This is a genomic window from Salinisphaera sp. S4-8 (assembly GCF_040361235.1).
In the GTDB taxonomy this organism is placed as follows: domain Bacteria; phylum Pseudomonadota; class Gammaproteobacteria; order Nevskiales; family Salinisphaeraceae; genus Salinisphaera.
Genome location: NZ_APNF01000002.1, coordinates 402,910 through 458,980, shown reverse-complemented (window position 1 = coordinate 458,980; position 56,071 = coordinate 402,910). Strand labels below are relative to the sequence as shown.

The window sequence follows — 56,071 nt, the reverse complement described above, 5'->3', positions numbered from 1 at the left end:
CAGGTAGGGCGATAGAAAATCCGGCTGAAATGCGTCCTGGCCGCGATGAACGCCGCCCGAACTGACGAGGATCGTGGTCGGCCGGTCCGCCAACAGTCCGACTTTACCTTCGGCGGTAGCGGCAAAGCTGCGATTGATCCGAACCACGTAGTCGACCCACAGCTTGAAGGCCGCGGGCACGGTGAAATTGTGCATGGGTAGGGTGATTATCAGTCGATCGCTGCGCTCGAGCTCGCCAATCAACTGCTCGGATACGCGAAAACGCGCGTCGTCGTGGCTTGCATTGCCGGTGACCGCCTGCGCGTAATCGGCATCGATCGGCGGCAAGGCAGGGGCGGTGAGGTTACGCTCGATCCGGGTCGCGTTCGATTCGTAACGTGCGATGCGCTCGCCTATTTCGGTTGCGAGTCGATAGCCCTGCGCCGCGGCGCCGTGCGGGCTGGCGTGAACGAACAGGGTGCAGCTCATGCGTGGTTGTCCAGATCCTGATAGAAACCGATGCTGCGGGTGAGCATGCCCTGGCGAAAATAAAAGCGCTGTGCCAGTGCCATGCCCAGGCCGGTATCCAGCACCAGTTGTCGGCAGCCGGCTGCGCGGGCCTCTCGGCGGACAACGTCGAGTAGATGCCCACCGATATGGCTACGGCGCGTCTTCGCGCACACCACGAGATCGTCGACGAACAGGAACCGTCCGTTCATCAGATTTTCCTGGTATCGGTAGCCGATCAGGCCGACTGGGTTCGCCTCGCGCCAGGCCGCGATCAGACGATAGCCATGCGCCATCTGGCGTAGCACCTGGGCGGCAAAGGCGGGCGCGTTCGTCAAATGCGGGCGTAATTGACGCATCACGGCAAAGCAACGCTGGCAATCCTGTTCGCGGGTGACTTCGGCGATATGAAATTCGGTCACGGCTGGGCTCCTGTACTGGCGCAGGCAGATTAGGCTCGACATGACCTGGATAACAGAGCCAAGATGCGCCAATCGGACTGGGACATCCGTATGCATCCATCTCTGCAAACCGACCGCGCGTTGGCCACGCCGCTGCATCGACAGCTCTACCATCGCTTTCGAGACGCGATTGCGGCCGGTCGGTTTCGACCCGGCGATCGTGTGCCCTCCATCCGTAGCCTGGCCAGCGCATTGAATCTGTCGCGTGGCACCGTCGAACTGGCGTATCAGACGTTGATTAGCGAGGGCTATTTGTTGACCCGCGGCGCGGCCGGCACCGTGGTTTCGCCGGCCTTGATTGCGGCGCGGATCGCGCCCGCGCATTTGGGCGAGTCGACCCCGGCCGGCCAGGCATCGACTGTAGCTGAGCGTTCGCTAAGCCCCTTTCAGCTCGGGCTGCCCGCGCTGGACGCAGTGCCGACGCGGCTGTGGCAACGCCTGATGACGCGGCAGCTCAAAGCCAGCACGCCGGCCACGCTTGCCTATCCCGATCCGCAGGGGCATTACGCCTTGCGACATGCGCTGGCCGCCTATCTGGGCGTATCACGCGGCATCGATTGCAGCCCCGACCAAATCATTGTTACTGCCGGCTACTGTGAGGCCCTGCGGATTATCTGCCGTACAGTGCTGCGCTCGGGGGACCACGGCTGGTTCGAGGAGCCCGGTTATTTCAAAGCCCGGGATGCGCTGCGCGCGGCCGGCGTCATACCGGTGCCGGTCGCGGTGGATGAGGACGGTCTGGATGTCACGGCCGGCCGGCGCCAGGCCCCGCAGGCGCGTTTCGCCGTGGTCACGCCATCGCATCAGAGCCCGATGGGCGTATCGCTGCCACTGGCCCGGCGACTGGCCTTGCTGGCATGGGCCAACGATAAAGACGCCTGGATTATCGAGGACGACTACGACAGTGAGTATCGTTATCAGGGCCGCCCGCTGCCAGCGCTGAAAAGCCTGGATCGCGATGGGCGGGTGCTCTATGCCGGTACGTTCAGCAAGGTGCTCTTTCCCGGGTTACGCTTGGCCTATCTGGCGGTGCCGCCGTCGCAAGTCGCCCGTTTTCGCCGCACGCTCGATGATGCCGGGCACGGGTGTCCGCAATTGCCACAAGCTGCATTGGCCGATTTCATGGCCGAGGGCCATTTCGCGCGTCATCTCAAGCGTATGCGCAGCCTGTACGCGCAGCGCAGAGGCTATCTCATACAAGCGCTCGCAACCCGGCTGAGCGATCGCCTGCATGTCGAACCCCAGGCCGGCGGCATGCATCTGCTTGCGCGGCTCAAAGGCCACCGCAGCGATATCGACATGGCCGAACGCGCACGCCGTCACGGTTTGGCGCTGCAGGCCCTGTCTGCCTGGTTCGATGGCCCCAGCCGCGCGCGCGGTCTATTACTGGGTTTCACCAACATCGCATCGCAAGCCGAGGCCGACTGTTGGGTCGATAAACTAAAAACGGCGCTGGATGGCTGACCTGCGCTCGGGGCATGGCGTCGGAGCCAATAAATCGCCAAGGGCGGGGCAGGAGAGCGCGGCTAGGTGGCGCTCGTCACACCCGGTGGGCGCATTGCAGGCAATGGTGGGCCCGGCAGGACTCGAACCTGCGACCAAGGGATTATGAGTTCTGTAATAAACCCGTATTTTTATTATATTCAATGACTTATTGCGCATGATAACAATGCACTAAAAGACAATATAAACAGTATTTTACGGTTTACGACGCATAACTAGCGCAACTCGCCATTGCACCAGAATTGCACCTAGTAGACGGCTCATGGATTGGCTTCGTGCATGGCCCGAACGGCAGGCCCAGAAAGCGTTTCAAGAAATCATACCGCTAGCCTGTGGATAAGCCTTGGGATGAGCAAAGTTATCCACGAATAAACGGTCACCGAATTTCGCCGGTTTTACGCATAAACGGTCACAAAATTACGCATAAACGGTCACCAAGAGCTCTTGGAGCCATTGCGCCCCAATGGATACAGAGCCCCTCCTATAGTTCCTATAGGAAGAGTCCTATAGTAGGCGACCGAGACCTGTGAAAAACTTCATAGCGCCAAAGCGCAAGCGGGTTTTCGATCACAGTGAGCCCATCGGCTGCACTGGTAGCCATTACGACGAAGACCACGGGGCTATAGCCTGACCTCGAATTCCATCGATGCGATGATTGGCTTGGCTTCGCATACAAAGGTACGACCAAGACCAATCTTGTAGCGCTAGTCTGCGTAATGGTGTTTTTCCTGATCGGCGGCATCGCCATGGTGGTGCATGCAGAACGATGCAAAGGCCAGGAGAAGCGAGAAGCGGAAGAAGCTCGCGAAAAGACACTACAAGCTTAGGTGGACTTGATACGCAGTCGATAACCAGCCTATTCACAATAGGCGCTCGGATTATCGACGGAGTCGGTCCGAAAAGCGGCTGCGGATACACCGATGAAAGGGGGGGGGATAGCGGTCGCGCATCCGACGAGACACGTGGCCATCACCAACTGGCGAGCATTGCCGCGAGTCACTTGGTTAATATTTAACCGAGAGCGTTAAAAGCCTTTTGCCAGCGGCTAATCGTCCGGCTGCCCACGGCGTTGTCCACAGGTTTTGTGCACATCTAAGTGGGGCGGTGCTTATGGAGCCGGGCAATCTGCCAATGCTCATAACCCAGCCAGCGACGAGCCCTCGCCATACGCCTTGCGTCGGCCCGGGCCGACTTCATTTCATGAGTCTGCGTCGTAATAATGCTCACCTAAAACCCGTTCGGCTCCGCTGCGTTGATCGGGCTCGTACATCAATACGGCACGAAACGCACTCAAGGCCGCGATTCCAAGAACCACCGCCACAACAACGTAATACAGACGCCAGCGATCGCCCATCATCTGCCGCAAAGCGCCGTTAATTCGTATGATCGCGCTACTTAGAAATTCCATGGCACACCTGTAAAAGCTAGGCGGCAAATGCCGCCTAGCCTGCTGCCGTTAAATGCCCAGCAGCGCCAGCTCAAGCGGCGTTCGGTGATTGAGCTTAGCCGTGTTAATGCACGGTTGATGAATGCCAGTACCAAATAGTCACTTGGACCGTCGAATGAATTGAGAGCCGGCCAGCTCGTCGGCTTTTTCGCCTACAGCGTCAATGCTCACTTCATCCCGCATGAACTGTTCAACGACCGCCTGCATTTCGTCAGGGATAACGTAGCCTTCAAGCTCGATCGAAGCCTGGGCATTCGCAAGGTCGTTGCGCCGCTCCCATTCATCCCAGGCGCTCCGGTTCGCAACCGGGCCGTGCTTACGCTCAACCTCGCCGATATAGCCATGCATGAGGTCCCGCAAGACCTGAGACGCCGGCCGGCGCTCCAGCTTGGCGGCTGCATTGAAACGATCGCGTAATTCCGATTCGATACGGATGTTGATCGACACTTTTTTCGCCATGCAGGCACCGTCGAAAATGTGCGAGACGCGCGGTCATTATACTTGGCTAGCTTAGGGCGCATGCTCGTAACGTCTGCAAGAAATTCATTGCGTGTTGACGTCGGCGGTCTCGACCACTAAGCCGTCGCACTGTTTATTGCCGACATCGCGCTTTTCCACGAAGCGGGGCACGCGCCTGGCGAACATCGATCGACTCTTCATCCGGTTGGTTTTCCAAGGTAGCTCAGGAGAAGGTAAACCACCCGATAGGTCGCTATCGGGCACAGTCCTTGGAACGACATTTGTCGGAACATACCGACAAATGGAGTAGGTAGGGAGAGAGTGCAGGATTCGCAAACTGGTACCAGTTTGCACCACATACCGCCTCGACGGTATGTTCGAGCATCTCTCCCTACTCGTGTTTTATGACCACTTCACGCTTCGCGTTCAGCTTTGATGAGCCCCGCAGAGCGCGGCTCAAGAGCTACGCCGACGCCCACGGCGTCAGCGCAGCCGCAGTGCTGAAAGCGATCATCGATCGCCTTCCAGCCACGCCGGATGATGGTAGCGAGCCGCGTCGGCCCGGGCCGACGCATAGCCAGGTGAAGATTCGACTCACAAAACCGGAACTAGACGCTCTCGACACACAGGTCCAGGCGAGCGGTTTTGAAAGCCGCACGTCGTGGTTAACGCGTATTGCCATCCAGGCACTCGGGCGAGCGCCTGCGATCACTCGGGCCGAAGTTACCGAGCTACGCCGCTCGCGATCCGAGTTGGCCGCGATCGGTCGCAACCTCAACCAGATCGCTCGCGCGTTGAATATCGACTCGACAAACGAGCGGCCGTCCGATGCGCTTATTACCAAGACGCTCGAGCTGGTCGATGCTCACGACAACGCAATCGCCGCGTTGATAAACAAAGCCGAAATGCGAGGCCAGCGATGACTGAACTGTTCGACCTCGATGTCGATTACTCGAAAATCAAAGACGCGATGGCATACTTTTCGGGACCAAACTGCCGAATCGGAACTCGTTTTCGTGAACACGAGCTACTTCGTATTCATGACGCTCCGGCTCACGAGCGAATCGGCTCGCGAGCGACGCGATGAACGCGATCGACAGCCGGTACCGCGCCGCGACGGTTCGGAGGGAAGCGCCCTCTCGTTGAGCCGCCTCGATCGCATCGATGACGCTAAGCCATCGTTGAACTGATTTCACGGTCTGCTTGAAGCGACCGATCGATTGAGCGATCTCGGCCGTGGAGGCGCCTTCAGCTCGGCAAGCACGAACCGTGTCAAAAAGTGATCGAGTTGCGTCGCTATGGAGAGAAAACATTTCGCCTGTCGACGGGTCGATCTCCGCGTCGATCGCTTGTTTCGCCGCTATGCCCTTGAGCCTTTTCAGCGTCCGAGACACCGCTTGGCGATGGACGCTTAGCCGGCGTGCGATGTCGGCTTGCGCCGATCCAGCTAAATACAGCCGCCAGACGCGTTCGGCAAGACTTTCGTCGCTTCCATGTATCGAGCGCAGAGGCCGCACGCCACAATGGACCGTGTCGTAAGCAGCCTTGCGTACTTCTTGTATATCCGCGTTGCGCGGCGGCTGGAGCCGGAACACGTATTTCGAGCGTTGGCGGCCGACTAGGGCCGATAACTCTTCGTGAAAAGCCTCGCGGTACCGATTATCGGATCGATAGCAGTTATGCTCGGGCGGGTTTTCAATCGGTAGATGATATTCGCAATAGTGGGGGCTGAGATTCGCGGGCGCCGACCGAATTTTAAAGCCAGCGAGCGTGAGTGCCGCATAGCGAACCGTGTACCGCCAGCACAGATCGCAATATGGCTTTGGCTCACAGAATGACCGAACTACCGCGGTCTTCTGTCGCCTCAATTGGTCTTCAAGCGGTGTTGAGGTTGGCAGCATCACATAGAGTGAATCCAGCCACAGGCGTAGCGTGTCCAGCGAACCCGACCACTGCGATAACGCATTGGACGTGTTGGAAGAGCTGGGCGACTCGACCCAATCGAATGAATCAGTGAACCAGCGTTCCAGAGGTATATACGAGGGAGCTGGCGAGTCGGTAGCACACCGTATCGCGGTATGAATGCGTCGATCCCACAAGCTGATATTGATCAGGCGTCGTCTGATCATCTCGTCATGACCGGCTCTCGGCCAAAGTCTCACGCGGTGCTTGGCATCGAGCTGATCAACTCGTGGCGGTGCGCGCATCATTTGCGACGGCAATAAACCTTGCAAATCGGGCAGGTCATTGCGGTCGTGATTCTTCAGCAGAAGATCGCGTACTGGCTGATCCATACACCGCCGCGCCAAAACCGATAGCGAGCGATTTCTCGACGTCAGGCTATAGCTGGTCGTAAGGCCAGCGCCGAAATGCTCGATACCTTTCTTCAGCTCTCCGTCGCAGCAGTCATGAATTGAGAGTTCGAGTAGCTGGCGCGCTATTTTAAGAGCGAAGGGCGTCATGATTTTATGTCAACACATTTGGCTACAAGCCTAAGCTCCGCCGCTTGGATTTAAAAGGAATAATCAAGCCTCGAAACGGTTCAGTACCGACTTTTGGAGGCGACAATGCATACCGAAAAAATCCTGATCGAGCGTTATGGCCCTTACTTGACGCTTGAACAGCTCGCCGAGCTATTGCACCGCGAGCCCCAATCGCTTCGTACGTCGCTGCGGCTGGAATCGCACGCGCTCGCTCCTCTGGCGCGGATGCGCCGCAAGGTTGGCCGGCGCATGTATTTCCGTGCGACCGATGTCGCCGATTTCATGGAAAACCAGCACACGTAGACGCTCGGCTGATCCAGGCTCGTGACCTTCGACGATACGGCTGCGTCCGCGGCACAGGCGGCTTTATGCATCACCGACACGGCGAATCCCACGTCGCGTGGATCGCGTCCGATCGGCTTCATGGCGCGCGCGTTGGTGCAAACCACCATTCCGCATCGCGCTCAAGCCGCGTTGCATTTTCAGAGGCGCAACGGAGACCTCACGCTAACGATGGTCGGCCATCCCGACCACGGCCTGCCTTACGGCAAGATTCCGCGCCTGCTGCTCGCCTGGATCGCCCAGCGGGCACGTGTGACCGGTTCGCGCGTGATCGCGCTGGACTCCGCCCAGGCGGTCCTGTTTCGCGACCTCGGCCTGCAAATGTCCGGTGGGCGCAACGGCTCGATGGCGTCGTTTCGCGACCAGCTGCTCCGGCTGATGAAGTGCACGCTCCATATTGATCGCAAAACAGCGCAAGGCGCAGCGTGGCAGCCGTATCAATTCTCGTCCGGCATTAGCCTCTGGTGGGATCATGGCCCGCGCGAAAACGCCACATTCTGGATTGAACTGGCGCCCGATTTCTATGATGAAATAACGGCGCGCGCCGTGCCGCTGGATTTTGGCGTTTTAGTCGCGTTGCGCTCGCCCCTGGCAATCGATCTCTATGCTTGGGCGACTGATCGCGTCTTTCGTCTACACAAACCGGTTCTGGTTGCATGGCCGGCTTTGCGTGACCAGTTTGGCGCTGGCTACTCGCGCGAACAGGATTTCCGGCGGGCTTTCGCAAAGGCGCTGGGGCGCGTTTATGCACACTGGCCGGCGCTTCGTGCAGAAACTCAACAGAAAGGGTTGAGACTGCGGCCTTGCGCTCCACATATCGTTCCGCGCTACTGAGCGCCATACTGCGGCCTCAAATCCCCTTGGAGGCGTATCGGCGTAACGTCTTGCGATCGCGCTCAGGTGCGTGGCCAATAAGCGGTATCCACCGAGTCGGGCCAGGCCTCGTCAGTCGGTGCTAAAAGTCGCCAGCTTTGCGGTGCCTGGGTCGTACACGGTATTAACGATTGATCCATCTCGAATCCGTTGTACCGCCTCGTCTACGGTCGGCAACGGGATGAGGAACCACTCCCGGGGTTGCACCGCTTTGCCAAAGCGATCTTTGATCGTGAGTTGTAGACGTGCAGGGGAGAAAACTCGGTGAAGCAGTTTTTCCAGCTTGGTCCGGTTGATGCCCGATAGCTTCCAGGTCGCCACGACTTCAACGTCAGCCAATAGATAGGTTGGATCATTTCGAGCATTGGCGATGCGATGGTCGACTTCGCCGCCGGTCACACCGATTTTATGGATAAGCTCGCGGTGTTCGGCGACGAAAGGCTCCTTGGAGTGGCTGCGTAGCACATAGATCGTGCCGCTTTGCTGGTCGTCTTCGTCCATGTGGTCGGCGAACAGGGGGCCGGCGTCCGGTACCGTAAGCCGTCGCCCCGTTTCGTCTTTGTACAGTGCGCGCTGCAATGAACGCAGTAGCAGATCGCTTTCGGTCCCATTCGAGAAGATCACACGCAGGCGAGCGTCTTTTTCGCCGTTTGACGCTTTCATCGGCTCGCCGACTTTCGCAACGTAGGCCATCTGCCCAGCCAGGATAAAGAAGTAGCCTTCTTCGATACTTGTATCGCGGCCAAATCTCACGGTTTGGCGAACGCCAGCCTCAAGTTCTTCCTGGGCCCTTTCAAACAGCGGCTTGAACTCGTCGAAATCCTTGCACGGCTGCCGTGCTGCCACTTCTTCGGCCAGTCGCTTGCGGGCATGCGGCTGCACGTGCCGCAGCACGGTTATATCGTCATCGGGGCTGGCGCCCAGCTTCGCCAGCAACGCGTCTTCGTCCATTTCCTCCGGCTCTGGATCATCTTCTGGCGATGTGCGTTCGCTCAAAAGCCCGTCGGTATCCAGTGGGCCCAGTAATTCGCGCGCATGCGGCAGCTTCTTTAGCTGATCGAGACGCACCGCATAGATACGCTCGAAAATATCCAGATCTTCGCCGTGCCGTGGCGCGTGGCCATGATCTGTCACGAAGCGTTGGATATCCTCAAATCCGGCGAGCAGGCGCTCTTCTTCCCGGGTGTACTCGCGCGCCTCATCCGCGGATGTGTCCACGCCGAGCGCATTGAGCATCGCGTCTTCGGAAGAATGGCTCATGGCTTATGTTTGCCCCGCGGCGTGTTCGGCGGCACGTTCCTGCTTGCGGTATCGAGCGAGGGCGGCAACCCCCTCGGCCATGCGCTTTTCCCAAGGATCGTGCGCGTTGATATCCGGCGCGCGGCCGCGTTCGTGGTGGAACCGCATGGCCCGCTTTGTCAGATCGACCGCTTCATCACGGTCGATGCTGATGCGTTTGGCCGCGATTGTGGCTTGCACCTGCTTGAGCGTCGACTCATTCATGGCACGCGCGAGGACCGCATAGGCTGCGTCGAAGGGGTTGATGCGATCGATCAGGTCGATATCCAGGTCGCGGACATTGACGAATTTGCGCACGCCGTGGATCAGAGATAGGTTGCCTTTGGGCTCATCCGCTGTTCCCGAGCCTCCTGTGCTGTTGTTCGCGAGTGCTTGTTTTGCTTGCTGCGTGATATTCAGCGCGGCCACGGCATGCTGGCGTATGGCTTCCTGATCGTCCTCAGAAAGCTCCGGATATCGGTCGCGTACGATCTTGCCCAAGCGTAGCTGGGTCAGCTCTTCGGGCAGCGTGTTTTCTTGATCGAACAGGCCATGCTCTAGCGATGGCTGATCCTGAACAAACGCGGTGATAACCTCGTTCAGGTCTTCGCGGCAGACACGATTGGCTTCTTCGCTTTCCGGTTTTTTCAACCCCTCGATTTCGACATGGTATTGCCCGGTTTCGTCGTTGACTCCGACGTTTGTCCGGCCTTCTCGATAGCCGCCTTCTCCGTAATCGAACCCGTCCTGCGGGCCGGTGTTCTTCGGCGTGAACTCGAAGCGGGGCGCCAGTACCTGTTCCATGAGCAAGCTGGCCGCTATCGCCTTCAACGTATCGTTGACGGCGTCGACCACGAGCGATTCGTCGGCATCCGGCTCTGCGATTAGGTTCGTGAAACGGGCACTGGTCTTATCTGGCGCGTCACGTGTGGCGCGGCCGATGATCTGCACGATCTCGGTCAAGCTACTGCGGTAGCCAATGGTCAGCGCGTGCTCGCACCAAATCCAGTCGAAGCCCTCCTTGGCCATGCCGAGCGCGATGATGATGTCGACATGATCGCGATCGTTGCGATGCGCCGGATCTTTGAGCGCAGTCAGCACTTTGGAGCGACGCGCCGCATCGCTATCGTCCACTAGGTCGGCCACCTTGAGTGTTCCGCCACCAAGCTCGGCCGATAGCTCGATCTGATGGAAGCCGGTGTGCGGATCAATCCCTTTCCAGCGGCCAAGCGCATCCATGATCTCTTCGACCTCGCGCTGCTTGTCCTTGAGGCTCTCGCGCGACGCCGGGTGGGGGATATGCACGATCGTCTTCAGCGCCGGATCGAGGACTTTCGTGATCGCATCGATGTAGCGGCCGCTATAGAAGAAGTAACCGATCTCCAGCGACTTCAGATACTCGTAGCCGTTGAGCTGCTCATAGTAGGTGTAGGTGACCGTGTCGAAGCGTTCTTCGTCTCCCGGTGCCAGAACTGCTTCGGCATCGCCTCGAAAATACGAGCCTGTCATGGCGACAATATGGGCGCGATCGCGCTCCATGAACGCGGCCAGTTGGCTGCCTAGCCTGTTATCCGGATTGGCGCTGACATGGTGGAATTCGTCGATGGCCAAAAGGCAATCATCAAAGGCCTCGACGCCTAACTCGTCCACTGCAAAGCGGAAGGTGGCATGAGTGCAGACTAAAATGCGGTCCTCGCTCGCTAAAAACTCACCGACCGCCTTAACCTTGGACTGGGCCACCCGTGGCTCATCAGCACCCGGCGTGTTGCACAGGTTCCATTGGGGCAGAACGTGCCAGTCATAAGGAAAACCGAAATCGCTGAGCGGTTCATCGCTGAAGCTGGCACCGATCGAGCGTTCGGGCACCACGATGAGGGCCTGGCGAATGCCCTGGTTATCGAGCTTATCCAAGGCGATAAACATCAACGCCCGGGATTTGCCCGACGCCGGCGGCGACTTGATCAACAGGTATTGCTCGCCACGCCGGCTCCAGGCGCGTTCCTGCATCGGCCGCATACCGAGCGCGTTGGTTCGACGACTTGCGCCCGTGTGTGCCGTGGTGATGGATACCGACGGGATCGCGCTTCCGTTTGCGCCGCTTTTCGCCGCCATTAGGTGCCCCCTCTATTGCAAAAGCGTCATATCGAATCGTTTCGCTGCGCCGCGGTCGAAGGTATACACTGCATCGCAACCGGCGCGACGGGCGAGTGCGGTGACCAATGCATCGGCCAAGTCGCCGCCCGCTTGCTTGAATTGCCGTAAGGCCCGCCATACGACGTCGGCCTCGTCGACCGCCAGGCTTTCGACCTGAAGCAAAGTCTCAATCACCTGAACGATCCGGTCAGCACGGGCGGAGTAGCACGACTCCAATACCCAAACGGTCTCGACCAGCACGACATGGGATATGAATCCCGGTTTGTCGGCGGTCAACGATTCGATTAAGTCAGTAGCCAAGGGCGTTTGCTTGGCATCGTCTTGCGCCAGATAGCGCACCAGGACGTTGGTATCGAGACCAATCACGGATCGACAGCTTTTGCGGCCCGCTGGCGAACGGCCGTATTCATGTCTTCAACGCTAACCGGTTGCTCAGGCTTGCCGATCAATCCTTTCAGGGCCGTCGTTGGCAGCGTGGCGGCGACCAACTCGTAGTGCCCAGGTGAAACTTCGACGAACTCGACCCGGTCGCCCGTATCGATACCGAGACCCGCGCGCACCGCCACTGGGATGGTGATTTGTCCTTTGGAGCTCAAAGTCGCTGTACTCATGGACGTAATACCTCATAAATTCCTTACTTTAGCGTAAGGACGTTCAGTGCTCGGCGCAAGAGGGGGCAAAGTGCCGGTCAGCTACGCGTGGGGCGCTTTCGTTTGCTACTGTACGACCGACCGTTTTCGGACGCCGTCATCTGGGCATACATCTCGAACAGTTTCTCCAGACGCTCGGTATCGTTCTTGAAACGGCGGCCTATGTAGATGCGCTCCAGAGTGTCGTCGTTCCGTTCGTGGGCGTGGCGCAGATCGGGAAAGTCCTTGTCCATGCGCTTAGCGTCGTACATCTCGGCGATGCTCGCTGGAAAGTGCGCCTCGCGCGCGAGAAGGATGTCTTCGGCGCAGCGCGTCAGGTCGGCTTTGTTTTGCTCGGTCAGTGTGGGTATCGGGAAGGTGTTCCAGCCGAGCGTGTTGGAGTAGCGATAGTCGGTCTTAATTTTCCCGCATACGACCGCTATCCAGGTTAGATGTAGCACGGACGCTAGAATGGCAATGTTCCACAATGGCACGTCGTAGAACGCAAACGCGCTATCGGCAACAATGTCGCCGACTGATCCAACTGCGAACGGCAGGTATTCCCGGTTTGATGAACTGTGGCGGGGCACAACAATAGGTACTTCAGTGCCCGTCTGACGGATTTCTTGAAATTTATATGGCCATTTCGCGAACTTAACAGTAGCAGTTTTCGTGCTTCCAAGTCGAAATTGTTCGACTTTTTCTATTCGTTCATTGATTTTTGGCGAATTGCTAGCGCTCTCTAGATTATCCTGATCAATCCAAAGGCAATACCGGTGGATACCGTCGATAGAGTCGCTAGATCCCATGTAGCGACGAACTACGCTGGATACAACCTGCCGATCTGCTAATAGCGCTTGACGTTCCCAGGCGGATAAAATCAGATTGCCGCCATCAACCGGCCCGCTGCCGCGATCCATTGCGGTAATATCTGACATGGGGGATGAACGTTTTCTGACTATGATGTTGGGAGCAGCAATGAGGTAGGCGTTTATGTTACGGGCTTCCGCTGCATTAAGCTGTTCGTCTGTGCCAGTAGCGTATAGCACTCGAGGCTGAGCAGGCTTGTTCGAAAGGCCTACGATAATCACGGTCACACCGGCATTCTGGCTGGCAAGGTTAGCCCATTTGAAAGATGAATAAGCGAAAGCAATTTCGTGGCCAGTTCCGAAGATGAGCGGCCAAAGAATAGCGACCTGCTGACCCTGACAAATAGAGTTTGTGGCAACCAACGCACTTGAGGCATGGCTCTGGAGGCCGTAATTGGCGGCTTTCATAAACCAAGCCGCGATATAATCTAAAGACTTCCAGTTTTTCGTACTTTCCGAAAATATGGCTTTCAGGTCAGCTTTTTGTTCTTTGTTTTGGAGGCTTGAACCTAAGTAAGGTGGATTTCCGCAAATATACGTCTCGCCACCTTCATTCTGGAAGTCGATCTCGGCCTGATCGAGCGGCGTTTCGAACAGATCATCCGCGGAAACCTTAGCCCCCGTGCCGGTCGGCGGGCACACCGTGAGCCAGTCCAGCCGCAGCGCATTGCCCTGGGTAATCCAGTTCTCCCGGGACAGCGGCAGAACATCCTTTAGAGCCTCTTTCTGGCCACGGTAGGTCACGTCGCACTGGTACTCGGCGATCACCAGGGCCAGACGCGCGATTTCGGCCGCGAAGTCGCGTAGCTCGATGCCGCGGAAGTTGGTCAACGGAATGGCCGACTTGAGATGCGTTTCCTTTCGGCGTCGATTGACCTCAGCCTCGATCGCACGCATTTCCTTATAGGCGATGACCAGGAAATTTCCTGAGCCACAGGCCGGGTCGAACACGCGGATGCGTGCCATGCGCTTGCGCAGGTTTAGCAGTTTTCGGGCGTTGTCGCCGGCGTCTTCGAGCTGCTCGCGCAGATTGTCCAGAAACAGCGGATTCAGCACCTTCAGGATGTTGGGCACGCTGGTGTAGTGCATGCCGAGCTGGCCGCGCTCGTCGTCGTCGGCTACGGCTTGAATCATGGAGCCGAAAATATCCGGGTTAATGGCCTTCCATTTCAGGTTGCCGGCCTGGATCAGGTAGCTGCGGGCCAGCTTGGTGAAGTGCGGTACATCGGTTGCGCCGGAAAAGAGGGCGCCGTTGACGTAGGGGAAGGGCTTGGCCCAGCCGGGCAATTCGGCGTCGTCCCGATCTTCGTGCCGGATATCCATGGCACGAAAGAGGGTGGACATGACGTCAGCCAGATTGCTGCCGTCGCGCTCGCTCATGGTATCGACGGTGCGCGTGAACAGGTCCTGGCCGTCGAAAATATCGGTATCTTCGGCGAAGAAGCAAAAGATCAGCCGCGCCATGAAGTGGTTCATGTCGTGGCGGCGTTCGGCCCAGTCCGGGTTGTGCTTCAAAAGCTCGATGTACAGCTTGTTGAGACGGCCCGTAGCGCGGACATCGACCGGGTTGTCCTTGATCTCGCGGACCGTCGAGATACCAGCCAGCGGCAAGAAAAAGCCGAAGTGGTCGGCCAGATCGGCGAATCTTGTAGCAATGGCCTCGCCACTCGCGAGGTCTTCGGCTTCCAGTGTCTCGCCGTCGGTGGCGAGAAGGAACTTGGCCTTGGCTTTGGTCGTTTGCGGACTTTCGTGGAGCGCCTTGAGTGTATCGCCCACTCGGCCAGTGTCGCAGACGGCGATATGGATGTTGTTGGTTTGTAGGACCCCGCCGTTCAGATCGGATTTATTGGTGTTGCCCGCGCGCAGGCGCTTGATGGTCGTGGCCTTGTTGCCGAAGGCTTCCAGAAAGGCGAACGCAAACTCGTTGGCGTCAAAGGGCTGATCGGCCAGTTCCGCAACTGCGGCTTCGATCTCTACGGCGTTCATGGTCGGGTCTCCGCAATCGGGGCTTCGACGCCGCGATAATCGTTATCGGCGTCCGCGGCAGTGCTTGAATCCAAGGCGTCCAATCGATGGACAAGGTCTTCGGCTCGCAGATGCGTATACCGCTGCAGCATCTGCATGCTTTTATGGCCGCTGATCGCCGCGACTTCCTGATCGCCCAGCCCCATTTCAACAAGCCGGCTGACTGCTTCGTGCCTTAGGTCGTGAAAGCGCAGGTCCGCGATGCCGGCGTCCCGCGTGGCGCGTTTCCAGCCGGGGCCGTATTGGAATCCACGGCGAATCCCCTCGCGACCGGGTTCGCCGAAAAAGATCAGATCGCAATCGATGGGTCGAACGGGATTGTCGAGTGCAGTGCGGAGCGCTCGGACGGCATTTGTGGTGAGCGGTACGGTGCGGGATTGGTTGTTCTTCGTGTCGCGCAAGAGGGCGGTGCGGCGGTTGAGATCTACGTCGCACCGGCGGAGACGTTGAATTTCGCCGGCTCGCATGGCGGTTGCCAGTGCCAGCCGGATCATAAGTCCGAGCATCGGGTTGGACTGGCTCTGAGCGGCGCTCAGGAGTTTTCTTTCCTCGTCCGATGACAGCCGGCGGTCACGGGCTTTGCCGGGCTTGGGGGTACGTACAGCGCGACATGGGTTGGACCAGATGCCGATACGCCATTCCTTGATCGCAATCTCGAAGAGATGCGAGAGCAGGGCGAGTTGAAGCCGCACGGTGTCGCGAGACTTGTTATTGGCCAGTTGCCGATCTCGGTAGGCGGCAACCACATCCGGTGTGATCGCGACGAGGCTGTATTGGCCCAAATCGGCACTTAGCTTGCGTGCCTTAACCTTCTCGGCCGCCTGGGTGCTTTCTTTCTTGGTCGGCGTGACCTCGCTCAAATAGCGATCAATGGCGCTACTCAGCGTGAGGCGTTCGGCCGGCGCGCGATTCTGATAGACCCCACGGGCCATCTCGTCTTCGGTCCGGCGTGCCCAATCTTCGGCGTCGCGCTTCGTCCGCCAAGTCTTCGAGCTGGTTGGCCAGCCTTGGCGACGGACGACCGCTTTCCAGCGGCCAGCGGAGGTCTTGGTTAGGGTAGCCATTGCAAGCCTGCTGCACCACGAGTGTACCTATAATGTACCTCTGAGCATGTCGTCGCGCAAAGCTATTGGCTAAGTTTCTGATTTAATGGTGGGCCCGGCAGGACTCGAACCTGCGACCAAGGGATTATGAGTCCCCTGCTCTAACCAACTGAGCTACAGGCCCCGTGCATTGCGGGGAGCACTATATCGGTATAGCGGTAGGTCGCCAAGGATGAGTTGGCGAAGTTCGGGTGTGGGTGGGGGCGCAATGTCGACGATCTCGCGCCGATCGGGGGCAAGCCGGGCCAGTAGGCGATTCTGAGTGGCGGTGGATAACCCGCGTTCTTCCATCGAAAGTACGAGATCCTCCACCAGCGCGTTGAAGTCGGCACTGCTGATCTGCTGGCCGCGATGGACATCACGCATGCTGTCGCCGGTGTATTGGCAGGGCCCATCGGCCACGGCACAAATATAGTCGGTGAGCATACGATGCAGCCGCTGGATATCCACGCGCCGGAAATCGCCGGCAATGCGCCGATCGGCGGCGATGGTCAGCAACAGCGTTTCAGTGAGTTCGGCGATGCCGTCGCGTTCGCCAAGGGCGACATACAGGCTGCGGTCGGGCGCCGGGTGGGCCTGGCAACCGCTCAGGCAGGCGCCCAGCAGGATGACAAGCGGGAGGAAAACCGGAATGAGTCGGTAGCGCGCGAACATGCTAGAAGCCGGTCTGTAGCGATAGGAAATAGCCGTTCTGGTTGTCGAATCCGGCGACCTGCCCGAGATCGACATAGGCCAGCGTCAGCGCGAGTTCTCGTGTCGGTACATAGACCAGATACAGCGTTTTCCAGTCGTCTTCGGCGACCGTATCGAGCTTGTCCGGTTTCTGGCGATATTCGGCGCCCACAAGCCAACGGCGATCCAGAAACAGGCCGACGCCGAATTCGCCGACCAGTTCATACCGGTTGTCGTGGGTGCTGCCGAAGCCGAGCAGGCCGAGTTGATTGGCCCGTGTCGCACGCGCGGTAGCGTTGACGATGACGTTGCGATCGGCGATGGCGGCAAGAAATACCTTGCTGGCCGCGAAATAGATGTCCACGCCGTGATTGTCGCGCGCGCCCAGCAGCGCCGGTATGCCGAAATCGGCGTTGTGCGTGTATTGCAGCCCGATGCTGTACTGGCCGAAACGGTCGTAGAGTGCTTCGCCGGCCAGCCGTAGTTTGAGGCCGAGGGTTTGCTGGCGGATATCCGCGGCCAGCGGTTTGACCTTGAGTCGGTTGTGGGCAACGGTCACCGCCAGGCGATTGGCCCAATTGAAACCGACGCTCACCGTTTGCAGGTCAAAATCGTCGACGCGGGCGGTGGCGGTGGCGAGGTTGACGCTGGCTTCGTCTGTGCTGGCATAGCCGTTGAGCACCGCCCAGGTGGTGATGCCGCCGCCGGCGGCGCCGTTGACGTTGGTGACACCGCCGCTGCCCCATAGACGGCTGCCCGCAGCTTCGGCCAACAGGGTGCTGGTCAGCAACAACAGGCCGGCCCAGGCGGTGCCGTATCGGTAGCGCCGGGATTGCGGTTTCATTGCTGCGTTTGTCGGGTATCGGTTTGTGCGCGCCAGCGCGAACGATCGGCATCGTGATCTTCGAGCCAGCCCACCATGGCTTCGGCGGTCATCGGCCGCGACAGGAAATAGCCTTGAATGAGATCGGCACCGCGGTGCAGCAGATAACGCCAGGAGGCCGCGTTTTCGATGCCTTCCGCGACCACCTCCAGGCCGAGCTTGTGGCCGAGATCGATGATGAGGTCGACGATGAACTGATCGGCCGGCGTCTCGGCGAGCCCGAGCACGAAGGATTTGTCGATCTTGAGTTCGTCGGGGGCGAGACGCTTGAGCTGGGCCAGCGACGAGTAACCGGTGCCGAAATCGTCGACCGAGATACGCGCGCCTCGGCTTTGCAGCGCGCGCAGGTTCTGCAGCGCCGTCTGGGGTTCACGCAGCAGCGCGCTTTCGGTGACTTCCAGCGTGATGCGTTCGTTGCCGAGGCATTGTTCCAGCAACGGAGTCAGGGTGCTTTCCAGTTCGCTCTGGGCGATCTCGTCGGCCGACAGGTTGATGGCCACACCCAGATGCAGGCCTTTCGACTGCCAGTAGGCCAGATCACGGCAGACCTGCTGAACCACCCATTCGGTGACAAGCCGGATCTGGCCGGAGCGCTCGGCCAGACGAATGAATTCGTCGGGTGCGATCGACCCGAGCGTTGGATGGTTCCAGCGTGCCAGCGCTTCCGCCTGTACGATTTCGGCGTTGGCGAGCGCCATCTTGGGTTGGTAGACCAGCGACATTTCGCCGTTCTTGATACCGGGGGCGATACCCTGAATGATCGCGAGTTCGCGCTGGTGCGCTTCGTCCATGCCGGGCTGGTAAAAAAATGTCGCACAACGGCGCTGGCGTGATGCATCGCGTGCGATAACCGTACGCCGCCAGGCGGATTCGATATCGTCGGCGTGTTCGGGAATACGCACGACGCCGACGTCGAGCAGCAGCTGGATCGACGTATGCTGGAGATACAGCGGCTGTTCGACCTTGGCCCGGATATGCTCGATGAGCCCGTGAAGCTCCTCATCGTCGGCGTCGCAGTCGATGAGCGCGAGAAAATCGTTGCCTTCGATACGCCCGAGCGTATGTGCCATGGTGCAGGCATTCTTGAAGCGGCCTGCGACCGTTTTAAGCACTTCGTCGCCGAGCTTGTAGCCCAGCGCGCTATTGATACGCGAAAACCCGTGCACGGCGATACGGATCAGCGTCACCCGGTCGCCGTCGTTCATCTGCTGATAGAGCACATCGCGAACGGCGTTGCGGTTGAGTAGCCCGGTCAACCCGTCGTGCGTGGCCTGGTGACGGATACGATTTTCACGCTGGCGCACCGCGATCTGCATGTCATTGAGTGCATCGCTCAGGATGTCGAATTCGCCGATGCCCTGGGCGCCCGGCGTCTCGTGGTAGTGACCGGCCGCTACGGATTCCGCGAATTCGCTGAGTTCGCGCACGGGCTGGCTCAGCCGGCGCGCCAGCGCGATGGCCACCACTGCACTGAATCCGATCGTAATCAGGAACACGAGTGTGAGACTGCTGGCCAGGTCGTAGTAGGGCGAGAGTACGGTCTGGCGCGACAGCGACAGGGCCACATCGAGCTGACGGCCATCGGCATCGAATAGCGTATGTCGCTCGCTCAAGAAGGCGTCGCTGGCGTCGACGGCGACATCGCCGTCCTGGTTCTGCGGGCCGGTCGAAAACAGCTCGTGTTCGCCTTCGCGTACGATGAAATCGACATTCACGCCGGTCACGCTCGCCACGTTACGGGCGATTTCGGCGTCCACCAGAAATCCCATGCCGACCCAGGCGATCAGCCTTGGTGCGTTCACGGGCGCGATGACATATTGGTAGGGGCGCTCGTCCACCATGACCAGGCCGCTGGCACTGCCCAGCCGGCGCGCGCGGTCGAGCACACTGCGAAACGGCTCGTTACTGGTGTCGGGCTGGGTCCGTGGCACGCGCGTGACCAGCTCGCCGGCGGGCGTGGCCAGGGTGGCCAGATCGGCATGCGCACGGCTGCCGAAATTGCGCAGTACGGTGCGCTGGGTGGGTTCGTCCTGGGTGGCGGTCGCCGATTTGAAACCGTAATCCGAGGCCAGAATGCTGACTGTGGCCAACAGCTGTTCGGCGCGCAGATCGAGCACACGCTCGAGCACGCGGTTGGCCACCGCCAACGTATCGTGGGCTTGATGCACGCGCTGGTTGTAGGTGCGATGCAAAATCGCGATCGTCACGCTCAGTTCGGCCAGGAGCACAAAACCGAGCAGCGCGATCATCAGCTGATTTCGGAACGTGCGCGGACGCAGTGTCATTGGGCAATCCGATCGAATCGCTGTTGCAGTGACATGGATTCGTTTGGCGGGGGCGCAGGCGGTGGCGATATCTCGATATCGACGGTTATAGAGTCGGTATCGGCCGCAAGTCGCCGAATTACACCCCCGTCACCGATATTGAGCCATTCATGCCAGATACGTAGCGTACGTGCGCGTGCTGGCACGTCGGCAAAGCGTACCTGTCCGTCAGCGTTGGTCACCGCCATGCGCGGCGCATCGCTGACCACGATGAATGCATGCATCGAATCATGAATATTGCAGCCCAAGGTGACGACCCCGGTCTTGTCGAACAGGATCGGCCGCTCGGGCAAGCCAACATACAGTTTGATGTCGAACGTCTTGGCGTTGGAAAACGAGTAGACGTGATGGCGGGTGTTGTCGTGGTTGGGGAACAACACGCTGGTGTTCACCGGAATCGCCAGCACGTGCGGAACGAACGTCATATCGCGCTGACGCATCACCGCCGGGCGTGGATTCGGATCCGGCGCGGGTGCATTCGGCCAGTCTACGGTGACCACGGCGTTGGACAGCGGCCGGTCTTGCGGGTCGGTTACGCGTACATCCAGGGTGGCGCACCAGCTCACGGGCAGGGCGAGTAGCCACAACGCAAGGCCGACGGTCAGGCGACAGGAGACGTCCGGCTTTACGATCCGAATAAAAGCCATGCTTTGTCCATACGTTCGATGGCATAAAGGGCACGGCTAGACAGCGTGCCCGGTTCCGATGACCTGCCCGGCCTGTGGCCCGCCAGGCGGTTTGCATACCGTACGGACGAAGCCGGGCGCGCCGTGCCGAGGCAGGCAGCGCGCCCGAACGATGGCTCGTTATTCGTCCAGGAAGCTCTTCAGGAACGTGGCCCGCGAGGGATGGCGCAGCTTGCGCAAGGCCTTGGCTTCGATCTGACGGATACGCTCACGGGTGACATCGAACTGCTTGCCGACTTCCTCGAGGGTGTGGTCGGTGTTCATGTCGATCCCGAAGCGCATGCGCAGTACCTTGGCCTCGCGCGGGGTGAGGCTGGCCAGGGTGTTGTGCGTGGCTTCACGCAGCGATTCGCCGGAGGCGGAATCGTCCGGGGCGACCGCGTTGACGTCCTCGATGAAGTCGCCCAGATGCGAATCCTCGTCGTCGCCGATGGGCGTCTCCATGGAGATCGGTTCCTTGGCGATCTTGAGGACCTTGCGCACCTTTTCTTCCGGCATCTCCATACGCTCGGCCAGTTCTTCCGGCGTGGCCTCGCGGCCCATTTCCTGGAGCATCTGGCGGGAAATGCGGTTGAGTTTGTTGATCGTTTCGATCATGTGCACCGGAATACGGATGGTGCGCGCCTGATCGGCGATCGAGCGGGTGATGGCCTGACGAATCCACCACGTTGCATAGGTCGAGAACTTGTAGCCGCGACGGTATTCGAACTTGTCGACGGCTTTCATCAGGCCGATGTTGCCTTCCTGAATCAGGTCCAGGAACTGCAGGCCGCGGTTGGTGTATTTCTTGGCAATCGAGATCACCAGACGCAGGTTGGCCTCGACCATTTCCTTTTTCGCGCGGCGGGCCTTGGCCTCGCCAATCGACATCTTGCGGTTGATTTCCTTGATGTGATTGACGTTGAGCCCGTTTTCGGCCTCGATCTCGCGAATCCGGCCTTGCGCACGCACGAGGTCTTCACGACGGCCGGCGATGGTCGACGAATAACGACGCTTGGCGCGGATGAGCTTGTCCAGCCACACTTCGCTGGTCAGGTTGTCCGGCAGCTGACGCACGAAATCGCGCCGCGGCATGCCGGCCTCGGTCACGCAGATCGCCAGCATTTCGCGTTCGATGCTGCGAATATCGAGCATGGTCGTACGCAGCTGCAGGGTCAGATCGTCCGCGGTCTTGGGCACCAGCTTGAAACGCATGAAATGCGTGGCTAGCGCGTTGAGCGCTTCTTCCGTGGCCTCGTGCTCGCGGCCGTGCTTGTCGAGCGTAGCGACCGCCGCTTCGTGCAGACGCTTGAGCTGTTCGAACTGGGCTTTGGCTTCTTCCGGGTCCGGGCCATCGTTGGCCGGCGCCGAGCCTTCGTCGTCGTCGTCGCTCTCGGCGGATTCGTCCTCGTTGACCACCGGGTCGCCGGTGTCGGGGTCGACAAAACCCACCAGTACGTCGGTCAGGCGCTTGTCGTCGGCTTCGACCTGGCTCCACAGCTCGAGCAGGCGGCCCGTGGTGGCCGGGAAATAGGCCAGCGAGAACATCATCTCGGCCAGGCCTTCCTCGATACGCTTGGCGATACGGATTTCGCCCTGGCGGTCGAGCAGTTCGACCGTGCCCATTTCGCGCATGTACATGCGCACCGGATCGGTGGTGCGACCGAACTGCGGGTCCAATGCCGCCAACGTCGCCGCGGCTTCCTCGGCGTCGTCGTCATCGTCTTCGTTGACGGTGTTTTCGTTCATCAGCAGGCTGTCATCTTCCGGTGCGGACTCATGCACCGTGATGCCCATGTCGCTGATCATGTTGACGATATCTTCGATCTGTTCGGGATCGACGATATCGTCGGGCAGCGTATCGTTGACCTCGGCATAGGTCAGATAGCCTTTTTGCTTGCCGTGGGCAATCAATAGACGAAGCTGCGATTTCTTGTCTTTGCTCATGTGTTTTTGCTGCGTATGTTGGGCTCGTGGGGCGTGGCGAACGCTGCGATAACCGGCCATGATAACAAGTCGAGGCGTTGACAGCGACTTTCAAAACCGGTGGCCGGCATTGTTCTAACCGGTGCGTTGGCGATAACGTCTGAGCTGCTGATGTATCTGCTGCAACTCATGGGCGGCTGCTGCATCCAGCGGGCCGCGGTTCTGTTGGGCAACGAGTTCGTCGTAGCGCTGGCGCAATGAGGCCAGCGATGCGGTATTCGAACCCAGTCGTGCAACCGTTTCATCGAACTCCTGCGCTCGGCTGTCAGAATCGCCCGGCGGCGTTGTCGCTGCCAGTTCCTGTAGCCGGTCGAAAAACCGGTGTTCGCGGTAGCGTTCCAACCACTGCGATACCGATACGTTTGGGGTCTGTGCGAAAAACTCAATCGCCTCGGCGAGAATCGTTGCCCCCGGTGTATCCGCTTCGCGCAGAGCAAGGGTATCGGGCACGCGCTCGGCGAGACGGCTGTCGGCAAACAAAAGGCTCAAGGCGCGGCTGACCGGCGTCACTCGTGTCTTCGTTTGTCTAGAGCCTTTATCGACTGTTGTGCCCGTCGTTGAAGGTGTGCGTGCATACAAGGTGCGTAAATCGTCGGCGGGCAAACGCGCAAGCCCGGCGAGTTCGCCGATCAGCTCGGCACGAAACGCGTCTGGCGGCAGCGCGTTGACATAGGAGCGCGCCTTTTCGATGAGCGTGGCGCGCCCATCGGGCGAATCCAGCGACAAACCGTCGGTGAGCGCGTCGATCAACACCGCGGAAGCAGGTCGCGCGGCTTCGATGGCCGCCTGAAAGCGCTGAATGCCATCCGCCGCGCGCACCATGGAATCCGGGTCCTCGCCTTCGGGCACGAACAAAAATCGGACTCGGCGTGTACCGCGCATCACCGGCAGACTCTGAGCGAGTGCCTTGCGCGCCGCGCGCACCCCGGCGGCGTCCCCGTCGAAACAGAAAACCACTTCCTCTGTATGCCGAAACAGCGTGGTCAGATGCGACGCCGTGGTGGCGGTACCGAGCGTGGCGACCGTGTTGGCGAAGCCGTGCTGGGCCAGGGCGATGACATCCATATAGCCTTCCACGACCAGTAGCCGCGGCAGATCGCGCATTGCCTGGCGTGCTTCGAACAGTCCGTACATATGGTCGGACTTATGAAACAGCGGCGTTTCCGGCGAGTTCAGGTACTTGGCCTTGTCGTCGCCCAGGGTGCGGCCGCCGAAGGCGATCGTGCGCCCGCGCGTATCGCGGATCGGAAACATCAGCCGGTTGCGAAAGCGGTCGAAAAAGCCGCCGTTGTCGCGCGCGATCAGCAGCCCGGCCTGTTCGCCAGCGCCAGCGTCGCGCAGTTCGCGGGTAAGCGCATCCCAGCTGTCGGGCGCAAACCCCAGCCCGTATTGCTTGGCCATGGCACCGGACACGCCGCGGCCCTTGAGATAGTCGATCACCTGCGGATTGCGGCGCAGCTGGTTCTGATAGAAGCGATCGGCCCGGGCCATGGCATCGAACAGCGGGTCGCGCGGCGGCCCGGAAGGTGCACTGGCCTGGGCTTCCTGCGGAATTTCCAGGCCCGCGTTCTGTGCCAGGACATCGACCGCGTCACGGAACTCGAGGCGATCGTATTCCATGAGAAAACTGATCGCCGTGCCGTGGGCGCCGCAGCCGAAGCAGTGATAGAACTGCTTGTTCGGCGAGACGGTGAAAGACGGCGTTTTTTCGTCGTGAAACGGGCAGCAGGCCGCGAATTCCGCGCCGGATTTCTTGAGCGGCACACGCGCGTCGATCAGCGCCACGATATCCGTGCGCGCCAGCAACTGATCGATGAAATCCTGTGGGATGCGCGCCATGGCAGCCAAGACCTCCACTGACCTCGATGATGATACCTGCCAGGCAAAACGTGGCCACGAACCATCGAGTAACAAGACAGCCGGTCGACGCGGCTGATCGTCAACACCGTGCGATACCGCGATCGAGAACGACTGCGCGGAACAAGGATTCACCCCTGCGCTTTCAGCCGGGCGGGGCGAGCGCCGATCGCCAAAGCACGACCGACCTGCGCTGGCGCGCGGTGTCGCCGCGCCAGCGCTATACCTGCGTTACTGCTGTTGCAGCCGGGTCTTGAGCCGTTGGCTGACCACGGCCATATCGGCCTGGCCTTGCAGGCGCGGCTTGAGTACGCCCATGACCTTGCCCATGTCGCGCATCGACTGCGCCTGGCTTTCGGCGATGGCGTTATCGATGGCTTGATCGATTTCGGCCTCGGACAGCTGGGCGGGCAGGTAATTTTCGAGCACCGCGATCTCGGCGGCCTCGGCATCGGCGAGTTCCGGTCGGTTGGCCTCGCGATACTGCTGTTCGGCATCGCGGCGTTGTTTGACCATCTTCTCTATGACCGCCAGCACGTCGGCATCCGAGAGTTCTTCACGCTCGTCGACTTCGCGCTGTTTGACCGCGGCCATGAGCATGCGAATTACGGCGAGACGTTCCTTGTCGCGCGTGCGCATGGCGGATTTCATGTCGTCCTGTAGCAGGGCTTTGAGGCTCAAGCACGTTCTCCTGTCGAAATAGCGTCTTTGCAACGAAAAACAGCGGCGCTGTGGCCGCTGTTTGATACGTCGGTCTTGAAAGCCGTGATATCAGTACTGGCGCGTGAAACGCTGCTGCTCGCGCTGGAGCTTCTTGGCGTGACGCTTGACCGCGGCAGCGCGCTTGCGCTTGCGGGTCTGGCAGGGCTTTTCAAAAAACTCGCGACGGCGTACTTCAGTGACAACGCCCGCTTTCTCGCAGCTGCGTTTGAAGCGACGCAGGGCGACTTCGAACGGTTCGTTTTCTTTGACGCGTACGCTAGGCATTGAGCAATCACTCTCCGGAAGAATCTGCGGTTTGTTGACCCAGCCGTGGGCATGTCTTGAGCCCGGCGGCTAGAATAAGGCGATGGATTCTAATCGCTGCGCGCGCGCTTTGCAAAGAAAAAACGTCATCCTCGGTATCGAAAGCTCCTGCGACGAAAGCGCAGCGGCCATCTACGACAGCGAACGCGGGCTGCTGGCCCATGCGCTGCACAGTCAGGTCGCGTTACACGCCGACTATGGCGGTGTGGTGCCGGAGCTGGCCTCGCGCGATCATATCCGCAAGCTCATGCCGTTGATCGAACAGGTCATCGCCGAGGCCGGTGCGCCCGAACTCACCGGCATCGCCTATACGCGCGGGCCGGGGCTGGTGGGTGCGCTGCTGGTGGGCGCATCGATTGCCGTCGGGCTGGGTATGAGCCGGAATCTGCCCGTACTGGGCGTACACCATATGGAAGGCCATCTTTTATCGCCGCTGCTCGAAGACGAGGCGCCAGCGTTTCCGTTCGTGGCCCTGCTGGTGTCCGGCGGACATACGTTACTGGTACAGGTCGAGGGTGTCGGCCACTATCGCGTACTGGGCGAAAGTCTGGACGATGCCGTGGGTGAGGCCTTCGACAAATGCGCCAAGATGCTGGGGCTGGGCTATCCCGGTGGTCCGGCGCTGGCGGCGCTGGCCGCCGAGGGCCGCCGCGATGCGCATGCTTTCCCGCGCCCGATGCTCAAGCGGGCGGGGCTGGATTTTTCGTTCTCGGGGCTCAAGACGGCAGTAATGCTTGCGGTCAAGGCCGCGCCGGATACGCATCAGGCGCGCGCGGATATCGCGGCCAGCTTCGAGCAGGCGGTGGTCGATACGCTGGTGGCCAAATGTGCCCGCGCGCTCAAGCAGACCGGGCGCTCGCGTCTGGTGGTGGCCGGCGGGGTGGGGGCGAATCGACATCTGCGCGCGGCCCTGCAAGCACGCGGCGCGCGCGATGGGTTCGCGCTGTATTTTCCGCAGTCACAATTTTGTACGGATAACGCGGCGATGATTGCCCTGGTGGGCAGTTTGCGCGCCGAGCAGATGCGGCCCGGCATCGCCCCGGCCGAGGCACGGGCGCGCTGGCCGCTGGATAGCCTGCAGCCGCCCGCCGCGTTGAACGTATAGCGCGTCGACAGGGCCACGCGCGCGTCTTGCGGGGCCGGACATTCGTTTGGCGAGTGATAGTATTGTGTATCGTAGTTTTCAGATCGACGCACTTTCGCCGTCGTGAAGCAGGGGCCAGGAGGCGGTTTGGACACGATCTTCATCGAACAGCTCGCGGTGGATGCCGTGATCGGCGTCTACGACTGGGAGCGCGAAACCACGCAGCGGCTGCTTATCGATCTTGATATCGGTTTTACCGTGCGCGACGCCGCTGCGGACGACGATTTCGAGCAGACCCTGGACTATCAGGCCGTGGCCGAGCGTGTACAGGCCTTCGCGGCCGCCAGCCGCTATCAGCTGGTCGAGACGCTGGCCGAAGAAACCGCGCGGCTTCTGATCGCGAATTTCGATGTGGAACAGGTCAGTGTCCGCGTCAGCAAGCCGGGTGCGCTGGCCCAGGCCGCCAATGTCGGGGTGCGGATCACGCGGTCGCGCGAGGTATGACCCGGGCGGTGGTGGGCATCGGCAGCAATCGCTCGCCGCACGCCCATATCGCACTCGCACTGGACGTGCTCGAACAAAGCTTCGGCGCGCTCGATACCTCGTCGATCTATCGTTGCCCACCGGTGGGCGTGCAGGGCGCGGATTTCCTCAATCTGGTGGCCGCGTTCGATACCGCGGCGCCGCTGGACCAGCTGTGCATCGAACTGCGCGATATCGAGGCCGCCTGTGGGCGCGATCGCAGTCAGGCGGAGATACCGCCGTGTATCGATATCGACCTGCTGCTTTTTGGCGATACGGTGCATGAATACGCGCCGGTGTTGCCCCGCCCGGATATCGTCGAACAGCCATTCGTACTCGGTCCGCTTGCCGAGTTGATGCCCGAAGCGCGTCATCCGGTTTGTGGTATGCGTTATGCCGATCTGTGGGCCACAATGGCCACGCAGGCCCATCGGCTCGAGCCGGTCAGCCTGCAGGACAGCGCGCCGTTGCTGCCGTAGCAATGCCAGGGCCACGAAACCGTAACGAATGGTTACCGGCAGCCGCGCTATAGTGCCCGCGGTTTGCGGCCGATAGCGGGGCATACGCCGCAACGCATTTCATTCTTTCCAGGCGGGCTTTTATGGAGTGGTATCAGATGGTGGTGCTTGCGATCGTGCAAGGCATTACCGAATTTCTGCCGATCTCGAGCTCGGCGCATCTCATTCTGGTGCCGCATTTTCTCGGTTGGCCGGATCAGGGGCTGGGTTTCGATCTGGCGATGCATCTGGGCACGCTGGTCGCGGTCGTTGCCTATTTTCGTCAGGATGTGGTTCAGCTTGCCCATGCCTGGGTCGAGTCGATGCGCAGCGGTCGACGCGATGGCGAAGTCGCCATGGCCTGGGGGCTTGTGCTGGCCACGTTACCGGCGATCGTGTTCGGGCTCGTGCTCGGCCTGGTCGGCGAATCCATGCTGCGCGTGCCGGGTGTGATTGCCACCACGAGTATCGTGTTCGGTATTGCCCTGGGCTGGGTGGACTGGCGCGCGCCATGCGCACGTGAACCCGATCAGATCGGCTGGCGGGCCTATCTGGCGATCGGTTTTGCCCAGGCGATCGCACTCATTCCCGGTGCGTCGCGTTCGGGTATGACCATCATGGGCGGGCGTGCCTGCGGGCTCAATCGACAGGCCGCTGCGAGGGTGGCGTTCTATCTGGCGATTCCGATCACTACGGCCGCGATCGCCTTCGAAACCGTGCTGTTATTGCAAACGCCCACCGCCGATGCCTGGGGTGCGATGGCCATGGCCGCGTTGCTGGCCGGGATCAGTGCCTTTGCCGCGATCCATTATTTCCTGCGCATGTTGCAGTCGGTGGGCATGATGCCGTTCGTGGTCTATCGTGTACTGCTGGGTCTTTTGCTGTTCGCCATTTTCGGCTGGAACGGCTAGCCGTTGAAATCGATCCGGCCGGTCAATGTCGGCCGATCGCCGTGGCGATGGCGCGGATGCGTTCGCGTTTGAGTGCTTCGCCGATCTGGGCGCCGCGCAGGCCTGCCGCAGCGAGTGGTTTCGCATCGATGGCCTGGGCTGCCGCGAACGCCCTGCGTGCGGTGGCTGGCTGATCGTACTGGCGTTGTTCGAAACCCAGCCGTCCGTGAACATCGGCACTACAGACCGCGATCAGGATTTCCAGGCGTTCGGGCCGGCGAAAGGCATCGATACGCTCGAATAGCTCGAGCATGGTGGCAGGCCGCAGTTCGTGCATGCGATGCACATGGGTATGCCAGCGCGTGACCAGGGCCGCGGCTTCGCGCACGGCCTTGGGTACGCCCAGGCGCTCGCTGCAGGCCTCGGCCAGGGGCACGCCTGCGGCTTCGTGGCCGCGATGGCCGGGCAGCACATGCGCCGGTGTGCGCGCCTTGCCGTAGTCATGACACAGCGCGGCATAGCGTGCGGCCAGCGGATCATTGGCGGCCGCGGTCTGGCCGAGTACCAGCAGGGTATGCACGCCCGAGTCGATTTCCGGATGATGACGGATCGGCTGGATCACGCCGAACAGATTGTCCAGTTCCGGAAACAGCCGCGCCAGCGCACCGCATTCGCGTAACAGATAGAAGAACAGCTGCGGCTCGTCGTGCATGAGCGCGCGCTCGGTTTCTGCCCATACGCGCTCGGGCACCAGATGGTCGACTTCGCCGGACCGGACCATCTCGCGCAACAGCGCCATGGTTTCATCGGCCACGCGAAAGCCCAGCGGCGCAAAACGGGCGTAGTAGCGCGCCAGGCGCAACAGGCGCACCGGGTCTTCGACGAAGGCCGGGGAGACATGGCGCAATATCCGGGCCTGGAGATCGGCACGCCCGCCACAGGGGTCCACCACCTGGCCATCATCGCCCCGGGCGATGGCGTTGATGGTCAGATCGCGGCGTACGAGATCATCTTCCAGGCGTACATCGGCGCCGGTATGGAACACGAAGCCATGATAGCCGTGGCCTTGCTTGCGTTCGGTGCGCGCCAGTGCATGTTCTTCCTTGGTTTCGGGGTCGAGAAAGACCGGGAAATCCCGGCCGACCGGTCGATAGCCGGCTGCGACCATTTCTTCCGGGGTCGCACCGACTACCACCCAGTCGCGATCCGAGACCGGCAGGCCGAGCCATTCATCGCGCAGTGCGCCACCGACCAGATACCGTTGCATGGCAGACCGCAGGCGCTACCGCTGGGCGGTGCGGTCGCCGTAGCCCGGGCGAATATCGTCGATACGCTTGTCCAGCGGCACGATATGCTCGTTCAGGCGGGCCTGGAAGACGGTCATGTGCGACATCGCCCGCTGGACGTAATTGCGGGTTTCGGTATACGGAATATTCGCAATCCAGATGGTCGGGTCCATATCGTCGTCGGGCAGCCAGCGCGCAATGCGCTGCGGTCCGGCGTTGTAGCTGGCGGTCGCCATGGCGATATTGCCGTCCCAGCGCTCGCGCATTTGTGCCAGGTAGCCGGCACCGAGCTGGATATTGATTTCCGGAATCGTCAGTGCACTGCTCGACGGCGTACTGGCGTCCATGCGTCGTGCCACCAGGCGCGCGGTGCCAGGCAACAGCTGCATCAACCCCACCGCGCCCGCCGAGGAGCGGATCGCGGGCTGAAACAGCGACTCGGTGCGCATGATGGCGTACACATAGGCCGGGTCGAGATCGTTATCGTCGGCGAACTGGCGCACTGCATCGCTATAAGGCGTGGGATAGCGGATATCCAGGTCGTCCCAGTAGTCGGCCTTGACCAGCGTGATGATGGCGCGCGAATGCCAGCCCCATTCGTGGGCAATACGGGCCGCCTGCGCCAGTGCCGCCTGATCCAGACCATCGATCACGGCGTTCCATTCCAGGTTTGCAGCGTGGTCCATGCCGAGCGCGCGCAGTTCGTAAGCGCGTGCCAAGGCGGGTCTGGCCTCGACGCGTGCACGCGCTGCGGGGTCGACCGCCAGCGGACGCTCGTTGAGGCTGTAGTCCTGATTGAGCGCATCGGCGGCCAGATAGCCGTGGTAGCTGCGCTCTGCGGCCAGGGGCGCGTACAAGGCCCGGGCCTGCTGGCTGCGGCCCATGGCATCGAGCGCGCGTGCATGCCAGTAGCGCCATTCCTCGTCGTTGCCGATGGCCGGCGGCAGGTCGTTGATCGCGTCCACCACCAACGGCCAGCGCTGGTTGTAGATCGCGGCCCGAATCTCCCAGCCGAGGGCGTGTTCGTCGTCGCGCATGCGCGCGTGATCCATGCGCGCGAACCACACCAGCGCCTGCGGCTGCTGGGACTGGGCATAGAGCAGGGCGAGCTGACGCTTCATCTCGTGGCGCTGGGCCGCGTCGAGTTGCAGGCGTTCGGCCAGCGGGGAGAACAGATCGGCCGCGCCGTCGAGATCGCGCAGGGCATAGCGCTTGAAGGCATAAACCGCGATATCGCCGTCCAGTCCGGCCGAGGCATAGTTGAGGTTGGCCGGCGTTTCGGCCACATCGAGCCAGCGATCGATCGCCGTGCGCTGGTTTTCCGGCAGTTGGCGTGCCAGATAGCGGGCCAGGCCGTACTGACCGGCCAGCACCGCCAGACGCGCGCGTTCGCGAATTTCGTTGGCGCCGAGCAGCCCCTGGCGGTCCAGCCAGGCGAATACCGGGTCGCAGGCGTCGGGCTGGCTGCGGCCGACCCGCCACAGAGCGAGCGCTTCGCTACGCGGGTTCTGACCCAGTTGGATACGGGCATTGACCGCACGACAGGTGGCGGTGCTGCCGTCGCTGTCGCGGGTATTGGCCAGCAGCATCGACCAGCGATCGCGACGCGCCAGGCTCGGCAGCCAGTTGCGGCGCAGGCTTTCGGCCGGGGGCAGATCGGGATGGGCGGCGATGAATTTCTCGATCTGCGTGTCGAGTGCCGCGTTGGCATCGGTGTCCAGGCGGTAGCGCAGTTCGGCCGCGCTCAGATAGTTGTAGAGCGGGTAGGTCTGCAACCGCGAACGCAAGTCGGGGCGCGCGTCGAGCCGACCCTGCTGGGCGGCAGTCAGCGCGTCGCGAAAGAGCGCGCGTTGGGATGCATCGGCAGCCACACTCGTGCCCGCGCAGAGCAGCAGTATGGCCATGAAAAACAGGCGCATGGCGATCCGGGCATTGAGGCTATTCACAGCCGTGAGTGTAACGCACGCCGATCCGGCCGATGTGTTTTATCGACCGATGTCGGCACAAGCGATGGTGCCAGCCGTGAATACGTGCCGAGCGCATCTGCCGATGCTGGCTACGAAAAACGACAGCGGTGTCAGGCGTTATCGGTCAATACGTTTCGGCGAAGCTGTCTTCGTCGACGTTGGCGGCGACGGCGTCATGCAGCAGGGTGACGCCGCTGGGGTCGCATTGCATGACCGCCTCACGTAGCGCGGTAATTGCGCGCGGACGCGGAAAGCTCTTGCGCCAGGCAATGGCGATACGCCGAATGGGCGGTTCGCCCGCAAAGGGCCGGGTTTCGAGTAGCCGCGATTCTTCCGACAATCCCGGAATCGAGGAGCGCGGCAGCACGGTCACACCCAGGCCGCTGGCAACCATGTGCCGGATCGTTTCCAGGCTGGAGCCGGAATGCGGCTGGCGTTCGCGCTCGCGATCGCGGCAGTCTTCGCACAGCGCGAGCACCTGATCGCGAAAACAATGGCCGGGCCCGAGCAACAGCAGATCTTCCTCGGCCAGTTCGTTGGCATCAATCTCTTCGTGCTGGGTCCAGCGATGGTTCTGTGGCATCACCACCACGAAGGATTCGTCGTAGAGCGGCCAGGTGGAAAACCCGCCGACGTCGTAGGGCATGGCCACGATCACTGCGTCGAGTTCGTTGTTGCGCAGCTGCTGGGTGAGCGCGCCGGTGAAATTCTCTTCGATGATCAGCGGCATGTCAGGCGTGCTTTCGCGCAGGGCCGGGATCAGGTGCGGCAGAAGATAGGGCCCCACGGTATAGATCACGCCCAGGCGGAATGCACCCTTGAGCTCGTCGCGGCCCTGTTCGGCCACGCTTTCCAGGGCGCTGACCTCGCCCAGAATCCGATAGGCCTGTTCGATGATGCGCCGCCCGATCGGGGTGACCCGGGCCTCGCCGCGGTTGCGTTCGAACACGGTCACGCCCAGTTCGCCTTCGAGCTTTTTGACCGCAACCGACAGCGTCGGCTGGCTGACGAACGCGCGCTTGGCCGCGCGGCCGAAGTGGCGTTCCTTGTCGAGCGCGATCAGATAGCGCAGTTCGGTCAACGTGATATGCATCACAGCAAGATCTTGTTGGGCGGCAGGCTAAAGGGCGCCAAGCCAGTCCCGAGGCTTGAGAAAGCCCTCGTAGAGTGCGGCCTCGGCGCTGCCGGATATGGGCGTGTACCCATATTGCCACGATGCCAGTGGCGGCATCGACATGAGAATGGATTCGGTGCGTCCGCGCGATTGCAGGCCGAACAGCGTGCCGCGATCGTAGACCAGGTTGAACTCGACATAGCGCCCGCGCCGATACAGCTGGAAATCGCGTTCGCGCGATCCGTAGTCGTGTTCGCGCCGGCGTTCGACGATCGGCGCGTAGGCATCGATAAAGGCCTGACCAACGCTGCGCACGAAGGCAAAGCTGTCTTCGAAGCCCAGTTCGTCGAAATCGTCGAAGAACAGCCCGCCGATGCCGCGGGTTTCGTCGCGATGCGGCAGGTAGAAATACTCGTCGCACCAGTGTTTGAAGCGCGGGTAGAGCGCCTGGCCAAACGGTGCACAGGCATCGCGGGCTGCCTCGTGCCAGGCGATGGCATCGGCTTCGAAGGGGTAGAACGGGGTCAGATCAAAGCCGCCGCCAAACCACCAGACCGGCGCTTCGCCTTCTTTTTCGGCCACGAAGAAGCGCACGTTGGCATGGGCGGTGGGCGCATAGGGGTTGCGCGGATGCACCACCACCGACACGCCGCTGGCGATGAACGAACGCCCGGCCAGCTCCGGGCGCCGCGCCGATGCGGAGGCGGGGAGATTGTCGCCGGTCACGCGCGAGAAATTCACCCCGGCACGCTCGAAGGTTTCACCCTCGGCGAGCACGCGGGTATCGCCCCCGCCGCCGGCCGGGCGCTGCCAGGCATCGATCTGGAAATCCAGCGCCGGCTCGAAAGCGGCCAGGCGCTGGCAGATATGATCCTGCAGTTCGCGAAACCAGGCGATTACGCGCTCGGAATCGATCTCGGCGCTACCCATATCAACCACCGCGCAGGGTCTGGCCTGTACGGGCATCGCGAATGGTGCTCGCGCGCCCGGGCGTATCGGGTAGGCCACCCAGAATCATGTCGACACCACCTGGGCCTTCGCCGAGCCGTGCCCGGGCTTGCCAGGCGTTGCGCACGGGCGGGTGGGTGCTCACATTCGCGCTGGTGGAGACCAGTGCACCGCCGAAGGCGCGGCACAGCGCCGCACTATCGGCATGCGCAGTTTGGCGCAGGGCGATGGTGTCGTGGGCGCCGGTCAGCCACCAGGGGGTGTCGTCGGCGGCAGGCAACAGCCAGGTAATGGCGGCCGGCCAGGTTTCGGTCGCACGCGCCCAAGCGTTGCCGGCCTCGGGGGCGACGAAGGCTTCGAGCTGGGCGCTATCGGCGCCAATCACGATGAGCCCGCGCTCGATCGCGCGGCCCTTGATCGTCAGCACACGCAGCACGGCGGCGGGGTCCAGCGGATCGCAGGCCAGCCCCCAGACGCCTTCGGTGGCATGGGCGATCACACCGCCGGCATGCAGGATGCGCGCAGCGCGGCGCAAACGATGCGCGCTCACCTGCGCGCCCCTGGGCTTGACGTGACTACTCATGTTCGCTCGGTCCAGTCAGCCGGGTATGCAATCAGGCCTAACGCTTGTCGGCGCCGGAGCCGGGTTTCGACTTCGCCGGCGCTTTCTTGGCCGTGCTGCCTTTGGCGGTGGTCTTTTTTGCCGTCGCCGACTTGCTGGTGCTCTTGGCCTTGGCAGTGCTCGTCTTCTTGGCCGCCGTGCTCTTGCCAGTCTTGGCGGTCGACTTCGCGCTCGATTTGGCGCTGTCCTTTTTGGCTGCCGCGCCCTTGCGCCCGCGCTTTTTCTTCTCCGGGGCCTTGGCGATGATCTCCTGGCACTGCTCAAGGGTGAGATCGGCCGGTTCCTGACCCTTGGGCACGCTGGCGTTTTTCTTGCCGTCGGTGATGTAGGGGCCGAACGGGCCGTGCTGAACCTTGATGCCTTCGGCCTCGAAGTGCTTGATCAGCTTCTTGGCGTCGGCTTCCTTCTTCTCGGCGATGACCTCGAGCGCGCGCTCCTTGGAGATGGTGTACGGGTCGTCTTCCTTGATCGACGCGAACTTCTTGCCAAAGCGCACATAGGGGCCGAAGCGGCCGATGTTGACCTGAATTTCCTCGCCTTCGGGCGTTTCGCCAAGATCGCGGGGCAGGTTGAACAGATACAGCGCCTCGTCGAGGGTGATCTTGTCCATGTCCTGGCCCTTGCGCAGGCCGGCGAACTTGGGTTTTTCCTCGTCGTCCTTGGAGCCGATCTGCACGAACGGCCCGAAACGACCGATACGCACGATCACCGGCTTGCCGGATTTGGGATCGGTACCCAGCTCGCGGGCCTGGGCGACTTCCTCGCGCGACAGATCCTGCTTGGATTCGATCTGTTCGGAGAAGCGATCCCAGAATTCCTTGAGCAACGGCTGCCACTGTTCCTCGCCACGCGAGACGGCGTCGAGCCGGTCTTCGAGGTTGGCGGTGAACTCGTAGTCCACATAGCGAGTGAAGTGATCGGTCAGGAACTTGTTGACGATCTTGCCCAGCGGGGTGGGCATGAACGCCTTGCCGTCCATTTCGACGTATTCGCGATCCTGCAGCGTCGAGATGATCGAGGCATAGGTCGAGGGCCGGCCGATATCGTATTCCTCGAGCGTTTTCACGAGCGCGGCTTCGGTAAAGCGCGGCGGCGGCTCGGTGAAATGCTGGGTGGGAATGATCTCGGCGAGCTTGAGCAGCTCGTTTTCTTCCAGATGCGGCAGGCGCTTGTCGGCGTCGTCATCGCCCTTGTCGTCGTCCTTGCCTTCCTTGTAGACGGCCAGAAAGCCCGGTTCGCGCAGGGTGCGGCCCGAGGCACGAAACAGGTGCTTCGCGTCGTCGCCGGCGGCCAGATCGGCCGATACGGTATCGAACAGCGCGTGCATCATCTGACTGGCGACGGTGCGCTGCCAGATCAGCTCATAGAGGCGTGCCTGATCGCTGGTCAGGTTCGACTTGATTTCGTCCGGAATCCGCGCGCTTTCGGTCGGGCGGATGGCCTCATGCGCTTCCTGGGCGTTCTTAGACTTGGTCTTGAAGGTGCGCGGCGCGTCCGGCAGGTTCTTGTCGCCGTAGCGCTTGCCGATCATCGAGCGCAGTTCGTTGACCGCGTCCGCGGCCAGGCTGACCGAGTCGGTCCGCATATAGGTGATCAGACCGGTGGCCTCGGCGCCATCGATCGACACGCCTTCATACAGGCTCTGGGCCGTACGCATGGTGCGCTTGGCGGTAAAGCCGAGCTTGCGCGCGGCTTCCTGTTGCAGCGTGGAGGTCGTGAACGGCGGCGCCGGGTTGCGCTTGCGCTGTTTGCGGTCGACCTTGACCACCCGCAGCTGGCCCTGGGCGGCGCTGGTGAGTTTTTCCAGGGCCGCGTCGGCGCTGCCCTGGTTGTTGACCGTGAACTGTTCGACCTTTTCGCCGTCCAGCTGCGACAGGCGCGCGGAAAACGGCTGGGCGTCCTTTTCGACCTGGGCTTCGATCTTCCAGTATTCCTGGGGTACGAACGCCTCGATTTCGGCATCGCGCTCGCAGATCAGGCGTAGCGCCGGCGACTGTACGCGGCCGGCCGATAGCCCGCGCTGAACCTTGCGCCAGAGCAGGGGCGACAGATTGAAGCCCACCAGATAGTCGAGCGCGCGGCGTGCCTGCTGGGCGTTGACCAGGTCATCGGAGATGGTGCGCGGGTTGGCCACGGCCGAACCGACGGCTTTCTTGGTGATCTCGTGAAAGACCACGCGGGCGACTTCCTTGTTTTCGAGCAGGCCGCGTTCGCGCAGCAGCTCCAGCAGATGCCAGGCAATGGCCTCGCCTTCGCGGTCGGGGTCAGTGGCCAGCAGCAGGGCGTCTGACTTCTTGAGCGAGCGGGCGATCTTGTCGACCTGCTTGGCATTGCGGTCGATGATGTCGTAGCGCATCGCGAAGTCGTGCTCGGTATCGACTGCGCCTTCCTTGGGCACGAGGTCGCGCACGTGGCCGTACGAGGCAAGCACCTCGTAGTCCTTGCCGAGATATTTTTCGATCGTCCGGGCCTTGGCCGGCGATTCCACGATGACGAGATTGCGACTCATCGATTCACGCTATATTTAAGGATTGAGGCCTGCACTCGCGTACAGGGCGCTGCACACTAGCATAGCCTTTGAAGCATGCGCGACCGGGATGCGTCAACCGCGCCGCCCCGCGCATGGCGCGGTTGTGACCCCGCCGAAGCGGCCCGGGGTGTCCGGCTAGTGACTGGCCCCAGGGGATTCGGCATGGATCATCGCTTCCATGCGGGCATAGGCCTGATCCTGGCCGCTCGACGAGAGCACCATCATCACCACCCACTTGAGCTGTTCGATCTCGGCGCCTTCGAAGGCATCCTCGGCCAGCGCCATCATGCGGTCGATCACGATCTCGCGGGCAGTGGCACTGAGCACGCCGGCTTGTTGCAGGCCGGCGAGGTAGCCCCGGCATTCGGCATCCAGGACCTGCATCTCGCGTTCGGCGTAGACGCGCACGGCATCGTCGCTAGGCGTATCGGCCATCGACTGGCCGGCCGGGTCGGTGGCCCGAATCCAGGCAAAGGCATCGTCGATTTCGTCGTCGAAGAAGCCGGCATCGCCCAGGTCGTCGCGTACGCTGGACATGTGTTCGGCATCCGCGAGCGAGAAGTTCTCGAACAGATAGAGCAGCACGTCGAGCAGGTTTTCGTTCATCGGCGCAGATCCGTCGTGTGTGAACCGTGGCAATGGGCCAGGCCCGTGCTCATGATGCCGTGCGGGTATAAGCCCCGCCCGGGCCGGCATGAACACGACCTTCCAGTTCCAGGATGAGCAGGGTGGATGATACCGCATCTGCCGACCAACCCGTGCGTGCGACCAGGTCGTCGACCCGTGCCGGGCCGTGGCCGAGCGCGGCAAGCAGCGTGGCGTGGTCGTCGTTTTCGGCCGCTGGCGGACGGTCAGTCGCCGCGTGTTCGGCTTCGCGATCAGACACCTGCGCGCGATGGCTGCGATAGCCGTCGAGCACGCCGGCGATGTCTTCGAGGATGTGCTCGGTGGTTTCGACGAGCTTGGCGCCATCGCGAATGAGCTGGTGACAGCCGCGCGCGAGCGGGTTGTGAATCGAGCCGGGCAGGGCGAAGACTTCGCGCCCGGCGGCGCTGGCCAGACGGGCGGTGATTAACGAGCCCGAAGCGCGGGCGGCTTCGACGACAAGCGTGGCGCTACAAAGGCCGGCGATGATGCGATTACGGCGCGGAAAGTTGCCGCGTGCCGGTTCTGTACCCAGACCGAATTCCGACAGCAACAGCCCGTTGCCGGCGATACGTTCGGCCAGATCCTTGTTCATGGCCGGATACACGCGATCAAGGCCGGTGCCACACACCGCGATGGTCATGCCATCGGCCGCGAGTGCGCCTTCGTGGGCGGCGGCGTCGATACCACGGGCCAGCCCCGACACCACGACCAGCCCCGCCGAGGCGAGCGCGAAGCCGAACTCGCGTGCGGCTTCCAGGCCCGCCGGGCTGGGATTGCGGCTGCCCACGATCGCGATCGCCGGATAGTTGAGTAACTCGGTATCCCCCAGCGCGTACAACCAGGGCGGGGCGGGCTCGAGCTCGGCCAGCGCGTTCGGGTAGTGGCGATGATCGCGGGTGATGAAATGATGATCGGCTGCGTCAAGCCAGCGCCGCGTTTCGTCCAGGCGCGCGTTATCGGCGGCTGCAAGCGCCGCACAGGCCGCACGCGGCACGCCGAGTTCGCGCCAGGCACGCTCGCCGGCCGCCACGGCCGTCTCGGCACTGCCGAAGTGTTCGATCAGGCGGCTACCCAGCGTCGCCCCGATGCCCGGCGTACAGGCCAGTTGCAGCTCGGCGTGATGACTCACGACACCGTCGGTTGCAGCCGGTACACGCGCTAGCGCGCCGGCGTACGCACGTAATCGTCGATATGGATCGCGCGTTCAGCGCGCATGATTACCGCGAAGCTGACTTTCTCGTCGGTCTTGAATACCAGCAGCTGGCCGGATTTGAGTTCGGGCAGGCGCACCTGATCGCCCTTGACCGGGTCGAGCACCACGCGGCCGGCTTCGAAGATATCGAGCACATGCCCGCGTTCGATACCGTCGGTGCGGCCCACGCTCAAGGTCACCACCTGATACTGGCCGATAGCCGACACGCCGTCGTACACGGAAATAATACGGCCTTCGATCGCGCGATCCGGTGCATGCGGATAGAAATCGTGCACCAGATCCTCGGTTTCCAGCGGTAGCAGCCGGTCGGCGACCAGGGCTTCGCGATAGCTTTTGGTGATCTGCGCCTTGGCGACGGGCCCGTCTTCGAGAATTCGTATTTCGCCGACCGGTACGGCCTGCTGGCCGAGGATTTCGCCCGTGTCCGGGTCCTTGTAGGGCCCGGCGTCGCGCACGAGGCTGTAGCGCTCGGCGTCATGGCCCTGGGCGCCTACGCCGCGTACATAACTGACCGTGCCCTTGCCGCCGACCAGATGTTCGTCGATGAACGACACCACATAGGGCGCATCGGCCAGCTCCTGCGCGGACACGATCCGCGGGCCGGTAATGAATGCACGGATCGCATCCAGCGGAATGGTCGCCACCGATTCCAGCGAGCTTTCGCGTATTTCGGGCGACAACACCTTGGTGCCGGCGCGGCGCAGCTGGAAATTGCCGTTGGCGTCGCGGGTGAGGATGAGCACATCGCCCGGATAGATCAGATGCGGATTGGCGATATCGGGATTGGCGTACCACAGCTGCGGCCAATACCAGGGGTCGCGCAGGTAGTAGCCTGCGATATCCCAGAGCGTATCGCCTTTCTTGACCACGTAGCGCAGCGGCGCGTCGGCGCGTATCTGGTCGTTGACCGTGGTTTCGTTGACCGCGGGTGTCGCGCGCTCGGGCAGCGGCGTGGCCGGGGAGGCGGGCGCAAGCTCGGGCTCCTGTTGGTGCGCGCAGCCGCTCGCAACGACCGCCAGGGCCACCGCCAGGCCAGTGCCCGCGCACTTCATGGCCTGTCTCAAATCGTTATACTCTCGCATCCAGGACGCGCCCCCCAATTGATAGCGCTTGAACAGGCCATGCCGCGTGCTTTTCGTTATCGGCCAGTCCGATGATTTATTAATGGCCGGCCCACTTGCGACATTGACGACCAATAGAATATGGCGATTCTCGAGATTTTGCATTTCCCCGATCCGCGACTGCGCGAACGCACTGAGCCGATCACCGTTTTCGACGACGCACTGTCGCGTTTTATCGATGACATGTTCGACACCATGTATGACGCCCCGGGCGTGGGTTTGGCCTCGACCCAGGTGGGCGATACACGCCGCGTCGCGGTCATGGATTGCTCCGAGGATCGCAACGAGCGCATCGTGATGTGCAACCCGGAAATTCTCTGGGCCGAAGATCTGGAAACCGTGGACGAGGGCTGTTTGTCGGTGCCGGACCATTACGACAAGGTCAAGCGCCATGCACGTATTCGCTTTGCCGCCCAGGATCGCCACGGCGAGCGTTACGAAATGGATGCCGAAGGCCTGCTCGCGCAATGCGTACAGCACGAACTGGCCCATCTCGACGGTGGCCTCTATATCGACCAGCTTTCGCGGCTCAAGCGCGAGCGCATTCGTCGCAAGCTGGCCAAGGCTGCGCGCCAGCAAGCCCCGACGGAAAGCGACGAGTAGATCGTGAATATCGTTTTTGCCGGCACGCCCGAGTTCGCGCTGCCCTGTCTGGATGCGATCGCGGCGAGTTCGCACCGGCTGACCGGCGTGCTCACCCAGCCGGATCGTCCGGCCGGGCGCGGGCGCAAGCTCGCCGCCTCGCCGGTCAAGCAACGCGCGCTGGAGCTCGGTGTACCCGTGCAACAGCCGTTGTCGCTGAAAAAGGCCGATGCCTTCGATGCGCTGGCCGCGCTCGAGCCGGATCTGATGGTGGTGGTCGCCTATGGTCTGCTGCTGCCGAAAAAAGTGCTCGCGCTGCCGCGTTATGGCTGTATCAACGTGCATGCCTCCTTGCTGCCGCGCTGGCGCGGGGCCGCGCCGATCGCGCGTGCGATTCTGGCCGGCGATAGCGAAACCGGCGTGACGCTTATGCAAATGGATGCGGGCCTGGATACCGGGGCCATGCTCGCGCGCCGTGCGGTGGCCATCGACAGCGATACCACGGCGGGCGACTTGCACGACCAGCTGGCCGCGTTGGGCGCGGCGGAATTATCGACGCTGCTCGGACGCATAGAACAGGGCGTGAGCGGCGAGCCGCAGGACGACGCCCAGGCCTGCTATGCACATCGTCTGGATAAAGGCGAGGCCGCGATCGACTGGCGTCTGCGCGCCGACGAAATCGCCCGGGCAGTGCGGGCCTTCGTACCCTGGCCGGTGGCCCATGCGCGTCTGGATGGCCAGCCGGTGCGTTTCTGGCGGGCGGCCACGGCGAGCGGCGCCAGTGCCGAGCCGGGCACGGTAGTGGCGGCCTCTGCCAAAGGTATCGATATCGCCACCGGGGCGGGTACGTTACGGGTGACCGAGCTGCAATTGCCGGGCAAGAAACGTATGGATGCCGCCGCGGCGGTCAACGGTCGCGACTGGGTCGGCCTGCGTTTTGAGTAAGCGCCGCCGCGCTACGCCGCCCGATTCGGTGGAAGGCGCGCCCACACGCGCCTGGGCGGCACGCTGCGTGTCCGCGGTCATGGATGATCACCGCAGTCTCGACGCGGCCCTGGCCGATGTGCCAGCCGACATGAGCGGCGTCGATCGCGCGCTGGTATCGGCGCTGGCCTATGGCGTGCTGCGCGATTATCGGCGCCTGGATGGCCTGCTCGCGCCACGTTTGTCGCGCAAGCCGCAACCACTGTTGCGCGCGCTTTTGCTGGTCGGACTGTTGCAGCTCGACGCGATGCGCATCCCGGCCCATGCGGCCGTGCACGCCACCGTCGCGGCCACAGCGATACTCAAGCTCGGCAAGGCGCGTGGCATGGTCAACGCCGTTCTGCGTGCCCATCAACGCGAGGATGCGGCGACAGCTGCCAGCGAACAGGCCCCGGGCCTGCGCTACAGCTATCCCGACTGGCTGGTGCGCATGATCGAAACCGATTGGGCCGGCCTGGCCGCCGATGTGCTGGCTGCCGGCAATCGACCGGCGCCCATGCATCTGCGTGTCAATACGCGCCGATATAGCCGACACGCTGCGATGGCGCGCCTGGCCGAGGCCGGTATCGCCAGTCAGGCCATACGCGTGTGCGATAGCGCGTTCACCCTCGACCACCCCGTGCCGGCACGCGATCTGCCCGGTTTTGCCGAGGGCGATATCTCGATTCAGGACGGCGCGGCGCAACTCGCCGCCACCCTTGTCGGCGCGCAGGCAGGCGATCATGTGCTGGACGGCTGTGCCGCGCCGGGCAACAAGAGTGCGCATCTACTCGAACGGGCGGATATCGATCTGCTGGCACTGGATATCGACTCGGCACGCCTGGCCACCCTCGACAAAACCCTGCAACGGGTGGGGGCAAGCGCACGCCTGCAAGCCGCGGACGCGCTGGACGTCGATAGCTGGTGGAATGGCAGTGCCTTCGATCGCATCCTGCTGGACGCGCCCTGCAGTGGCACCGGTGTCATTCGTCGACATCCCGATATCAAATGGCTGCGGCGACCGGGCGATATTGGCGCCGCCGCCGAGCGCCAGAATCTGCTGCTCGACAATCTCTGGCGTACGCTCGCCCCGGGCGGGCGGCTGGTGTATGCCACCTGTTCGATTCTGCGCGCCGAAGGCGTGGACGTCATCGATGCCTTCCTCCAGCGCACGCCCGACGCGCGCGAGCACGTCATCGACGCGCACTGGGGCTTTGCCGAACGTCATGGCCGGCGTATCGCGCCCGGCATGCATGGCTTCGACGGCTTCTACTACGCCGTGCTCGAACGCTGCGATGCCTGACCGGCGTTTCCTACGGTACGTAGCATTACGGAGTTGAATCGATTGCGCACAACCGCACGATTGGGGGTGTACTGATTCATCAACCAATTGGAGTTGTGATGAGCGACGAACTCAAAGGCAAAAAGGTCGCCTTTCTGGCCACGAACGGTTTCGAGTATTCGGAACTGACCCAGCCGTGGGACGAAATCAAGGCCGCCGGTGCCGAGGTCGAACTGATTTCGCTCGAAAACGGCAAGATCCAGGGCGAAAGCGGCGGCGAGCCCAAGGGCGATCCGATTCCGGTCGACAAGACCGTGGATCAGGTATCGGCGAAGGACTACAACGCGCTGGTGCTGCCGGGCGGCCTGGCCAATCCCGACACGCTGCGCATGAATGACAAGGCCGTACAGTTCGTGCGGGATTTCTTTGCCCAGCACAAGCCGGTCTCGGCGATCTGTCACGGGCCGTGGCTGCTGGCCGAAGCCGGTGTGCTTGAAGGCCGCACGGTGACCTCGTTCCCGTCGATCAAGACCGATCTCAAGAACGCGGGCGCCAAGTGGGAAGACCGCGAAGTGGTCTGCGACGAAGCGCTGGTCACCAGCCGTACGCCGGACGATCTGGATGCCTTCTGTGCCAAGACGATCGAAGAGATCGCCGAAGGCAAGCACGAAGAACAGACCACCTGATCGCTTCGCACACTGCCATGTGCAAAGCAAAGCCCGGGTTTCGACCCGGGCTTTTTTGTGCGCGGGCGAGGCGGTCAGTACAGATGCTGGAGCACGAAATCCGCCCGGGTCTCGACGTCGACCTTTGGCAGGATAATCCGGGTATAGCCAAGTTGTTCGTAGGTGGCGACGAGGCGGTGATATTCGGCGATTGAATCGTCCAGCGTCTGCCGACGCACGGCGTCTGTCTGATAGAGCGCCGGCCAGGGCGGGGTCAGAAACACCTGGGAATGGAAGCGGCGATGATCAGCCAGGGTCGAGGCCACCGGCGCGCCCGTGGCATGTGCCAGGGCCGCCGCTGCATCGACAAGCCCGCGGTCGAAGAACACCCAGGAATCGGGATTTGGGCCGGCGTGTGCGCGATCCGCGATCGCCAGCTTGATGGCCCGGCGCGCGAATGCTTCCAGATCGACCCAGGGCAGTGCGTCGCCATCACCGCGCATCTGCTCGGCAACGATTCGGCGCCCGGGCTCTTCGACGGTCGCATAGCCACGCCGGCGTAGCGCGGCGAGCAGTGTCGACTTCCCGCCGCCGGAGCATCCGGAGAGAATGACATGGCGTGTTCCGGGCTGGGGTCGCATCCGGCTTCCTTGAGTGTCGCAGTGATGAATCAGGCGCCCACACGTATGAACCCGCGCCCGGGGCTCTAACGGCAGCACTCGTCGCGCCCCTTCAGGGTGGCGCGACGAACCCCACGTGGTTCACGCTGCGATTGTTTTCAGGCGCGCTGCGCCAGGCGCGTCTAGTCGTCGAGCACGTAGTCGATCGTGGTCACCACGCGGATTTTCTTGACGTCCGGCGTATAGCTGTCCAGATCCTCGATCGAGAAATAGCCCTGCGAGGCCGAACGGATGGCGCCGACCTGGCTACCCGAATCCTCGGCGAACTGGCGCGCGGCCTTGCGTGCATCGGCCGTGGCCTGGGCGATCATTTCCGGCTTGATCGATTCCAGGTCGGTAAACAGGAACTCGGTGCGATATTCATAGTTGGGTGAAAGCACCACGCCCTGGCTGACCAGTTCACCCACCCGCGGCATGGCCTGCTTGACCGTGTCGATTTCGGGCGTGCGTACCAGCACCGTGGCCTCGGCGGAATACCGCGTGGGCGGGCGTTGATCGCCGTAGCTGTTGGCATAGCGGTCGGTGACCTGGGGCGATGTCACCGTGATCGAATCGGCCTTGAAGCCGGCGTCAGTCAGAAAGGCGCGAATGATGTCGGCCTGGCGATTGACCTGATCCTGCACGGCGCCCAGTTCGTCGCCGGTGACGGTAAAGTGCAGCGGCCAGAGCGCCAGATTGGCCCGGACTTCGCGTTCGGCCAGGCCCTTGACCGTGACCGTGCGTTCCGCGGATTTCCATTGAATGGCAGCGGTTTTCAGATAGCTGCCGCCGACGATCAGCCCGACCGCGAGACATAGACCGAGAATTGCGGCAGCCAGAACATTGTTTTTCATTGGATAAACCCGACCAAGGAAGGGAGCAGCAAAAGCGTGAGTATCGAGCGCACAAGCTTACAGCGGGCTTAAGCAGGCGACACAAACGCGCCTGCGTCCACGGCCGATTCGGTTGCACGCACTGCCCAATCTTGCGCGTCCGGCGAGCAATCCAGATTGCGAGACTGTTTCAAGAAGGACAACCGCCGACTACGCAGATCGCAAGCGCGCAGCTGTGCTGGGTTGGCCGCGGTACTGGCGCCCTTGGTGAGTTTGAGCTGTGGCAGGAAGGTTGAAACGCCCGGCTTTCGATCTGCGCTGATCTGCGGATAATACTTTCCTGGCTTGGCTGGTAGCCTTACTGCTGCTGCATGAGCCGAACGGGTGTCCGCGATTGACCGTACTGGTTATGCCTGCCGAAGAATCTGTCCGCAGATCGACGCAGATACACGCAGATGGTCCTAGGGCGAGCCTCGGGATCGCGTTTCATCGAGACGCCGAGGCATCTGACAAGGCGCAAATTCGAGCTCAGCTGTCTTTTAACTCGGCGTAATCTGTGGATCGCCTTCAGAGCAGGGTACGAAAATCACGCCGAGGCGCCGAGCCGGGCGCGCAGGGCGGCCCGGCGTCGGGTGGCGCTAGCGGTAGATCGGGTCGCGTACGACCACGCCGCGTTCGGCGAGATAGCCCTTGGCCTGCTGGATCGTGTACGTGCCGAAATGAAAGATCGAGGCGGCCAGTACGGCATCGGCCGCGCCGATTTCGAGGCCGTCGTGTAGATGCTCCAGGGTGCCCACGCCGCCAGAGGCGATCACCGGTACGTCCACGGCTTCCGAGATGGCACGGGTGAGCTTCAGATCGAAGCCGGATTTGGTGCCGTCCTTGTCCATGCTGGTGAGCAGCACCTCGCCGGCGCCGAGCGAAACCAGCTTCTGCGCCCATTCGATGGCGTCGATGCCGGTGGATTTACGCCCGCCGTGGGTGAAGATTTCCCAGCGCGGCGCTTCGCCCTTGCGAGCAACGTTCTTGGCGTCCAGCGCGACCACGATGCATTGCGAGCCGTAGCGGTAGGCGGCCTCGGCGACGAAGTTCGGATCCGAGATGGCGGCGGTGTTGATCGACACCTTGTCGGCGCCCGCCGAAAGCAGCCGTCGTACGTCGGGCAGGGTGCGCACGCCGCCACCGACGGTCAGCGGAATGAAGACCTCGCCGGCCACGCGTTCGACCACGTCCATGAGCGTGCCGCGGTCTTCATGGCTGGCGCTGATATCGAGGAATACCAGCTCGTCGGCGCCCTGTTGATCGTAGCGCCGCGCGATCTCGACTGGATCGCCGGCGTCCTTGATCTCCAGGAACTTCACGCCCTTGACCACACGGCCCTTGTCGATATCCAGGCAGGGGATGATGCGTTTGGCCAGTGTCATTTGCCGTTCGCCCGGTCGTTGACCAGCTTGCGCGCTTCGGCCAGATCGATGGTGCCTTCGTAGAGCGCACGTCCGATCACGGCGCCGGTGACGCCGTCTTCCTCGGCGGCCAGCAGCGCTTCGATATCGTCGAGGCGGGTGACGCCGCCCGAGGCGATCACCGGAATGGTCAGCTCCGCCGCCAGCGCACGGCTGGCTTCGACATTGACGCCCTGCATCATGCCGTCGCGGCCGATATCGGTATGGATGATCGCGACCACGCCATCGTCCTCGAACTGCTGGGCGAGTTCGGCGACCGTATTATTGGACAGCTTGGACCAGCCGTCGGTGGCCACCATGCCGTCCTTGGCATCCAGGCCGACGATAATGTGGCGTGGGAACTCCACGCCGGCATCGGCCACGAAATGCGGCTCCGAGACGGCGCGCGTGCCCAGGATCACGTATTCGACACCGCGCTCGAGATAGGTTTCGATCGCGGCTTCGTCACGAATGCCGCCGCCGACCTGCACGGGCACATTGCCGCAGGCAGACACGATCTGGCCGATCACGCGATCGTTGACCGGATAGCCGGCCTTGGCGCCGTCGAGATCGACCACGTGGATCCGATCCGCGCCTTCGGCGAGCCAGCGCTCGGCCACGGCAACCGGATCTTCGTCGAATACGGTGACGTCGTCCATGCGCCCCTGGCGCAGGCGTACGCACTGGCCGTTCTTGATATCAATGGCAGGTATGAGTAACACGCCGATAATCCTCGTCTACGGCTTGGATGGTCGAAACGACTGCTAAAGGGGCGGGCGTGCTTATGCCGCGCCGTCCCACTCCAGGAAATTGGCCAGCAACTGCAGCCCGGCCGACTGGCTTTTTTCCGGATGAAACTGCACCGCGAAAACGTTCGGGCGCAGAATCACCGAGGCAAAACGCACACCATAGTCGGTGGTGCCGGCGATATGGCGTTCGTCGGTGGGCACCACGTAATAGCTGTGCACGAAATAGAACCAGCTTGCCGGCGCGATGTCCTTCCACAGCGGATGATGGCGTTCCTGACGAACCTGATTCCAGCCCATATGCGGAATCTTGCGGCGGATGCCGTCGGGCTGCGCGTCGGGCGCGGCAAAATGCACCGTATCGCCGGGGAATGCGCCCAGGCATTCGACGCCGCCGGATTCCTCGGAATGGCCCATCAGCGCTTCGATGCCCAGGCATACGCCCATCAGCGGTTTCTGGCCGAGCTGTTCGCGCAGCATGTCGTCGAGTTCGAGGCGGTGCAGCTCGTCCATGCAATGGCCGATCGCGCCCACGCCGGGCAGAACCAGCCGATCCATGCGCGCGAGCGCGTCCGGATCGAAGCTGACTTCGATCTGCTCGTCAGACGCGACGTAGCGCAGTGCCTTGGCAATCGAGTGCAGATTGCCCATCCCGTAGTCGATGATGCCGACGGTTGCCATAGTATGATCGCGTACGAAGGAAAGAAGGGTTTAGAGGCTGCCCTTGGTGGACGGCATGCTGTCGGCGCTGCGCGCATCGGCGCTGACCGCCATACGCAGCGCACGGCCGAACGCCTTGAACAGGGTTTCGGCCACATGGTGGGCGTTATCGCCCTTGAGCGCGTCCATGTGCAGCGTCAGCGCGCCGGCACTGGCCAGCCCCTGGAAGAATTCGCGTACCAGCTCGACATCGAAGGTGCCGATCTTGTCGCGGGTGAAATCCGCGGCAAAGAACAGGCCCGGGCGACCGGACAGATCGACCACCACGCGCGAAAGCGCTTCGTCGAGCGGTACATAGGCATGGCCGTAGCGGATGATGCCGCGCTTGTCGCCCAGGGCTTCGCGTAGCGCCTGGCCGATACAGATGCCGACATCCTCGACCGTGTGGTGATCGTCGATATGCAGATCGCCCTTGGCGCGCACGTCGAGGTCGATCAGGCCGTGACGGCTGATCTGATGCAGCATGTGATCGAAGAAACCGATACCGGTTTCAGCCGAAAATACGCCGTCGCCGTCGAGATCCAGCGTGACCTGGATATCGGTTTCAGCAGTCTGGCGTGCAATCGTTGCGCGTCGTGCCTTCATGGCCCAATCAAAGCCTGTGGATCACCCCGAGACGCGGGATAATACGCCCATTGGGTGGGCAACGCGAACGCAGCGCTTCGCGGTCATGCTCAAGCCTGCAACCAGAAAGTCACCGGTCCGTCATTAATCAGCGATACCTGCATATCGGCGCCGAAGACGCCCTGTTCGACGTGTTCGGGGTGACGTTCGTGCAATACGGCCACGAACGCGGCGAACAGTTCGCGGGCGCGATCAGGCGCGCAGGCCGTGGAAAAACCGGGCCGATTGCCGCGCCGCGTATCCGCGGCGAGCGTGAACTGTGGCACCGCGAGCACGGCGCGCCCGGTTTGCTGGGCGCTGTGGTTCATGCGCCCGGTCTCGTCGCTGAAAATACGATAGCCGAGTACGCGCTCGGCCAGTCGCTTGGCCTGTGCGGGCGTATCGTCGGCTTCGGCGGCCACCAGCGCGAGTACGCCGGCGCCAATTTCCGCGACACGGGCCGTGTCGATCACGACCGAGGCTTGGGTGACGCGTTGAATGAGCGCGATCACGGCCGGTCGATGAGCGCGGGCGCGGACTCCCGGTGGGCGCGCAGCAAACGCTCGAACGGTGTCGGATCGTGGATATGGGTCACGTCGCCGTCCATGGGAAAGTGGTAATCGATCAGGCGCGATACCCAGAAGCGCAGGGCGGCCGCGCGTAGCATCGCCGGCCAGGCGTCGTGTTCGGCGGCCGTGAGCGCGCGGCGCCGATGATAGGCGCTGATAAAAGCCTGCCAGTGCGCGGCGAGATACGTGCCGCGATCGTCGAAGGCCCAGTCGTTGCAGATCACCGCCAGATCGAACAGCAGATAATCGTGGCAGGCGTAATAGAAATCGATCACGCCGGAGACCCGTTCGCCCTCGAACAGCACGTTGTCGCGAAACATGTCGGCATGGATCACGGCTTCGGGCAGGGCCGGGTAAGTGGTGCGTACGCACTCGCGCTGGAAGGCGATCTCGTCGTCGAGTAGCTCTGCGTTATCGCTATCGAGGCAGCCATTGAGCCGATCGCGTGCCTCGGCGATCCAGGCCAGGCCGCGCGAATTCGGCTGGGCTTCGCCGAAGGAGCGAACGGCCCGGTGCATTTCGGCGACCACGCCGCCCAGCGACGCACAATGACCGGTGGCCGGTGTTTCGATACTCGCCCCGGCCAGCCGGTAGACCAGGGCGGCCGGGCGGTTGCGTACCCGGCTGAGAAAACCACCGTCGTTGCGGGCAACCGGGTGCGCGCCGGGCACCCCGTGGCCCGCCAGATGATCCATCAGCTGCATGAAAAACGGCAGCGAGCCGTTGTCCATCTGCTCGAACAGCGTGAGCACCCAGCGTCCGGTAGACGTATCCACGAAATAGTTGGTGTTGGTGATGCCGGCGCTGATGCCGCGAAAATCCTCGAGTTCGCCGATGGAATAATCGGCCAGCAGCGCACGCAGATCGTCTTCGGTGACGCGTGTATAGACCGACATCAGTCCCCCGCGGTCTGTTGTTTGCGGGCGCGCTTGGCGAACACCTGCATTTCGCGGGCGGCCTGATTGTCGCCGCGGGCCTCGGCCACGGTAATACCGTGTTCGAGCACGTCCAGTCCAGCCACGAGATCGCCGGACTCGACCAGCGCACGGCCATAGAGCTTCCAGGCTGCGGAGTAGTCCGGGTCGTGTGCGACCGCTTCGCCGAGGTGCACGGCCGCCTCGGCAGGCCGGCCTTCCTTGTAGAGCAGCTCGCCGAGTGAAAAACGTAGCAAGGCGTTGTCTTCGCCCGCGGCAAGCATCTTTTCGAGTTGATCTTTCATCGCCATGGCGCCCAGTGTACCGACACGCGTGCTTTTATCGACGCCAGAAAGCAGGCGTGAGGATCACCAGCAGGGTGAAAATCTCCAGACGCCCCAGCAGCATGGCCATGCACAGCACCCATTTGGCCAACCCCGGCAGCCCGGCCATATTGGACGACACTTCGCCCAGGCCCGGGCCCAGGTTGTTGATCGAGGCAGCCACGGCCGAAAACGCGGTGAGTTCGTTGAGCCCGGTCGCCAGCAGAATGAGAAACATGGCCACGAACACGGTGATATAGACGGCGAAAAAACCCCACACAGCCTGGATCACACGATCGGGAATGACCTTGCCGCCCATCTTGATCGGGATTTCGGCGTTGGGATGTACCAGACGGCTGATTTCACGCGAGCCCTGTTTGGCCAGCAGAATAAAGCGTACGACCTTCATGCCGCCGGTGGTCGAACCGGCACAGCCGCCGACGAAACTGCCCAGCAGCAGGAACATGGGCAGAAAACTCGGCCAGAGCGAATAATCGGTGGTGGTAAAGCCGGTGGTGGTGCCGATCGACACGACCTGGAACATGGCTTTGATGGCCGCGTTGGGCAGGGATACATAGGTCCCCGCGATCAGCAGTACGACCGTGGCCAGCAGGGTCGCGCCCACGACCATGAGCAAAAACGTACGGGTTTCCGAGTCGCGCCAGTAGGTCAGCGGGTTGGCGCTGCGCCAGACCGCGAAATGCATGCCGAAGCTGATCGATCCGATGATCATGGCGATGATCGCGGCCAGTTCGATCACGGCATCGTCGTGGTGGCCCAGGGACAGGTCGTGGTTGGAGAAACCGCCGGTGGCGATCGCCGAGAATGCATGGCTGACCGAGTCGAACACACTCATGCCGGCGATCCAGAACACCAGCGCGCATACGCCGGTCAGCGACAGATACAGATACCACAGCGCTTTGGCCGTTTCGCGAATACGCGGGGTAAGCTTCGAATCCTTGACCGGGCCGGGCGTTTCCGCGCGGTAGAGCTGCATGCCGCCGACGCCGAGCATGGGCAGTACCGCCACGGCGAGCACGATGATGCCCATGCCGCCCATCCAGTGCAGCAACTGGCGCCAGAAAAGCACGGCATGGGGCAGCGTATCCAGGCCGACCAGCACCGTGGCACCGGTGGTGGTCAGGCCGGAGACGGCTTCGAATACGGCATCGGTGACGCCGATATCCGGGCGATCGGCCAGATACAGTGGCACCGCACCGAACAGACTCAGCACCAGCCAGAACAGCACCACCACCAGAAAGCCGTCGCGAATCTTGAGTTCGCGGCGTACGTGGCGTACCGGCAGCCAGGCGATCAGGCCGGTGAGCAGGGTGATCACGAACCCGATGGCAAAGGCATCGGCTTCGCCGTCGCCATAGGCCAGGCCCATGATCATCGGCACCAGCATGCTGGTGGAAAAAATCATCAACAGGATGCCCAGCACCCGCTGGACGACCGCGAAATAATAGTTCAGCGACAGATTCATGCGCGCGTAGGCCGCGTTGAACGATAGCCCGCCCGGGCACGTGGTTCGATGGGGCGCAAAGGCATGGACTGGCTATACATACGACACGCCGACCTGGAACAGCTTTTCCACGTCGGCGGTATGTTTCTTCTCGATAATGAAGAGCATGACGTGGTCGCCCGACTCGATCACCGTATCGTGATGGGCGATGAGCACGTCGTCGCCGCGCGCGATGGCGCCGATCGTGGTGCCCGGCGGCAGCTTGATTTCATCGATACGCCGGCCCACGACGCGCGAATTCGAGCGTTCGCCGTGGGCGATGGCCTCGATCGCTTCGGCCGCGCCGCGGCGCAGCGTATGCACGCGCACCACGTCGCCGCGACGCACGTGGGCGAGCAGCGCGGAAATGGTCGATTGCTTGGGCGAAATGGCGATATCGATCTGCGTGCCCGAGGATTCGATCAGATCCACATAGGCCAGCCGGTTGATCAGTGACATCGCCTTGCGCGCACCCAGGCGTTTGGCCAGCATCGCCGACAGAATATTGGCCTCGTCGTCGTTGGTGATCGCACAGAACACATCGACGGATTCGATGTTTTCCTCCACCAGCAGCGATTCGTTGGCGGCATCGCCCTTGAGCACGATCGAGCGGTTGACCTTTTCCGACAGCCAGCCCGCACGCGCCGGATTGTTCTCGATGATCTTGACCTGACAGTGGTTTTCCAGTGCGAGCGCGAGCCGCAGGCCGATATTGCCGCCGCCGGCGATCATCACGCGCTTGACCGGGCGGTCGATCTTGCGCAGCTCGCCGATCACCTTCTTGATATTGCGCCGGGCGGCAACGAAGAACACCTCGTCGTCGGCCTCGATCACGGTATCGCCTTCCGGAATCATCGGTTTGCCGCGCCGATAGATGGCCACCACGCGGGTATCGGCCTGCGGCAGGTGCTCGCGCAACGCGCGCAGTTCCTTGCCCACCAGCGGGCCGCCGTAATAAGCCTTGACGCCGACCACCTGCACGCGGCCCTCGGCGAAATCCACCACCTGGAGCGCGCCCGGGTATTGCACCAGGCGCTTGATGTAGTCGGTGACCAGCTGTTCCGGGCTGATGCTCATATCGATCGGGATCGCATCCTGATGGAACAGGCGATCCTCGAGCAGGTATTCCGATGCGCGGATACGCGCGATCTTGGTCGGCGTATGAAACAACGTATACGCGATCTGGCAGGCCACCATGTTGACCTCATCGGCCGCGGTCACGGCGATGATCATGTCGGCATCGTTCGCGCCGGCGCTGCGCAGGATGTCCGGATGCGCGGCATAGCCGTGTACGGCGCGAATATCCAGACGGTCCTGGAGCGGTCGCAGCAGGGCCTCATCGGTATCGACGACGGTAACGTCGTTGGCTTCATGGGCGAGATTTTCAGCCAGCGTAGCGCCGACCTCGCCCGCCCCCAGAATGATGATCTTCATGCGTTGTAGTGTAGTCCATCGAACCCACGATCCTGCGCAAGCCTGCCAGAAACATCGTCTGCGGTGGGCGCGCCGATGCATGAGTACCACCAGGCACAGCGTTCAGCTAGCTGCAAAAAACCCGGTCGCCCTCTGGGTTTGCGCTCGCCGAAAGCGTAGGATGGCGGCATTCAATTTCGATCATCGCAATCGTGACCAAGGACAACACCACCACTTCCGCCGCCGATCAGCGCTCGGCCGACTGGCTCGATCAAGTGGCCTGGAACGAACAGGGTCTGGTGCCGGCGATAACACAAGCCCACGACACCCAGCGCGTGCTCACGCTGGCTTGGATGAACCGGGAATCGCTGGCGGCGACGATCGACAGTGGTTTTGCAACCTATTGGTCACGTTCGCGTGCCAAGCTCTGGCGCAAGGGCGAGTCGTCGGGCAACTTGCAGCGTATCCGTGAAGTACGGCTGGACTGCGATAACGACGCCGTGCTGCTGATCGTTGAACAGATTGGCGGCGTCGCCTGTCATACCGGACGCGAGTCCTGTTTTTTCCAGGTATACGACAATGGCCGCTGGGTCACCCGCGACCCGGTGCTTGTCGATCCCAGCGATATGTATGGTCTGCATGAGTAATTCGGATATCTTGCGCCAGCTGGATACGGCGCTGGCCAAGCGTCGTGACGCCGATCCGAGCAAGAGTTATACCGCCTCGCTCTACGCCGGCGGCACGGCAGCGATCACGGCCAAGATCACCGAAGAGGCGGCCGAGGTCGTCGAAGCAGCGGGCGAAGCCGACGATACTCACCTGGTGCACGAGGTCGCCGACCTGTGGTTTCACACCATGGTGCTGCTGCAATCGCGCGGGCTGGATGCGTCGGCCGTACAGGCGGAACTGGCGCGTCGCTTCGGCGTATCCGGCATCGAGGAAAAAGCAGGGCGAAACGTGCACGGTACGTCGGCTAACTGATTGAAACGAGGTAGACATGATTGGTGGTATCAGCATTTGGCAGCTCCTTATTCTTCTGGTGATCGTGGTGCTGATATTCGGCACCAAGCGCCTACGCAATCTCGGCGGTGATCTGGGCTCCGCGCTCAAGGATTTTCGCGGGGCGATGAAGGACGGCGAAGCCGACAAGGACGACGAAACGACCCAGGACGCACGCAAGCGCCCGGAAGATCCGCAGCTGGTCGACGATCTGGGCAAGACCAAGCCCAATACCGGCCCGGTCGAGGAAGCCCAGCGCCGCAACGCCCAGAAAAACGAAACCGACGACAAACAGGACTGATCGAGCCGGACACACACTTATGTTCGATATCGGGTTCTGGGAACTGACGGTCATCGCGGTCATCGGCCTGATTGTGCTCGGGCCGGAACGCCTGCCGGTGGTCGCACGCACGTTGGGCACCTGGGTCGGGCGGGCCAAAGGCTATGTGCGCGGTCTGACCAGCGAGCTCGAGCGCGAGGTCAATGTCGACGATATCCGTTCCGAGGTGCGTCGTACGCGCGAGCGTATTGAAGCGGGTACGCGCGATACGGTGGATAGCGTGCGTGAACTTGACCCGCGACAGGCCAACCGCGCGCCACGCTATGTGCAGGCGCCGGTCGATACGCCACAGGCAGGGTCGGCCGACGCCGACAGTGCCAATCCGGTGGCCGACGCGGCGCCCGAGAGCGCGGCCAAGCAAGACGAATCCAGCGCGGCCGAGCGAGCCGACGATAACCAGCGCAACGCATGAGCGACGAAGAACTGGAAGGTCAGGAACAACCGCTGATCGCGCACCTGCTGGAGCTTCGCAGCCGCTTGCTGCGTATCGTCATCGGTATTCTCGTCGTGTTTCTGCCGATGGCGTATTTCGCCCGCGATCTGTTCACGTTCCTGTCCGGCCCGTTGCTCGCGCATATGCCGGAAGGCAACAGCCTGATCGCCACCGGCGTGGCCGCGCCCTTTCTCGCTCCGTTCAAGCTGTCCATGCTGCTGGCGGTGGCGGTATCGTTGCCGTGGACGCTCTATCAGGTATGGATGTTCGTGGCCCCGGGTCTGTATGCCCAGGAGCGTCGGCTGGTCACACCGCTGCTGATTTCCAGTACCGCGCTTTTCTATCTGGGTATGGCGTTCGCCTATTACGTGGTTTTTCCCGTGGTGTTCGGCTTTTTCATTTCCGTGGCCCCGGCCGGGGTCGCGGTGATGACCGATATCTCGGCCTATCTGGATTTCGTGCTCGGCATGTTCCTGGCGTTCGGTATCGCCTTCGAGCTGCCCGTCGGTATTTTTCTCATCGTCTGGGCCGGCTTCGTCACCCCGCGCCAGTTGGCCAGCTATCGTGCCTATATCATCGTGGCCGCCTTTGCGGTGGGCATGCTGCTCACCCCGCCCGATGTCATCTCGCAGACGCTTCTGGCGGTGCCGGTCTATCTGCTTTACGAAGTGGGGATCGTGATGGCGCGCTTGTTCGTGCCCGGCATGCGCGAAGTCGAAGCCCAGCAGGACGAACAGTCCGGCGGGCCATAATAACCGCGATCTCTGGCTGCTTAAGCAGCGATTCATGGCGTGGCTCTAGGCTAGGGCCACCTTTCATCTGCTACAGGACGAAACGCCATGATGAAGAAAACCGCGATCGCACTGGGTCTGGCCATGGTGTCGGGTCTGGGCCTCGCTGCCCAGAACGGCGCCGGCGCGAACACCAGCGTACAGGCTAACGCCGGCCAGACCGGTGCCGGAATCAATGCCGAAGCGGCGATCAATACCCGCTTCGATGCGCTCGATAGCAATGGCGACGGGGTGCTCAGCCGTGCCGAAGCACAGGCCAATCCGCAGATTGCTGCGCTCTACGACTCCATGAATACGGCCGACACCATCGAAGATCGCGCCAA

At 62.0% G+C, this 56,071-nt stretch carries 57 protein-coding genes and 1 tRNA gene (2 of these 58 running past the window's edge); 18 read left to right on the top strand and 40 right to left on the bottom strand.

Annotation, left to right across the window (positions count from 1 at the left end; all coding sequences use genetic code 11):
* Together S4A8_RS04710 and S4A8_RS04705 are read right to left on the bottom strand one after the other, a co-directional pair.
* A protein-coding gene (locus S4A8_RS04710; RefSeq protein ID WP_353219232.1) for an FMN-dependent NADH-azoreductase crosses the window boundary here: on the bottom strand, positions 1-468 show its 5' portion. 138 nt of this gene lie to the left of the window's left edge; the window shows 468 of its 606 coding nt (coding positions 1-468); it begins with the start codon at positions 466-468; its stop codon lies beyond the left edge, outside the window.
* Entirely contained in the window at positions 465-908 is a 444-nt protein-coding gene (locus S4A8_RS04705; protein WP_353219231.1) for a GNAT family N-acetyltransferase, read from the bottom strand. Before S4A8_RS04705 ends, S4A8_RS04710 begins: the two co-directional genes overlap by 4 nt.
* Before the next feature lie 90 nt (positions 909-998).
* Here S4A8_RS04705 and pdxR point away from each other — a divergent pair, with 90 nt between their 5' ends.
* Positions 999-2,411, top strand: a complete 1,413-nt coding sequence (pdxR, locus tag S4A8_RS04700) for a MocR-like pyridoxine biosynthesis transcription factor PdxR (RefSeq protein WP_353219230.1) — start codon at positions 999-1,001, stop codon at positions 2,409-2,411.
* A gap of 1,237 nt (positions 2,412-3,648) precedes the next feature.
* Here the strand turns inward: pdxR and S4A8_RS04695 are convergent.
* Positions 3,649-3,858 carry a hypothetical protein gene (locus S4A8_RS04695; protein WP_353219229.1) on the bottom strand — a complete coding sequence of 70 codons (210 nt, stop codon included), beginning with the start codon at positions 3,856-3,858 and terminating at the stop codon, positions 3,649-3,651.
* Positions 3,859-3,996: 138 nt separating this feature from the next.
* On the bottom strand, positions 3,997-4,356 hold the full coding sequence (locus tag S4A8_RS04690; protein ID WP_353219228.1) for an antitoxin VbhA family protein: 360 nt from the start codon (positions 4,354-4,356) through the stop codon (positions 3,997-3,999).
* 404 nt (positions 4,357-4,760) lie between these two features.
* Between S4A8_RS04690 and S4A8_RS04685 the strand changes: the two genes are divergently transcribed.
* Positions 4,761-5,279 carry a plasmid mobilization protein gene (locus S4A8_RS04685; RefSeq protein WP_353219227.1) on the top strand — a complete coding sequence of 173 codons (519 nt, stop codon included), beginning with the start codon at positions 4,761-4,763 and terminating at the stop codon, positions 5,277-5,279.
* A 36-nt stretch (positions 5,280-5,315) separates the two neighbouring features.
* On the opposite strand, the gene S4A8_RS04680 is transcribed toward S4A8_RS04685, so the two are convergent.
* The gene (locus tag S4A8_RS04680; protein ID WP_353219226.1) at positions 5,316-6,818 is read right to left on the bottom strand and encodes a hypothetical protein; all 1,503 of its coding nucleotides are present in this window, start codon (positions 6,816-6,818) and stop codon (positions 5,316-5,318) included.
* A gap of 105 nt (positions 6,819-6,923) precedes the next feature.
* Here S4A8_RS04680 and S4A8_RS04675 point away from each other — a divergent pair, with 105 nt between their 5' ends.
* Complete coding sequence (locus tag S4A8_RS04675) at positions 6,924-7,142, top strand: helix-turn-helix domain-containing protein (protein ID WP_353219225.1); 219 nt, start codon at positions 6,924-6,926, stop codon at positions 7,140-7,142.
* Between the two features lie 21 nt (positions 7,143-7,163).
* Complete coding sequence (locus tag S4A8_RS04670) at positions 7,164-8,015, top strand: replication protein RepA (protein ID WP_353219224.1); 852 nt, start codon at positions 7,164-7,166, stop codon at positions 8,013-8,015.
* Between the two features lie 111 nt (positions 8,016-8,126).
* Here the strand turns inward: S4A8_RS04670 and S4A8_RS04665 are convergent, their stop codons facing one another.
* The 15 genes from S4A8_RS04665 to rpsU all read right to left on the bottom strand — a co-directional run bounded on the left by S4A8_RS04665 (position 8,127) and on the right by rpsU (position 25,486).
* On the bottom strand, positions 8,127-9,314 hold the full coding sequence (locus S4A8_RS04665; RefSeq protein ID WP_353219223.1) for a GIY-YIG nuclease family protein: 1,188 nt from the start codon (positions 9,312-9,314) through the stop codon (positions 8,127-8,129).
* Positions 9,315-9,317: 3 nt separating this feature from the next.
* Positions 9,318-11,444: a DEAD/DEAH box helicase gene (locus S4A8_RS04660; RefSeq protein ID WP_353219222.1), complete on the bottom strand. Its 2,127-nt coding sequence runs from the start codon at positions 11,442-11,444 to the stop codon at positions 9,318-9,320.
* A 12-nt stretch (positions 11,445-11,456) separates the two neighbouring features.
* Entirely contained in the window at positions 11,457-11,852 is a 396-nt protein-coding gene (locus tag S4A8_RS04655) for a type II toxin-antitoxin system VapC family toxin (protein WP_353219221.1), read from the bottom strand.
* A complete protein-coding gene (locus tag S4A8_RS04650) occupies positions 11,849-12,097 on the bottom strand; it encodes an AbrB/MazE/SpoVT family DNA-binding domain-containing protein (protein ID WP_353219220.1) in 249 nt (82 codons plus the stop codon). The genes S4A8_RS04655 and S4A8_RS04650 overlap by 4 nt, the downstream gene beginning before the upstream one ends.
* Positions 12,098-12,174: 77 nt before the next feature.
* Entirely contained in the window at positions 12,175-14,970 is a 2,796-nt protein-coding gene (locus S4A8_RS04645) for a class I SAM-dependent DNA methyltransferase (RefSeq protein ID WP_353219219.1), read from the bottom strand.
* Complete coding sequence (locus S4A8_RS04640) at positions 14,967-16,073, bottom strand: tyrosine-type recombinase/integrase (protein ID WP_353219218.1); 1,107 nt, start codon at positions 16,071-16,073, stop codon at positions 14,967-14,969. The genes S4A8_RS04645 and S4A8_RS04640 overlap by 4 nt, the downstream gene beginning before the upstream one ends.
* 86 nt (positions 16,074-16,159) lie before the next feature.
* Positions 16,160-16,236, bottom strand: a tRNA-Ile gene (locus tag S4A8_RS04635).
* Positions 16,227-16,766: a group I truncated hemoglobin gene (locus S4A8_RS04630; protein WP_353219217.1), complete on the bottom strand. Its 540-nt coding sequence runs from the start codon at positions 16,764-16,766 to the stop codon at positions 16,227-16,229. The genes S4A8_RS04635 and S4A8_RS04630 overlap by 10 nt, the downstream gene beginning before the upstream one ends.
* 1 nt (position 16,767) lies before the next feature.
* Positions 16,768-17,628, bottom strand: a complete 861-nt coding sequence (locus S4A8_RS04625) for a DUF3034 family protein (protein ID WP_353219216.1) — start codon at positions 17,626-17,628, stop codon at positions 16,768-16,770.
* Complete coding sequence (locus S4A8_RS04620; RefSeq protein ID WP_353219215.1) at positions 17,625-19,952, bottom strand: putative bifunctional diguanylate cyclase/phosphodiesterase; 2,328 nt, start codon at positions 19,950-19,952, stop codon at positions 17,625-17,627. The genes S4A8_RS04625 and S4A8_RS04620 overlap by 4 nt, the downstream gene beginning before the upstream one ends.
* Positions 19,949-20,638, bottom strand: coding sequence for a methylamine utilization protein (locus tag S4A8_RS04615; protein WP_353219214.1), 690 nt, complete (start codon positions 20,636-20,638; stop codon positions 19,949-19,951). Before S4A8_RS04615 ends, S4A8_RS04620 begins: the two co-directional genes overlap by 4 nt.
* 159 nt (positions 20,639-20,797) lie before the next feature.
* Positions 20,798-22,663, bottom strand: coding sequence for an RNA polymerase sigma factor RpoD (gene rpoD / locus S4A8_RS04610; RefSeq protein WP_353219213.1), 1,866 nt, complete (start codon positions 22,661-22,663; stop codon positions 20,798-20,800).
* Positions 22,664-22,717: 54 nt separating this feature from the next.
* Complete coding sequence (gene dnaG, locus S4A8_RS04605; RefSeq protein WP_353219212.1) at positions 22,718-24,481, bottom strand: DNA primase; 1,764 nt, start codon at positions 24,479-24,481, stop codon at positions 22,718-22,720.
* A 249-nt stretch (positions 24,482-24,730) separates the two neighbouring features.
* Positions 24,731-25,180 (bottom strand): GatB/YqeY domain-containing protein, encoded by a 450-nt coding sequence (locus tag S4A8_RS04600; RefSeq protein ID WP_353219211.1) that lies wholly within the window; start codon positions 25,178-25,180, stop codon positions 24,731-24,733.
* A gap of 90 nt (positions 25,181-25,270) precedes the next feature.
* A complete protein-coding gene (rpsU, locus tag S4A8_RS04595) occupies positions 25,271-25,486 on the bottom strand; it encodes a 30S ribosomal protein S21 (RefSeq protein ID WP_006915178.1) in 216 nt (71 codons plus the stop codon).
* A 109-nt stretch (positions 25,487-25,595) separates the two neighbouring features.
* On the opposite strand from rpsU, the gene tsaD reads away from it, so the two are divergent.
* The 4 genes from tsaD to S4A8_RS04575 all read left to right on the top strand — a co-directional run bounded on the left by tsaD (position 25,596) and on the right by S4A8_RS04575 (position 28,539).
* A complete protein-coding gene (tsaD, locus tag S4A8_RS04590; RefSeq protein ID WP_353219210.1) occupies positions 25,596-26,630 on the top strand; it encodes a tRNA (adenosine(37)-N6)-threonylcarbamoyltransferase complex transferase subunit TsaD in 1,035 nt (344 codons plus the stop codon).
* A gap of 126 nt (positions 26,631-26,756) precedes the next feature.
* Positions 26,757-27,113 carry a dihydroneopterin aldolase gene (gene folB / locus S4A8_RS04585; RefSeq protein WP_353219209.1) on the top strand — a complete coding sequence of 119 codons (357 nt, stop codon included), beginning with the start codon at positions 26,757-26,759 and terminating at the stop codon, positions 27,111-27,113.
* Positions 27,110-27,610: a 2-amino-4-hydroxy-6-hydroxymethyldihydropteridine diphosphokinase gene (gene folK, locus S4A8_RS04580; RefSeq protein WP_353219208.1), complete on the top strand. Its 501-nt coding sequence runs from the start codon at positions 27,110-27,112 to the stop codon at positions 27,608-27,610. The genes folB and folK overlap by 4 nt, the downstream gene beginning before the upstream one ends.
* Before the next feature lie 122 nt (positions 27,611-27,732).
* Positions 27,733-28,539: an undecaprenyl-diphosphate phosphatase gene (locus tag S4A8_RS04575; protein ID WP_353219207.1), complete on the top strand. Its 807-nt coding sequence runs from the start codon at positions 27,733-27,735 to the stop codon at positions 28,537-28,539.
* Between the two features lie 22 nt (positions 28,540-28,561).
* Here the strand turns inward: S4A8_RS04575 and S4A8_RS04570 are convergent, their stop codons facing one another.
* From S4A8_RS04570 to S4A8_RS04530, 9 genes are all read right to left on the bottom strand, one after another.
* On the bottom strand, positions 28,562-29,785 hold the full coding sequence (locus tag S4A8_RS04570; protein ID WP_353219206.1) for a multifunctional CCA addition/repair protein: 1,224 nt from the start codon (positions 29,783-29,785) through the stop codon (positions 28,562-28,564).
* Between the two features lie 15 nt (positions 29,786-29,800).
* Positions 29,801-31,750 carry a transglycosylase SLT domain-containing protein gene (locus S4A8_RS04565; protein WP_353219205.1) on the bottom strand — a complete coding sequence of 650 codons (1,950 nt, stop codon included), beginning with the start codon at positions 31,748-31,750 and terminating at the stop codon, positions 29,801-29,803.
* Between the two features lie 145 nt (positions 31,751-31,895).
* Positions 31,896-32,858, bottom strand: coding sequence for a hydrogen peroxide-inducible genes activator (locus S4A8_RS04560; protein ID WP_353219304.1), 963 nt, complete (start codon positions 32,856-32,858; stop codon positions 31,896-31,898).
* 33 nt (positions 32,859-32,891) lie between these two features.
* Positions 32,892-33,815, bottom strand: a complete 924-nt coding sequence (gene hemF, locus S4A8_RS04555; RefSeq protein WP_353219204.1) for an oxygen-dependent coproporphyrinogen oxidase — start codon at positions 33,813-33,815, stop codon at positions 32,892-32,894.
* Position 33,816: 1 nt separating this feature from the next.
* Positions 33,817-34,416, bottom strand: a complete 600-nt coding sequence (locus S4A8_RS04550) for an L-threonylcarbamoyladenylate synthase (protein ID WP_353219203.1) — start codon at positions 34,414-34,416, stop codon at positions 33,817-33,819.
* A 37-nt stretch (positions 34,417-34,453) separates the two neighbouring features.
* On the bottom strand, positions 34,454-36,964 hold the full coding sequence (locus tag S4A8_RS04545; RefSeq protein WP_353219202.1) for a DNA topoisomerase I: 2,511 nt from the start codon (positions 36,962-36,964) through the stop codon (positions 34,454-34,456).
* Positions 36,965-37,120: 156 nt separating this feature from the next.
* Entirely contained in the window at positions 37,121-37,591 is a 471-nt protein-coding gene (locus S4A8_RS04540) for a Smg family protein (protein WP_353179508.1), read from the bottom strand.
* A gap of 49 nt (positions 37,592-37,640) precedes the next feature.
* Positions 37,641-38,762: a DNA-processing protein DprA gene (gene dprA, locus S4A8_RS04535; protein ID WP_353219201.1), complete on the bottom strand. Its 1,122-nt coding sequence runs from the start codon at positions 38,760-38,762 to the stop codon at positions 37,641-37,643.
* Positions 38,763-38,791: 29 nt separating this feature from the next.
* Positions 38,792-39,910 carry a LysM peptidoglycan-binding domain-containing protein gene (locus S4A8_RS04530; RefSeq protein ID WP_353219200.1) on the bottom strand — a complete coding sequence of 373 codons (1,119 nt, stop codon included), beginning with the start codon at positions 39,908-39,910 and terminating at the stop codon, positions 38,792-38,794.
* A gap of 138 nt (positions 39,911-40,048) precedes the next feature.
* Here S4A8_RS04530 and def point away from each other — a divergent pair, with 138 nt between their 5' ends.
* The 4 genes from def to S4A8_RS04510 all read left to right on the top strand — a co-directional run bounded on the left by def (position 40,049) and on the right by S4A8_RS04510 (position 43,480).
* Positions 40,049-40,570: a peptide deformylase gene (gene def / locus S4A8_RS04525; protein WP_353219199.1), complete on the top strand. Its 522-nt coding sequence runs from the start codon at positions 40,049-40,051 to the stop codon at positions 40,568-40,570.
* Positions 40,571-40,573: 3 nt separating this feature from the next.
* Entirely contained in the window at positions 40,574-41,494 is a 921-nt protein-coding gene (gene fmt / locus S4A8_RS04520) for a methionyl-tRNA formyltransferase (RefSeq protein WP_353219198.1), read from the top strand.
* Complete coding sequence (gene rsmB / locus S4A8_RS04515) at positions 41,487-42,815, top strand: 16S rRNA (cytosine(967)-C(5))-methyltransferase RsmB (protein WP_353219197.1); 1,329 nt, start codon at positions 41,487-41,489, stop codon at positions 42,813-42,815. Before fmt ends, rsmB begins: the two co-directional genes overlap by 8 nt.
* A gap of 98 nt (positions 42,816-42,913) precedes the next feature.
* Entirely contained in the window at positions 42,914-43,480 is a 567-nt protein-coding gene (locus tag S4A8_RS04510) for a type 1 glutamine amidotransferase domain-containing protein (RefSeq protein ID WP_353179498.1), read from the top strand.
* A 74-nt stretch (positions 43,481-43,554) separates the two neighbouring features.
* Here S4A8_RS04510 and S4A8_RS04505 read toward each other — a convergent pair whose 3' ends face one another.
* The 11 genes from S4A8_RS04505 to trkA all read right to left on the bottom strand — a co-directional run bounded on the left by S4A8_RS04505 (position 43,555) and on the right by trkA (position 53,206).
* Positions 43,555-44,100: an AAA family ATPase gene (locus S4A8_RS04505; RefSeq protein ID WP_353219196.1), complete on the bottom strand. Its 546-nt coding sequence runs from the start codon at positions 44,098-44,100 to the stop codon at positions 43,555-43,557.
* 161 nt (positions 44,101-44,261) lie between these two features.
* Positions 44,262-44,972: an SIMPL domain-containing protein gene (locus S4A8_RS04500; RefSeq protein ID WP_353179494.1), complete on the bottom strand. Its 711-nt coding sequence runs from the start codon at positions 44,970-44,972 to the stop codon at positions 44,262-44,264.
* Positions 44,973-45,589: 617 nt separating this feature from the next.
* On the bottom strand, positions 45,590-46,375 hold the full coding sequence (gene hisF / locus S4A8_RS04495) for an imidazole glycerol phosphate synthase subunit HisF (protein WP_353179493.1): 786 nt from the start codon (positions 46,373-46,375) through the stop codon (positions 45,590-45,592).
* The gene (gene hisA, locus S4A8_RS04490; RefSeq protein ID WP_353179492.1) at positions 46,372-47,115 is read right to left on the bottom strand and encodes a 1-(5-phosphoribosyl)-5-[(5-phosphoribosylamino)methylideneamino]imidazole-4-carboxamide isomerase; all 744 of its coding nucleotides are present in this window, start codon (positions 47,113-47,115) and stop codon (positions 46,372-46,374) included. The genes hisF and hisA overlap by 4 nt, the downstream gene beginning before the upstream one ends.
* A 60-nt stretch (positions 47,116-47,175) precedes the next feature.
* The gene (hisH, locus tag S4A8_RS04485; protein ID WP_353179490.1) at positions 47,176-47,820 is read right to left on the bottom strand and encodes an imidazole glycerol phosphate synthase subunit HisH; all 645 of its coding nucleotides are present in this window, start codon (positions 47,818-47,820) and stop codon (positions 47,176-47,178) included.
* A gap of 30 nt (positions 47,821-47,850) precedes the next feature.
* Complete coding sequence (gene hisB, locus S4A8_RS04480) at positions 47,851-48,444, bottom strand: imidazoleglycerol-phosphate dehydratase HisB (RefSeq protein WP_353219195.1); 594 nt, start codon at positions 48,442-48,444, stop codon at positions 47,851-47,853.
* 89 nt (positions 48,445-48,533) lie between these two features.
* On the bottom strand, positions 48,534-48,974 hold the full coding sequence (gene dtd, locus S4A8_RS04475; RefSeq protein ID WP_353179486.1) for a D-aminoacyl-tRNA deacylase: 441 nt from the start codon (positions 48,972-48,974) through the stop codon (positions 48,534-48,536).
* Positions 48,971-49,927, bottom strand: coding sequence for a homoserine kinase (locus S4A8_RS04470; protein ID WP_353219194.1), 957 nt, complete (start codon positions 49,925-49,927; stop codon positions 48,971-48,973). Before S4A8_RS04470 ends, dtd begins: the two co-directional genes overlap by 4 nt.
* Positions 49,927-50,256, bottom strand: a complete 330-nt coding sequence (locus S4A8_RS04465; protein WP_502950700.1) for a tetratricopeptide repeat protein — start codon at positions 50,254-50,256, stop codon at positions 49,927-49,929. The genes S4A8_RS04470 and S4A8_RS04465 overlap by 1 nt, the downstream gene beginning before the upstream one ends.
* Before the next feature lie 28 nt (positions 50,257-50,284).
* Complete coding sequence (locus S4A8_RS04460; RefSeq protein ID WP_353219193.1) at positions 50,285-51,754, bottom strand: TrkH family potassium uptake protein; 1,470 nt, start codon at positions 51,752-51,754, stop codon at positions 50,285-50,287.
* A 72-nt stretch (positions 51,755-51,826) separates the two neighbouring features.
* Complete coding sequence (gene trkA, locus S4A8_RS04455) at positions 51,827-53,206, bottom strand: Trk system potassium transporter TrkA (protein ID WP_353179480.1); 1,380 nt, start codon at positions 53,204-53,206, stop codon at positions 51,827-51,829.
* 191 nt (positions 53,207-53,397) lie between these two features.
* Here trkA and hisI point away from each other — a divergent pair, with 191 nt between their 5' ends.
* From hisI to S4A8_RS04425, 6 genes are all read left to right on the top strand, one after another.
* Positions 53,398-53,832 (top strand): phosphoribosyl-AMP cyclohydrolase, encoded by a 435-nt coding sequence (hisI, locus tag S4A8_RS04450; protein WP_353179478.1) that lies wholly within the window; start codon positions 53,398-53,400, stop codon positions 53,830-53,832.
* On the top strand, positions 53,825-54,166 hold the full coding sequence (locus tag S4A8_RS04445; protein WP_353179476.1) for a phosphoribosyl-ATP diphosphatase: 342 nt from the start codon (positions 53,825-53,827) through the stop codon (positions 54,164-54,166). Before hisI ends, S4A8_RS04445 begins: the two co-directional genes overlap by 8 nt.
* A gap of 16 nt (positions 54,167-54,182) precedes the next feature.
* Positions 54,183-54,485, top strand: coding sequence for a twin-arginine translocase TatA/TatE family subunit (gene tatA / locus S4A8_RS04440; protein ID WP_353219192.1), 303 nt, complete (start codon positions 54,183-54,185; stop codon positions 54,483-54,485).
* A gap of 19 nt (positions 54,486-54,504) precedes the next feature.
* The gene (gene tatB, locus S4A8_RS04435; protein WP_353179473.1) at positions 54,505-54,936 is read left to right on the top strand and encodes a Sec-independent protein translocase protein TatB; all 432 of its coding nucleotides are present in this window, start codon (positions 54,505-54,507) and stop codon (positions 54,934-54,936) included.
* Positions 54,933-55,709: a twin-arginine translocase subunit TatC gene (gene tatC, locus S4A8_RS04430; protein ID WP_353179471.1), complete on the top strand. Its 777-nt coding sequence runs from the start codon at positions 54,933-54,935 to the stop codon at positions 55,707-55,709. Before tatB ends, tatC begins: the two co-directional genes overlap by 4 nt.
* Before the next feature lie 87 nt (positions 55,710-55,796).
* Positions 55,797-56,071 carry the start of an EF-hand domain-containing protein gene (locus S4A8_RS04425; RefSeq protein WP_353179469.1) on the top strand. The gene runs 487 nt beyond the window's last position, so 275 of the gene's 762 nt are visible here — the first part of the coding sequence; the start codon lies at positions 55,797-55,799; the stop codon falls past the right edge of the window.

Bases quoted from the DNA above. Each gene is read 5' to 3' on its own strand.
- def (WP_353219199.1), top strand. From the start codon at position 40,049: ATGGCGATTCTCGAGATTTTGCATTTCCCCGATCCGCGACTGCGCGAA.
- S4A8_RS04625 (WP_353219216.1), bottom strand. From the start codon at position 17,628: ATGAAACCGCAATCCCGGCGCTACCGATACGGCACCGCCTGGGCCGGC.
- S4A8_RS04650 (WP_353219220.1), bottom strand. From the start codon at position 12,097: ATGAGTACAGCGACTTTGAGCTCCAAAGGACAAATCACCATCCCAGTG.
- S4A8_RS04615 (WP_353219214.1), bottom strand. From the start codon at position 20,638: ATGGCTTTTATTCGGATCGTAAAGCCGGACGTCTCCTGTCGCCTGACC.
- rpsU (WP_006915178.1), bottom strand. From the start codon at position 25,486: ATGCCTAGCGTACGCGTCAAAGAAAACGAACCGTTCGAAGTCGCCCTG.
- S4A8_RS04630 (WP_353219217.1), bottom strand. From the start codon at position 16,766: ATGTTCGCGCGCTACCGACTCATTCCGGTTTTCCTCCCGCTTGTCATC.
- S4A8_RS04685 (WP_353219227.1), top strand. From the start codon at position 4,761: ATGACCACTTCACGCTTCGCGTTCAGCTTTGATGAGCCCCGCAGAGCG.
- S4A8_RS04645 (WP_353219219.1), bottom strand. From the start codon at position 14,970: ATGAACGCCGTAGAGATCGAAGCCGCAGTTGCGGAACTGGCCGATCAG.
- tatA (WP_353219192.1), top strand. From the start codon at position 54,183: ATGATTGGTGGTATCAGCATTTGGCAGCTCCTTATTCTTCTGGTGATC.
- folK (WP_353219208.1), top strand. From the start codon at position 27,110: ATGACCCGGGCGGTGGTGGGCATCGGCAGCAATCGCTCGCCGCACGCC.
- S4A8_RS04550 (WP_353219203.1), bottom strand. From the start codon at position 34,416: ATGAGTAGTCACGTCAAGCCCAGGGGCGCGCAGGTGAGCGCGCATCGT.
- S4A8_RS04665 (WP_353219223.1), bottom strand. From the start codon at position 9,314: ATGAGCCATTCTTCCGAAGACGCGATGCTCAATGCGCTCGGCGTGGAC.
- tatC (WP_353179471.1), top strand. From the start codon at position 54,933: ATGAGCGACGAAGAACTGGAAGGTCAGGAACAACCGCTGATCGCGCAC.
- S4A8_RS04540 (WP_353179508.1), bottom strand. From the start codon at position 37,591: ATGAACGAAAACCTGCTCGACGTGCTGCTCTATCTGTTCGAGAACTTC.
- S4A8_RS04690 (WP_353219228.1), bottom strand. From the start codon at position 4,356: ATGGCGAAAAAAGTGTCGATCAACATCCGTATCGAATCGGAATTACGC.
- S4A8_RS04640 (WP_353219218.1), bottom strand. From the start codon at position 16,073: ATGGCTACCCTAACCAAGACCTCCGCTGGCCGCTGGAAAGCGGTCGTC.
- hisB (WP_353219195.1), bottom strand. From the start codon at position 48,444: ATGAAGGCACGACGCGCAACGATTGCACGCCAGACTGCTGAAACCGAT.
- S4A8_RS04510 (WP_353179498.1), top strand. From the start codon at position 42,914: ATGAGCGACGAACTCAAAGGCAAAAAGGTCGCCTTTCTGGCCACGAAC.
- S4A8_RS04570 (WP_353219206.1), bottom strand. From the start codon at position 29,785: ATGCAACGGTATCTGGTCGGTGGCGCACTGCGCGATGAATGGCTCGGC.
- S4A8_RS04445 (WP_353179476.1), top strand. From the start codon at position 53,825: ATGAGTAATTCGGATATCTTGCGCCAGCTGGATACGGCGCTGGCCAAG.
- S4A8_RS04545 (WP_353219202.1), bottom strand. From the start codon at position 36,964: ATGAGTCGCAATCTCGTCATCGTGGAATCGCCGGCCAAGGCCCGGACG.
- trkA (WP_353179480.1), bottom strand. From the start codon at position 53,206: ATGAAGATCATCATTCTGGGGGCGGGCGAGGTCGGCGCTACGCTGGCT.
- S4A8_RS04470 (WP_353219194.1), bottom strand. From the start codon at position 49,927: ATGTCGGTCTATACACGCGTCACCGAAGACGATCTGCGTGCGCTGCTG.
- hemF (WP_353219204.1), bottom strand. From the start codon at position 33,815: ATGGGTAGCGCCGAGATCGATTCCGAGCGCGTAATCGCCTGGTTTCGC.
- dnaG (WP_353219212.1), bottom strand. From the start codon at position 24,481: ATGGCGCGCATCCCACAGGATTTCATCGATCAGTTGCTGGCGCGCACG.
- S4A8_RS04620 (WP_353219215.1), bottom strand. From the start codon at position 19,952: ATGACACTGCGTCCGCGCACGTTCCGAAATCAGCTGATGATCGCGCTG.
- S4A8_RS04465 (WP_502950700.1), bottom strand. From the start codon at position 50,256: ATGGCGATGAAAGATCAACTCGAAAAGATGCTTGCCGCGGGCGAAGAC.
- hisF (WP_353179493.1), bottom strand. From the start codon at position 46,375: ATGACACTGGCCAAACGCATCATCCCCTGCCTGGATATCGACAAGGGC.
- S4A8_RS04460 (WP_353219193.1), bottom strand. From the start codon at position 51,754: ATGAATCTGTCGCTGAACTATTATTTCGCGGTCGTCCAGCGGGTGCTG.
- S4A8_RS04675 (WP_353219225.1), top strand. From the start codon at position 6,924: ATGCATACCGAAAAAATCCTGATCGAGCGTTATGGCCCTTACTTGACG.
- pdxR (WP_353219230.1), top strand. From the start codon at position 999: ATGCATCCATCTCTGCAAACCGACCGCGCGTTGGCCACGCCGCTGCAT.
- S4A8_RS04680 (WP_353219226.1), bottom strand. From the start codon at position 6,818: ATGACGCCCTTCGCTCTTAAAATAGCGCGCCAGCTACTCGAACTCTCA.
- S4A8_RS04500 (WP_353179494.1), bottom strand. From the start codon at position 44,972: ATGAAAAACAATGTTCTGGCTGCCGCAATTCTCGGTCTATGTCTCGCG.
- S4A8_RS04695 (WP_353219229.1), bottom strand. From the start codon at position 3,858: ATGGAATTTCTAAGTAGCGCGATCATACGAATTAACGGCGCTTTGCGG.
- hisH (WP_353179490.1), bottom strand. From the start codon at position 47,820: ATGGCAACCGTCGGCATCATCGACTACGGGATGGGCAATCTGCACTCG.
- S4A8_RS04660 (WP_353219222.1), bottom strand. From the start codon at position 11,444: ATGGCGGCGAAAAGCGGCGCAAACGGAAGCGCGATCCCGTCGGTATCC.
- S4A8_RS04575 (WP_353219207.1), top strand. From the start codon at position 27,733: ATGGAGTGGTATCAGATGGTGGTGCTTGCGATCGTGCAAGGCATTACC.
- tatB (WP_353179473.1), top strand. From the start codon at position 54,505: ATGTTCGATATCGGGTTCTGGGAACTGACGGTCATCGCGGTCATCGGC.
- S4A8_RS04505 (WP_353219196.1), bottom strand. From the start codon at position 44,100: ATGCGACCCCAGCCCGGAACACGCCATGTCATTCTCTCCGGATGCTCC.
- rpoD (WP_353219213.1), bottom strand. From the start codon at position 22,663: ATGGCCGGTTATCGCAGCGTTCGCCACGCCCCACGAGCCCAACATACG.